The sequence below is a fragment of the Nocardia otitidiscaviarum genome, assembly GCF_007362295.1.
In the GTDB taxonomy this organism is placed as follows: domain Bacteria; phylum Actinomycetota; class Actinomycetes; order Mycobacteriales; family Mycobacteriaceae; genus Nocardia; species Nocardia otitidiscaviarum.
In genome coordinates this window covers 6,921,869-6,979,539 of the sequence record NZ_CP041695.1, presented here as the reverse complement: position 1 = coordinate 6,979,539, position 57,671 = coordinate 6,921,869, and the positions used below count along the sequence as shown (strand labels likewise).

At 69.0% G+C, this 57,671-nt stretch carries 49 protein-coding genes, 1 tRNA gene and 1 pseudogene (2 of these 51 running past the window's edge); 19 read left to right on the top strand and 32 right to left on the bottom strand.

What is annotated here, in order from left to right; translation table 11 throughout:
• From pknB to FOH10_RS31330, 7 genes are all read right to left on the bottom strand, one after another.
• Positions 1-1,607, bottom strand: partial view of a Stk1 family PASTA domain-containing Ser/Thr kinase gene (pknB, locus tag FOH10_RS31360; RefSeq protein ID WP_143983369.1) — the 5' portion only. 295 nt of this gene lie to the left of the window's left edge; 1,607 of the gene's 1,902 nt are visible here — the first part of the coding sequence; it begins with the start codon at positions 1,605-1,607; its stop codon lies beyond the left edge, outside the window.
• On the bottom strand, positions 1,604-3,169 hold the full coding sequence (locus FOH10_RS31355; RefSeq protein WP_186000638.1) for a protein kinase domain-containing protein: 1,566 nt from the start codon (positions 3,167-3,169) through the stop codon (positions 1,604-1,606). Before FOH10_RS31355 ends, pknB begins: the two co-directional genes overlap by 4 nt.
• 34 nt (positions 3,170-3,203) lie before the next feature.
• The gene (locus tag FOH10_RS31350; protein WP_039808179.1) at positions 3,204-4,676 is read right to left on the bottom strand and encodes a peptidoglycan D,D-transpeptidase FtsI family protein; all 1,473 of its coding nucleotides are present in this window, start codon (positions 4,674-4,676) and stop codon (positions 3,204-3,206) included.
• Positions 4,673-6,145: an FtsW/RodA/SpoVE family cell cycle protein gene (locus FOH10_RS31345; protein WP_029930529.1), complete on the bottom strand. Its 1,473-nt coding sequence runs from the start codon at positions 6,143-6,145 to the stop codon at positions 4,673-4,675. The genes FOH10_RS31350 and FOH10_RS31345 overlap by 4 nt, the downstream gene beginning before the upstream one ends.
• The gene (locus tag FOH10_RS31340) at positions 6,145-7,644 is read right to left on the bottom strand and encodes a PP2C family protein-serine/threonine phosphatase (protein ID WP_143983368.1); all 1,500 of its coding nucleotides are present in this window, start codon (positions 7,642-7,644) and stop codon (positions 6,145-6,147) included. The genes FOH10_RS31345 and FOH10_RS31340 overlap by 1 nt, the downstream gene beginning before the upstream one ends.
• Entirely contained in the window at positions 7,641-8,108 is a 468-nt protein-coding gene (locus FOH10_RS31335; protein ID WP_029930527.1) for an FHA domain-containing protein FhaB/FipA, read from the bottom strand. Before FOH10_RS31335 ends, FOH10_RS31340 begins: the two co-directional genes overlap by 4 nt.
• A gap of 193 nt (positions 8,109-8,301) precedes the next feature.
• Positions 8,302-9,642: an FHA domain-containing protein gene (locus tag FOH10_RS31330; RefSeq protein ID WP_143983367.1), complete on the bottom strand. Its 1,341-nt coding sequence runs from the start codon at positions 9,640-9,642 to the stop codon at positions 8,302-8,304.
• Between the two features lie 278 nt (positions 9,643-9,920).
• Here FOH10_RS31330 and FOH10_RS31325 point away from each other — a divergent pair.
• Positions 9,921-10,006: transfer RNA gene (locus tag FOH10_RS31325), tRNA-Leu, on the top strand.
• Positions 10,007-10,050: 44 nt separating this feature from the next.
• Here the strand turns inward: FOH10_RS31325 and FOH10_RS31320 are convergent.
• The gene (locus tag FOH10_RS31320; RefSeq protein ID WP_143983366.1) at positions 10,051-11,082 is read right to left on the bottom strand and encodes a GlxA family transcriptional regulator; all 1,032 of its coding nucleotides are present in this window, start codon (positions 11,080-11,082) and stop codon (positions 10,051-10,053) included.
• A gap of 125 nt (positions 11,083-11,207) precedes the next feature.
• Between FOH10_RS31320 and FOH10_RS31315 the strand changes: the two genes are divergently transcribed.
• From FOH10_RS31315 to FOH10_RS31300, 3 genes are all read left to right on the top strand, one after another.
• The gene (locus FOH10_RS31315; protein WP_143983365.1) at positions 11,208-12,089 is read left to right on the top strand and encodes an NAD(P)-dependent oxidoreductase; all 882 of its coding nucleotides are present in this window, start codon (positions 11,208-11,210) and stop codon (positions 12,087-12,089) included.
• The gene (locus tag FOH10_RS31310; RefSeq protein WP_143983364.1) at positions 12,086-12,583 is read left to right on the top strand and encodes a pyridoxamine 5'-phosphate oxidase family protein; all 498 of its coding nucleotides are present in this window, start codon (positions 12,086-12,088) and stop codon (positions 12,581-12,583) included. Before FOH10_RS31315 ends, FOH10_RS31310 begins: the two co-directional genes overlap by 4 nt.
• Before the next feature lie 132 nt (positions 12,584-12,715).
• Positions 12,716-14,200: a hypothetical protein gene (locus tag FOH10_RS31300; protein WP_244962144.1), complete on the top strand. Its 1,485-nt coding sequence runs from the start codon at positions 12,716-12,718 to the stop codon at positions 14,198-14,200.
• Between the two features lie 599 nt (positions 14,201-14,799).
• Here FOH10_RS31300 and FOH10_RS31295 read toward each other — a convergent pair.
• Complete coding sequence (locus FOH10_RS31295; RefSeq protein ID WP_143983363.1) at positions 14,800-15,846, bottom strand: stage II sporulation protein M; 1,047 nt, start codon at positions 15,844-15,846, stop codon at positions 14,800-14,802.
• Positions 15,847-16,218: 372 nt separating this feature from the next.
• On the opposite strand from FOH10_RS31295, the pseudogene FOH10_RS35950 reads away from it, so the two are divergent.
• Positions 16,219-16,633 (top strand): annotated as a pseudogene (locus FOH10_RS35950) (DinB family protein).
• Positions 16,634-16,766: 133 nt separating this feature from the next.
• On the opposite strand, the gene FOH10_RS31285 reads toward FOH10_RS35950, so the two are convergent.
• Entirely contained in the window at positions 16,767-17,216 is a 450-nt protein-coding gene (locus tag FOH10_RS31285) for a hypothetical protein (protein WP_143983362.1), read from the bottom strand.
• A 129-nt stretch (positions 17,217-17,345) separates the two neighbouring features.
• Here FOH10_RS31285 and FOH10_RS31280 point away from each other — a divergent pair, with 129 nt between their 5' ends.
• Positions 17,346-18,260 (top strand): tyrosine-type recombinase/integrase, encoded by a 915-nt coding sequence (locus FOH10_RS31280; protein WP_221937898.1) that lies wholly within the window; start codon positions 17,346-17,348, stop codon positions 18,258-18,260.
• Positions 18,261-18,413: 153 nt separating this feature from the next.
• On the opposite strand, the gene FOH10_RS35105 is transcribed toward FOH10_RS31280, so the two are convergent.
• The gene (locus FOH10_RS35105) at positions 18,414-18,782 is read right to left on the bottom strand and encodes a hypothetical protein (RefSeq protein ID WP_186000637.1); all 369 of its coding nucleotides are present in this window, start codon (positions 18,780-18,782) and stop codon (positions 18,414-18,416) included.
• 251 nt (positions 18,783-19,033) lie between these two features.
• Here FOH10_RS35105 and FOH10_RS36365 point away from each other — a divergent pair, with 251 nt between their 5' ends.
• Together FOH10_RS36365 and FOH10_RS31265 are read left to right on the top strand one after the other, a co-directional pair.
• Complete coding sequence (locus FOH10_RS36365; RefSeq protein ID WP_143983361.1) at positions 19,034-19,471, top strand: SMI1/KNR4 family protein; 438 nt, start codon at positions 19,034-19,036, stop codon at positions 19,469-19,471.
• Positions 19,472-19,660: 189 nt separating this feature from the next.
• Positions 19,661-19,963 (top strand): hypothetical protein, encoded by a 303-nt coding sequence (locus FOH10_RS31265; protein ID WP_143983360.1) that lies wholly within the window; start codon positions 19,661-19,663, stop codon positions 19,961-19,963.
• 251 nt (positions 19,964-20,214) lie between these two features.
• Here the strand turns inward: FOH10_RS31265 and FOH10_RS31260 are convergent, their stop codons facing one another.
• Together FOH10_RS31260 and FOH10_RS31255 are read right to left on the bottom strand one after the other, a co-directional pair.
• Positions 20,215-20,544 (bottom strand): hypothetical protein, encoded by a 330-nt coding sequence (locus FOH10_RS31260; protein WP_143983359.1) that lies wholly within the window; start codon positions 20,542-20,544, stop codon positions 20,215-20,217.
• A 17-nt stretch (positions 20,545-20,561) separates the two neighbouring features.
• Complete coding sequence (locus FOH10_RS31255) at positions 20,562-20,783, bottom strand: hypothetical protein (RefSeq protein WP_143983358.1); 222 nt, start codon at positions 20,781-20,783, stop codon at positions 20,562-20,564.
• A 165-nt stretch (positions 20,784-20,948) separates the two neighbouring features.
• Here FOH10_RS31255 and FOH10_RS31250 point away from each other — a divergent pair, with 165 nt between their 5' ends.
• On the top strand, positions 20,949-22,109 hold the full coding sequence (locus FOH10_RS31250; RefSeq protein ID WP_143983357.1) for a helix-turn-helix domain-containing protein: 1,161 nt from the start codon (positions 20,949-20,951) through the stop codon (positions 22,107-22,109).
• Positions 22,110-22,431: 322 nt separating this feature from the next.
• Entirely contained in the window at positions 22,432-23,244 is an 813-nt protein-coding gene (locus FOH10_RS31245) for an RDD family protein (protein ID WP_143983356.1), read from the top strand.
• A 47-nt stretch (positions 23,245-23,291) separates the two neighbouring features.
• Here FOH10_RS31245 and FOH10_RS31240 read toward each other — a convergent pair whose 3' ends face one another.
• The 6 genes from FOH10_RS31240 to FOH10_RS31215 form a co-directional block, all read right to left on the bottom strand.
• On the bottom strand, positions 23,292-24,158 hold the full coding sequence (locus tag FOH10_RS31240; RefSeq protein WP_143983355.1) for an RCC1 domain-containing protein: 867 nt from the start codon (positions 24,156-24,158) through the stop codon (positions 23,292-23,294).
• A 100-nt stretch (positions 24,159-24,258) separates the two neighbouring features.
• Positions 24,259-25,554, bottom strand: a complete 1,296-nt coding sequence (locus tag FOH10_RS31235; RefSeq protein ID WP_143983354.1) for a DUF58 domain-containing protein — start codon at positions 25,552-25,554, stop codon at positions 24,259-24,261.
• Positions 25,555-25,557: 3 nt separating this feature from the next.
• Positions 25,558-26,562, bottom strand: a complete 1,005-nt coding sequence (locus FOH10_RS31230; protein WP_052373401.1) for an AAA family ATPase — start codon at positions 26,560-26,562, stop codon at positions 25,558-25,560.
• Positions 26,538-27,716, bottom strand: coding sequence for a DUF4129 domain-containing protein (locus FOH10_RS31225; RefSeq protein ID WP_244961453.1), 1,179 nt, complete (start codon positions 27,714-27,716; stop codon positions 26,538-26,540). The genes FOH10_RS31230 and FOH10_RS31225 overlap by 25 nt, the downstream gene beginning before the upstream one ends.
• A complete protein-coding gene (locus FOH10_RS31220) occupies positions 27,713-28,603 on the bottom strand; it encodes a hypothetical protein (protein ID WP_143983353.1) in 891 nt (296 codons plus the stop codon). The genes FOH10_RS31225 and FOH10_RS31220 overlap by 4 nt, the downstream gene beginning before the upstream one ends.
• A 274-nt stretch (positions 28,604-28,877) precedes the next feature.
• Positions 28,878-29,426, bottom strand: a complete 549-nt coding sequence (locus FOH10_RS31215; RefSeq protein ID WP_143983352.1) for a TetR/AcrR family transcriptional regulator — start codon at positions 29,424-29,426, stop codon at positions 28,878-28,880.
• 73 nt (positions 29,427-29,499) lie between these two features.
• Between FOH10_RS31215 and FOH10_RS31210 the strand changes: the two genes are divergently transcribed.
• Entirely contained in the window at positions 29,500-31,101 is a 1,602-nt protein-coding gene (locus FOH10_RS31210) for an MFS transporter (protein ID WP_143983351.1), read from the top strand.
• Positions 31,102-31,243: 142 nt separating this feature from the next.
• Here the strand turns inward: FOH10_RS31210 and FOH10_RS31205 are convergent, their stop codons facing one another.
• Positions 31,244-31,558, bottom strand: a complete 315-nt coding sequence (locus FOH10_RS31205; protein ID WP_143983350.1) for a hypothetical protein — start codon at positions 31,556-31,558, stop codon at positions 31,244-31,246.
• 238 nt (positions 31,559-31,796) lie between these two features.
• Between FOH10_RS31205 and FOH10_RS31200 the strand changes: the two genes are divergently transcribed.
• Entirely contained in the window at positions 31,797-32,138 is a 342-nt protein-coding gene (locus FOH10_RS31200; protein WP_143984428.1) for an excalibur calcium-binding domain-containing protein, read from the top strand.
• Between the two features lie 33 nt (positions 32,139-32,171).
• Here FOH10_RS31200 and FOH10_RS31195 read toward each other — a convergent pair whose 3' ends face one another.
• On the bottom strand, positions 32,172-34,124 hold the full coding sequence (locus FOH10_RS31195; RefSeq protein WP_143983349.1) for a DUF4407 domain-containing protein: 1,953 nt from the start codon (positions 34,122-34,124) through the stop codon (positions 32,172-32,174).
• A gap of 886 nt (positions 34,125-35,010) precedes the next feature.
• Here FOH10_RS31195 and gltB point away from each other — a divergent pair.
• The 3 genes from gltB to FOH10_RS31180 all read left to right on the top strand — a co-directional run bounded on the left by gltB (position 35,011) and on the right by FOH10_RS31180 (position 41,973).
• Entirely contained in the window at positions 35,011-39,657 is a 4,647-nt protein-coding gene (gene gltB, locus FOH10_RS31190; RefSeq protein WP_143983348.1) for a glutamate synthase large subunit, read from the top strand.
• Between the two features lie 73 nt (positions 39,658-39,730).
• On the top strand, positions 39,731-41,200 hold the full coding sequence (locus FOH10_RS31185; RefSeq protein WP_143983347.1) for a glutamate synthase subunit beta: 1,470 nt from the start codon (positions 39,731-39,733) through the stop codon (positions 41,198-41,200).
• A 239-nt stretch (positions 41,201-41,439) separates the two neighbouring features.
• Positions 41,440-41,973 (top strand): DUF1707 and DUF4190 domain-containing protein, encoded by a 534-nt coding sequence (locus tag FOH10_RS31180; RefSeq protein WP_143983346.1) that lies wholly within the window; start codon positions 41,440-41,442, stop codon positions 41,971-41,973.
• Here the strand turns inward: FOH10_RS31180 and FOH10_RS31175 are convergent.
• Positions 41,924-44,167 carry a serine/threonine-protein kinase gene (locus FOH10_RS31175; RefSeq protein WP_143983345.1) on the bottom strand — a complete coding sequence of 748 codons (2,244 nt, stop codon included), beginning with the start codon at positions 44,165-44,167 and terminating at the stop codon, positions 41,924-41,926. The genes FOH10_RS31180 and FOH10_RS31175 overlap by 50 nt on opposite strands.
• Before the next feature lie 431 nt (positions 44,168-44,598).
• On the opposite strand from FOH10_RS31175, the gene FOH10_RS31170 reads away from it, so the two are divergent.
• On the top strand, positions 44,599-45,495 hold the full coding sequence (locus FOH10_RS31170) for a cutinase family protein (protein WP_081872610.1): 897 nt from the start codon (positions 44,599-44,601) through the stop codon (positions 45,493-45,495).
• Positions 45,496-45,549: 54 nt separating this feature from the next.
• Here FOH10_RS31170 and FOH10_RS31165 read toward each other — a convergent pair whose 3' ends face one another.
• The 3 genes from FOH10_RS31165 to lysX all read right to left on the bottom strand — a co-directional run bounded on the left by FOH10_RS31165 (position 45,550) and on the right by lysX (position 49,953).
• Positions 45,550-46,185 carry a histidine phosphatase family protein gene (locus FOH10_RS31165; RefSeq protein ID WP_143983344.1) on the bottom strand — a complete coding sequence of 212 codons (636 nt, stop codon included), beginning with the start codon at positions 46,183-46,185 and terminating at the stop codon, positions 45,550-45,552.
• Between the two features lie 56 nt (positions 46,186-46,241).
• Complete coding sequence (locus FOH10_RS31160; RefSeq protein WP_143983343.1) at positions 46,242-46,454, bottom strand: hypothetical protein; 213 nt, start codon at positions 46,452-46,454, stop codon at positions 46,242-46,244.
• Positions 46,455-46,584: 130 nt separating this feature from the next.
• Complete coding sequence (gene lysX, locus FOH10_RS31155) at positions 46,585-49,953, bottom strand: bifunctional lysylphosphatidylglycerol synthetase/lysine--tRNA ligase LysX (protein WP_255056163.1); 3,369 nt, start codon at positions 49,951-49,953, stop codon at positions 46,585-46,587.
• Positions 49,954-50,091: 138 nt separating this feature from the next.
• Between lysX and FOH10_RS31150 the strand changes: the two genes are divergently transcribed.
• Positions 50,092-50,313: an RNA-binding S4 domain-containing protein gene (locus FOH10_RS31150; RefSeq protein ID WP_039808223.1), complete on the top strand. Its 222-nt coding sequence runs from the start codon at positions 50,092-50,094 to the stop codon at positions 50,311-50,313.
• 59 nt (positions 50,314-50,372) lie between these two features.
• On the opposite strand, the gene rraA is transcribed toward FOH10_RS31150, so the two are convergent.
• The 7 genes from rraA to FOH10_RS31115 form a co-directional block, all read right to left on the bottom strand.
• Positions 50,373-50,873: a ribonuclease E activity regulator RraA gene (gene rraA, locus FOH10_RS31145; protein ID WP_244961452.1), complete on the bottom strand. Its 501-nt coding sequence runs from the start codon at positions 50,871-50,873 to the stop codon at positions 50,373-50,375.
• A gap of 100 nt (positions 50,874-50,973) precedes the next feature.
• Positions 50,974-51,435 (bottom strand): SRPBCC family protein, encoded by a 462-nt coding sequence (locus FOH10_RS31140; RefSeq protein ID WP_039808229.1) that lies wholly within the window; start codon positions 51,433-51,435, stop codon positions 50,974-50,976.
• Between the two features lie 58 nt (positions 51,436-51,493).
• Positions 51,494-52,444 carry a CopD family protein gene (locus FOH10_RS31135; RefSeq protein ID WP_244961451.1) on the bottom strand — a complete coding sequence of 317 codons (951 nt, stop codon included), beginning with the start codon at positions 52,442-52,444 and terminating at the stop codon, positions 51,494-51,496.
• The gene (locus tag FOH10_RS31130; RefSeq protein WP_029930493.1) at positions 52,441-52,974 is read right to left on the bottom strand and encodes a copper resistance CopC family protein; all 534 of its coding nucleotides are present in this window, start codon (positions 52,972-52,974) and stop codon (positions 52,441-52,443) included. The genes FOH10_RS31135 and FOH10_RS31130 overlap by 4 nt, the downstream gene beginning before the upstream one ends.
• Entirely contained in the window at positions 52,971-53,618 is a 648-nt protein-coding gene (locus FOH10_RS31125) for a YcnI family copper-binding membrane protein (protein ID WP_143983340.1), read from the bottom strand. Before FOH10_RS31125 ends, FOH10_RS31130 begins: the two co-directional genes overlap by 4 nt.
• Before the next feature lie 40 nt (positions 53,619-53,658).
• Complete coding sequence (locus FOH10_RS31120; protein ID WP_143983339.1) at positions 53,659-54,192, bottom strand: hypothetical protein; 534 nt, start codon at positions 54,190-54,192, stop codon at positions 53,659-53,661.
• A 159-nt stretch (positions 54,193-54,351) separates the two neighbouring features.
• Positions 54,352-54,990: a DUF6474 family protein gene (locus FOH10_RS31115; protein WP_029930490.1), complete on the bottom strand. Its 639-nt coding sequence runs from the start codon at positions 54,988-54,990 to the stop codon at positions 54,352-54,354.
• Between the two features lie 234 nt (positions 54,991-55,224).
• Here FOH10_RS31115 and FOH10_RS35940 point away from each other — a divergent pair, with 234 nt between their 5' ends.
• Complete coding sequence (locus FOH10_RS35940) at positions 55,225-57,075, top strand: TM0106 family RecB-like putative nuclease (protein ID WP_425326114.1); 1,851 nt, start codon at positions 55,225-55,227, stop codon at positions 57,073-57,075.
• On the top strand, positions 57,072-57,671 hold the start of the coding sequence (gene htpG, locus FOH10_RS31105; RefSeq protein WP_143983338.1) for a molecular chaperone HtpG. Its footprint extends 1,365 nt past the window's final position; 600 of the gene's 1,965 nt are visible here — the first part of the coding sequence; it begins with the start codon at positions 57,072-57,074; its stop codon lies beyond the right edge, outside the window. Before FOH10_RS35940 ends, htpG begins: the two co-directional genes overlap by 4 nt.

Below are 57,671 nucleotides of genomic sequence, written 5' to 3'. Positions count from 1 at the left end.
ATCACCGTGCCCTTGGGCTGGGAGTTCTGCACCTCCTGCACGGTGATCTCGAAACCGGCGCTCTCCACCAGGTTGGGTTCGGCCACCTCCAGCGGCTGGCCCACCACGTCGGGGACGCGCACCTGTTCGGGTCCCTTGCCGAGGGTGATGGTGACCGTGCTGTTGGCGTCGATGCGCGCGCCCTCGGTGGGGGTCTGGGCGATCACCTTGTCCTTGTCCTCGACGCTGGAGGCGTCGCGCTGCACGTCCGAATCCAGCCGCAGCCCTTTGGCATTGAGCTGCTGTTCGGCCTGCTGCTGGGTGAGTCCGGCCAGGCGCGGCACCGCGACCTGCGCGGGACCGGTGGACACCTGGAGGGTGACGGTGCTGCCCTCGTCGACGCGCGAGCCGCCGAGCGGCTGGGTGGCGATCACATTGCCCTGCGCCACCTTGCTGTCCGGCTTCTCCTGGATGGCGACGGTGAAACCGAGCCGCTCCAATTCCTGCTGCGCGGTGGCGGCGGGCCGGTTGGCCAGGTCCGGCACCGCGACCTGGTCGGGTCCGGCACCGGGACCGATCAGCGTCCAGAACAGGACGAAGGCCACCACCACCGCGGCCGCGCCGGCCAGGCCCAGGTACAGCCCGCGGCGGGAGCCGTTCGCGTCGACGATCTCCTGTTCGGAGGTGTCGTCGCCGCGTTCCACGGTCCGGTAGCGCGGTGCGGGGAATTCCTCGTCGAGGAAGGTGGTGCTCTCCTCCTCGGTCATGACCATGGGCGCGGTCGGCTTCTGCCCGCCCAGCACCCGGATCAGGTCGGCGCGCATCTCGGCGGCGGTCTGATACCGGTTGGCCGGGTTCTTGCTCATGGCCTTGAGCACGACCGAGTCCAGTTCGCGCGGCACGCCCGGGTGTACGTGCGAGGGCAGCCGCGGATCCTCCCGGACGTGCTGGTAGGCCACCGCGACCGGGGAGTCGCCGGTGAAAGGCGGTTCGCCGGTGAGGATCTCGTACAGCACGCAGCCGACGGAGTACACGTCCGAGCGGGCGTCGACCTGTTCGCCGCGGGCCTGCTCGGGGGACAGGTACTGCGCGGTGCCGATGACCGCGGCGGTCTGCGTCATGGGGTTGGAGCTGTCGGCGATGGCGCGCGCGATGCCGAAGTCCATCACCTTCACCGCACCCGCGCGGTTGATCATGATGTTGGCGGGCTTCATATCCCGGTGGACGATGCCGTTGCGGTGCGAGAAGTCCAGCGCCGCACACACATCGGCGATGACCTCCATGGCCCGGCGCGGCGGCAGCGGCCCCTTGCCGCGCACCAGATCGCGCAGCGTGTCACCGTCCACGTACTCCATGACGATGTAAGGCAGCGGTCCGCCGTCGACCTCGGCCTCACCCGTGTCGTAGACCGCCACGATGGCCGGATGGTTCAGTGCGGCGGCGTTCTGCGCCTCCCGCTTGAACCGCAGGTAGAACGTGGGGTCGCGGGCCAGGTCGGCACGCAACACCTTGATGGCCACATCGCGGCCGAGGCGCAGATCCCGCGCCTTGTGGACTTCGGACATACCGCCGAACCCGATGATCTCGCCCAGCTCGTAGCGAGAGGAGAGATTCTTCGGGGTCGTCATGGCAGTCCTTGCTGGGCGGCGGGAGCTGGAGTGCTGCTGTGTGCTGGTCGCGTGGTTCCGAACGCACCACCGGCGCCACCGGGCACCGTCGGTGGCCACGATGGTATTTCGAACGGGGGCTCGATGGTGGTCTTGCTGGGCTTGACCGTGGTGGTCGGCGCCGGTTTGGTCGTGCTCGGTTGCTGCGGCGTGGTGGTCGGCGGCTGCGTCGTCGTGGTCGGCGGCGGCTCCGTGGTGGTCGGCAGCGGTTCCTCGGTGGTCGGCGGGACCGTCGGCGGCGGGGGCACGTACCGGGTGGTGGTCGGCGGCTCGGTGGTCGTGGTGGTGGTCGGCACCGGCGGCGGCACCACCACGGCGCTGGTCTTGGTGGGCGGCGTCGAATCCGGCGGATCCCCGCTGAGCAGGACGAAGGCCGCCGCCGCACCCACGACCAGCGCGCCGACGCCGAGACCCGCGAGGGCCTTCTGGCTGTTGGTGAAACGTCCGCCGCCCTGTTCGGCGGTGCGTCCACCGATCGGCGGCGTGCCGGGCGGCGGGGTGTTCGGGCCCTGCATCATGGCGGTGGCGACCGGCGGCTGCTGCGCCCGCTGTGCGTGCGGCGGTGTCGGGTACCGCACGGTGGCGGCGTCGCCGCGCGCGGCGGTGGGCAGGATCACGGTCGGTCCGGGCGGCAGCACCCGGGTGGCGCCGGAGGTCATCGGCCCGGCCAGGCCGCTGGGCGGCGGCGGCCGACGGCCCGCGCGTACGGCGGCCACCGCGTCGGCGAATTCGCCGCCGCTGGTGTAGCGCTGGCCCGGCTCCTTGGCCATGGTGATCTCGATGAGTTCCCGCACGTTCGGCGGCAGGTCGGGCGGCAGCGGCGGCGGGGTCTCCCGCACATGCTTCATGGCGACGGTGAGCGCGCCGTCTCCGGTGAAGGGCCGCTGTCCGGCCAGCGCCTCGTAGCCGACCACGCCGAGCGAGTACACGTCGGAGGCGGCGGTGGCGTCCTCGCCGGTGGCCTGTTCGGGCGCGATGTACTGGGCGGTGCCCATGACCATGCCGGTCTTGGTGACCGGGGAGGCGTCGACGGCCTTGGCGATGCCGAAGTCGGTGATCTTCACTTGGCCGGTCGGCGTCACCAGGATGTTGCCGGGCTTGACGTCGCGGTGCACGACGCCCGCGGCGTGCGCCACCTGGAGCGCGCGACCGGTCTGCTCGAGCATGTCCAGGCCCTGCGCCACCGACAGCCGACCGAGCCGGTTGAGCACGGCGTTCAGCGGTTCACCGGACACCAATTCCATGACCAGGTAGGCGGTTTCGCCGCCCGCCGGGTCCATGGTCTCGCCGTAGTCGTAGATACCGGCGATACCGGGGTGGTTGAGCTGCGCGGTGGTCTTGGCCTCGGTGCGGAACCGGTGCCGGAAGGTGGGGTCGGCCGAGAATTCCGCCTTGAGCACCTTCACCGCGACCCGGCGGTCGAGGCGGGTGTCCAGGGCTTCCCAGACCTGTCCCATACCGCCGGTGGCGATGAGGCGATGCAGCCGGTAGCGGTCGGCGATCAAGGCACCGTTGGTCAGCATTCCAGCCCCCGTCCAGCGAGCACGTTCATATCGTTCAGCCCCCCGCCAGTCCGGCGTCGAGCACCGCGCGGGCGACCGGCGCCGCGACGGAACCACCGGTCGCGGCCAGGGCGCGGTCACCGCCGTTCTCCACGATGACCGCGATCGCGATCTTCGGGTTCTGCGCCGGCGCGAAGGCGATGTACCAGGCGTGGGGCGGGGTGTTGCGGGGATCGCTGCCGTGCTCGGCGGTGCCGGTCTTGGAAGCGATCGTGTAGGGGCTGCGGCCCCCGCCCTGGGTGTTCTTCTCCGATTCCATCATCAGAGTGGTCAGTTGGGACGCCACCTGGGCGTTCACCGCCTGACCCACCGACATCGGTTTGGTGGTGCTGAGCACGCTGAGATCCGGGCCTTGCAGTTGGTCGACCAGGTAGGGCCGCATCCGGACGCCGCCGTTGGCGATGGTGGCCGCGATGACCGCGTTGTCCAGTGGCGTGAGCGCCACGTCGCGCTGGCCGATGCTGCTCTGTCCGAGCGCGGCGCCGTCCGGGATGGTGCCGACGGTGCTGTCCGCCACGGGAATCGGGATCCCCTCGTGCTGTCCGATACCGAACGCGGCCGCTTCGTCCTTGAGCGTCGCGGACCCAACCTTGATACCGAGCTCCACGAAAGCGGTGTTACAGGACAGTTTGAACGCGGTGGTCAGTGATGCGGTCTGGCTGTCGCCGGGGCCGCAGTGGTTGCCGTTGTAGTTCTCCAGCGTGGTGGCGGTGTCGGGCAGGGTGATGCGCGACGCGGCCGTGAACTGGTCGTCCGGCTGCGCGATGCCCGCGGACAGCGCGGCGGCCGTGACCACCACCTTGAAGGTGGAACCGGGCGGATAGGTCTGCGACACAGCGCGGTTCAGCATGGGTGAGCGCGGATCCTGCTGCAGGTCGTTCCAGGTCTGGGTGACCGCGGCGCCGTCGTGGCTGGACAGCTGGTTCGGGTCGTAACTGGGGGTGGACACCATGGTGAGGATGCGTCCGGTGCTCGGTTCGATGGCCACCACCGAACCGGTGTAGCCCTTCGAGGTGAGCTGCTCGTAGGCGACCTTCTGCATGACCGGGTCGATGGTGGTGACCACATTGCCGCCACGCGGATCGCGGCCGGAGACCAGATCGACGAGATGACGGCCGAACAGCTGATTGTCGGAGCCGTTGAGCACCGAGTCCTCGGCGTGCTCGAGCCCGGTGCTGCCGTACTGCATGGAGTAGAACCCGGTCACCGGGGCGTAGGCCGCCGGATCGGTCGGGTAGGTGCGCAGGTACTTGTACCGGTCGTCGGTGGCGACGGAACTGGCCAGCACCGTGCCCTGCGCCGAGATCTGGCCGCGCTGACGGGAGTACTCGTCCATCAGCACCCGCACGTTGCGTGGATCGCTGCGCAGGCTGTCGGCCTTGATGACCTGCACGTAGGTGGCATTGGCCAGCAGGGCGACGACCATGATCATCACGGCCATGGCGACGCGACGCAGGGGAGTGTTCACGCGGTGCCTCCCTTCGGAGGTCGCCGCACCATCTCGGTGGGGGCGTCGGCAATGGGTTCGGGGGCGCGCCTGCGCACCGGGGCGGGTGCGCGGGCCGCGTCGGAGATCTTGATCAGCAGCGCCACCAGCGCGTAGTTGGCCAGCAGCGAGGAACCACCGTACGAGACGAACGGCGTGGTGAGACCGGTCAGCGGAATCAGTTTGGTGACACCGCCGACCACCACGAACACCTGCACGGCGATGGTGAACGACAGTCCGGCGGCGAGCAGTTTGCCGAAGCTGTCACGCACCGCCAGCGCCGTGCGCAGCCCGCGCACCACGAGCACGGTGAACAGCATGAGCACTGCGGCCAGGCCGACGAGCCCGAGTTCCTCACCGATGGTGGTGATGATGAAGTCGGTCTTGGCGAAGGGCACCTGTGACGGCCGTCCGCTGCCCAGCCCGGTCCCCGCCAGTCCGCCGGTGGCCAGGCCGAACAGCGACTGCGAGATCTGGTAGCCGGTGTTGTTGTAGTCGTCGAACGGGTGCAGCCAGGTCTCCACGCGCACCCGCACATGCCCGAATCGGTTGTAGGCGAAGAGGAATCCGATGGCCAGCAGACCGCCGCCGATCACCAGCCAGCCCACCCGCTCGGTGGCGATGTAGAGCATGGTCAGCACGGTGACGAAGATGAGCAGCGAGGTGCCGAGGTCCTTCTCCAGCACCAGCACGCCGATGCACACCACCCAGACCACCAGGATCGGGCCCAGATCGCGGGGGCGCGGCAGCTCCAGCCCCAGCACATGCTTGCCCGCCACGGTGAACAGGTCACGCTTGGCGACCAGCACCCCGGCGAAGAAGATGATCAGCAGCAGCTTCGCGAATTCGCCCGGCTGCACGCTGAATCCGGGCAGCCGGATCCAGATCTTGGCGCCGTTGACCATGGAGAACCGATCCGGCAGCAGCGCCGGAATGGCCAGGGCTATCAGGCCGATCAGACCCAGGGTGTAGGCGTAGCGCGCCAACGTGCGGTAGTCGCGCAGCGTGATGAGCAGACCCATGAATACCACCATCCCCAGCCCGGTCCACAGCACCTGCTGATTGGCGTCGGGGGAGGGGATGGCCGTGGAGTTGAAGATGGCGTCCTGTTTATCGGCCAGATCCAGGCGATGGATGAGCACCAGCCCCAAGCCGTTGAGCAGGGCCACGATCGGTAGGAGCACCGGGTCGGCGAAGGCCGCGAAGCGCCGTACCGCCAAATGCGCGACCCCGAACAGCGCCAGGTACGCCAAACCCAGCTTGGCGATATCCCAGCTGATGGATTGTTCCTGGCTGGCCTCCACCAGCACCAGCGCCACCGTGGTGACGAGGGCGGCGAGGCCGAGTAGCAGCAACTCGATATTCCGCCGGGTGGACGGCGGCGGCGCGGGAGCGAATCCGCCCGGCGGGCTGGGAAAGGCCCCAGCGGACGGCGGTGCCGGTGCGGACATCAGTCCGTCACTCTGCAGTTCTGGCCCGCGATCTGCGGCGCCTGGGTGGTGGTGACGGGGGCGCTGGCCGGCGGCTGCTCGCGGTTCTCCGGCGGACGCAGCTCACCGGTGCGTTCGGTGCCGGGCTCGGTGTCCGGCTGACCGGTGGTGGTCGGCGGCACCGCCGTGGTCGGCGTGCCCGTGGCGGGCGGCTGATTCGGGTCGCTCGGCGGCGTCGGCTCCGGTTCGGCGGGCTTCTCGCACGGCGGCAGCAGTTCCCGCTGCGCCAGCGACCGCATCTGCGTCACGGCGTCCTCGCGGGAGCCGGGCGGCAGGCCCTTCTCGACGGAATCGCGACCGGTGGGCTTGAGATCGTCGAAGGTCAGTTCGCGGCAGCCGGCCGGGAAGTCGGTGCCGGGGGCGACGAGGGACAGTTCGCCGTCGCGGGTGACGCATCCGATCTGATCGACGTCGTGGATGGAGTAGCCCAGCACCGAACCGGGCAGCCCGCGTAGTACCACCACCCGATCGCCGTCCGCGCCCACGTAGTAGTTGCTGCGAATCATGTTGTAGCCGACCGTGAGCCCGGCGCCGATGGCCACGATGAGCGCCACCGCCAGCAGCAGCCAGCGCAGCTTGTGGCCCTTGCGCGGCGGTTCGGGCTCGGACTGCTGGACGGCGCGGCGCGGGGCGGCGCGCGGCGGTCTCATGGCGGCGGCCCGCCCGGCGGCGGTGTTCGGCGGGGGAGTGTCCTCGTCCTCACCGGAGGCCGCGCCCGCCACGATGGGGTGGCTCTGGCCGTAGTCGAGGTCGATCACGTCGGCGACCACGACGGTCACATTGTCGGGACCGCCGCTGCGCAGCGCCAGTTCGATGAGCCGGTCGGCCGCCTCGTCGGTGGTGCCCTCGCGCAGGGTGTTGCCGATGGTCTCGTCGCTGACCACGTCGGACAGGCCGTCCGAGCACAGCAGGTAGCGGTCACCGGCGCGGGCCTCGCGCACGATGAGCGTCGGCTCGATCTCGTTGCCGGTGAGCGCGCGCATGATCAGCGACCGCTGCGGATGGGTGTGCGCCTGTTCCGGGGTGATGCGCCCCTCGTCCACCAGCGACTGCACGAAGGTGTCGTCCCGGGTGATCTGAGTCAGCTCGCCGTTGCGGAACAGGTAGGCGCGGGAGTCGCCGACATGGGCGAGGCCGAGCTTCTTGCCCGCGAACAGGATGGCGGTGAGCGTGGTGCCCATGCCGTCGAGTTCGGGTTCCTCCTCGACCTGATCGGCGATGGCGGCATTGCCCTCGCGCACCGCGCGGTCGAGCTTGCCGAGCAGATCGTCGCCGGGTTCGTCGTCGTCGAGATGGGCCAGGGCGGCGATCATCAACTGCGAGGCGATCTCACCGGCGGCGTGGCCGCCCATCCCGTCCGCGAGCGCGAGCAGCCGCGCCCCCGCGTAGACGGAGTCCTCGTTGTTGCTTCGGACGAGACCGCGGTCGCTGCGCGCTGCGTAGCGGAGAACAAGTGTCACGATCGGAGCTCGATCACTGTCTTGCCGACACGGACGGGTGTGCCGAGCGGAACCCGCACCGGCGTGGTGACTTTCGCGCGGTCGAGGTAGGTCCCGTTGGTGGAACCGAGATCCTCGACATACCAGTCCTCACCACGCGGCGACAGGCGCGCGTGGCGGGTGGAGGCGTAGTCGTCGGTGAGTACCAGCGTGGAATCATCGGCCCGCCCGATCAGCACCGGCTGGGTGCCGAGAGTGATGCGGGTGCCGGCGAGTGAGCCTTGAGTCACCACGAGATATTTGGCGCCCTTCTGGCCCCGGCGAAACGATGGCAGCACCGCGGAACCACTCTGGGACCGTGGCGCGACTCTGATGCCGGATGCCGCGTAGATATCGCTGCGCAAGGTCCGGAGCACCGCCCACACGAACAGCCACAGCAGCAGCAGGAACCCCGCACGGGTCAATTGCAGGATCAATCCCTGCACGGTGCTCCACCTCCTGTTCGACCGTGTTGTAGGTACGGTTCGTCGACCCCCAACCGGTGTTGCCTGTCAGCACGGGCCGGGTTTCGCCACCGCGTGAGTGTTGGCAGCATCATAGGGCCGTAGACCGGTTGCGATCACGATACGACCGAGGATTCTCGGGCCATATCGTGACCTGCACCGCGAGCTTACGGGATCAGACGATCCGGATCAGGATCTCGGAATGCCCGGCGCGGATGACATCCCCGTCGGCGAGCTGCCAATCCTGCACCGGCGAGCCGTTGACCAGCGTTCCATTGGTCGAACCGAGGTCCGAGAGCATGGCCGTCTGACCGTCCCAACGCACCTCGATATGGCGACGGGACACCCCGGTGTCGGGAAGCCGGAAGTGCGCGTCCTGGCCGCGGCCGATGATGTTGGATCCCTCACGCAACTGGTAGGTGCGACCGCTGCCGTCGTCGAGCTGGAGGGTGGCCGAGTAGCTGGAGCCGCCGTGCGGCGGGGCCGCCGGAGCCTGTCCGTAGCCCTGCTGTCCGTAGCCGGGCTGCTGCCCGTAGCCCTGCTGGCCGTACTGGTCGTCGGGTGCGTAGCCGCCCTGGTCGTAGCCGGGGTCCGCGTAGCCCTGCTGCCCGTAGCCCGGATCGGCGTAGCCCTGCTGCTGACCGTACGCCTGGTCGTAGCCCTGCTGCTGCCCGTAGCCCGGATCGGCGTAGCCCTGCTGGCCGTAGCCCTGGTCGTAACCCTGCTGCTGGCCGTAGCCGCCCTGGTCGTAACCCTGCTGGTAGCCCTGCTGGTCGTAGCCGGGGTCGGCGTAGCCCTGCTGGCCGTAGCCCGGATCGGCGTAGCCCTGCTGGCCGTACGCCTGCTGGTCCGCGTAACCCTGCTGGCCGTAACCCTGCTGGCCGTAGCCGCCCTGGTCGTAACCGTTCTGGTAGTCGCCGTAGCCCTGATCGGCGTAACCCTGCTGGCCGTAGCCCTGGTCGGCGTAGCCCTGCTGGCCGCCCGCCGGAGGGGGTGCGTACCCGCCGCGGCGTGGATCGGACTCCGCGGCGTCACGGCTGGGGTCGTAGCCTGAGTTCTGCGTCATGGGGCCAGCTCCTGGTTGCGGGTGTTCGGGTCGTTGTGGTCGTTCAGATGCCGGTGGTGGGCCGGTCCGACGGCCCACGTCCGGGTCCACCCGGCCGCGGGTTCTGAACTGTCCGGTGTGCAGCGTAGGTGATGCCTCGAACGCCACGTGCACTTCGCCGTAGGTCTGCCACCCCTGCTCGCGGATGTAGTCCTGCAGATGTTTGGCGAACGCGCGGGTGGTCAGATCGTGGTCGGCCTCGAGTTGCCGCAGGTCCGACTCGTTGATGGTGATGGTGTAGCTGTTGGGAGCCAACAGATGCCCACCGTCGAGTTCCTGGATGTGATCGGTGGCCTCGCGCTGGAGGGCCGACTCGACTTCCTGGGGCACGACGCTACCGCCGAACACGCGGGCGAAGACATCCCCGACAGCTCCCTGGAGGCGACGTTCGAACCGCGAAACGATACCCATCGCCCCTCCTCCCGGGTCATGACGCTCCCTCGAGAGCGAGCGTTTCTCGTGTCGTGGTCTGCAGACGCCGTGTCATGCACGGCGCGTCCGATACGGCGACACGCGAGAAGGGCGTGTCGCCGTAGGGACACGGTGATTGCATGATATCCACGATCGTCCACACCTGTAACTCTTGGCGAAAGCCCCTGGTTCCCGCCCGGTCCGCAATTGGGTGTACGGCCGGTCACCAGGCGATTTCGTTTTAGGGCATACCCCGTGATAACTTTTTCACGTCGCTCGGGCGAGTGGCGGAATGGCAGACGCGCTGGCTTCAGGTGCCAGTGTCCGCAAGGACGTGGGGGTTCAAGTCCCCCCTCGCCCACCAGTCGAAGGGCTCGATCCGGATTCCGGGTCGAGCCCTTCGCCGTTTCAGGCGACGTTCGTCTCGTCGGAGTTCGTCTCGTCGGGGTTCGTCCCGAGGGGCTGGCAGGGGAAGGCGCGACGGTAGCCGCCGGGGGAGACGCCGAGCCGCTCCACGAAGTGATGCCGCAGATTGTTGGCGGTGCCGAAGCCGCTGCGTTCGGCGATCTTCTCCACCGGGAGATGGGTGGTTTCCAGCAGGGCGCGGGCGCGGGCCAGACGCTGGTTCAGCAGCCACTGCAACGGCGTGGTGCCGGTCGTCTCCTGGAAGCGCCGGTAGAGGGTGCGGGGGCTGACGGCGGCGCGGCGGGCCAGGTCCTCGACGGTGAGCGGCCGGTCGAGGCGGGTGCGCGCCCAGTCCATGACCGGCGCGAGGGCGCGGTCGTCGGTCTCGGGCACCGATTCCTCGATGAACTGGGCCTGACCGCCCGGCCGGTGCGCGGGCACCACCATGCGCCGCGCCAGCTGATTCGCCACCCGGGAGCCGAGGTCGCGGCGCACCAGATGCAGGCACAGGTCGAGGCCCGCGGTCATCCCGGCGCTGGTGAGCACATCGCCGTTGTCCACGTACAGCACCGAATCATCCACGCGCACTTCGGGATAGCGCTCGGCCAGCTGCGCGGTGTGCATCCAGTGCGCGGTGGCGCGGCGGCCGTCCAGCAGTCCGGCCTCGGCCAGGGCGAAGGCTCCGGTGCACAGCGAGACCATGCGGGCGCCGGCGGCGTGCGCGGCACGCAGGGCATCGATCAGATCGGGTGGCAGCGGCTTTCCTTCATCGACACAGTCGTCCGGCACCGATGGGACGATCACGGTGTCGGCACCCACCAGACCCTCGAGCCCGTAGGGGGTACGCAGTGTGAAGCCTGGTGAGCCGGGTTCGCTCCGATCACCGGTGCCGCACAGCCGCAATTCATACCAGGTGGGGGACAGGTCCGGCTGGGGCTTTCCGAAAACTGTTGCCGGAATGCTCAATTCGTAGAGATCCCAGGTGGGCACGCCGATGTCGGCGGGAACGACCAGGGCTACGGAACCGACGCTCATACCCGTCAGCCTATGGCAGGAATTTGGTGATACCCGGCATTCGTGTCACTGGTCGGCTCCCATACGGGCTGCGAATCTTGATCCCGGTCGGCCAAGAATCGTTGAAACCTCAAGGGAGACAAGAGATGAACACCACACCGCAGTCCGTCACGGTACTCGGCCTGGGTCAGATGGGCTCGGCGCTGGCCGCCGCGCTGCTCGATCGCGGCCACCGGGTCACCGTGTGGAACCGGTCGGCGCACAAGGCCCAGCCGCTGGTGGACCGGGGCGCGGTGCCGGCGGCCGATCCGCGCCGGGCGGTCGAGGCGAGCCCGCTGGTCCTCGTCTGCGTCTTCGACCAGGAGGCGATGCGGGAGCTGACCGATCCGATCGTGTCCGAACTCGCGGGCAAGGCGCTGGTCAACCTCACCTCGTGCGGTGCCGAGCAGGCCCGTGCGGCCGCCGAGTGGTTCGGTGAGCGCGGCGTCGACTATCTCGACGGCGGCATCATGACCACCCCGCCCGGCGTCGGCAGCTCCGAGGTCATGTTCCTCTACAGCGGTGCCGCCGCCCCGTTCGAAGCGCACCGCGCGACCCTCGCCGCTCTCGGCGATCCGCTCTACCTCGGCGCGGACGCCGGTATCGCCGCCCTCTACGACTCGGCGCTGCTGAATCTCATGTGGTCCACCATGACCGGCTGGCTGCACGGCGTCGCCCTGGTCGGCGCGGAACAGGTTGCGGCACAGGAGTTCACCCCCATCGCGATCCGCTGGCTCGCCACCGTGAACTCCTTCCTCACCCGCTACGCCGCCCAGGTGGACGAGGGCAGCTACCCGGGCGACGACGCCACCGTGGACGTGCAGATCGCGACGATCGACCATGTGCTGCACGAGGAGTCGACGCGCGGCATCGACACCGCCCTGCCCGAACTGCTCAAGTCCACCATGCTGCGCGCCCGGGAATCAGGGCACGGTTCGGACAGTTTCGCCAGTGTGATCGAAGTTCTCCGGAAGGGAGTCGCCTCATGAGCGCCAAGGTCGGCCGATTCGAGGATCTGGAAAGCGAATTCAACGCCTACGTCGGCTCCATCAACTACGCCACCATGGTGACGGTCGACGCCCGCAACCGCCCCCGCACCCGCGTCCTGATCCCGGTATGGGAGAAGGTCGACGGCAACCCCCTCGGCTGGCTCGCCACCTACCGCACCCCCGTCAAGGAGAAACACCTGGCCGCCAACCCGCACACCAGCTTCTCCTACTGGAAACCCGGCAACAACTCCGTGGCGGTCGAAGCGACAGCCGAAGGCGTCGACGACATCACCCGCAAAACCCACGTCTGGAACCTGTACCGCCGCACCAGCCCCCGCGGCGCCGGCTACCACCTCGGCCAGTTCTGGCACGGCCCCGACGACCCCAAGCTGCGCGTACTGCGCCTCACCCCGTGGCGCATCCAGGTCATCCGCGGCACCGACCTGCGCAGCCGCATCTGGCAGCCGCCCGCCCGGGCGGAGTTGGCGTCGTAAGTCCAGACCCGGTCCCACTGGCCGGGGCCGGAGTGGCGTATTGCCCGAGGACCCGGTAGCGGTCGGGCAGTATCGGCGGCTGTGTCAGCACGGAGAATCGGACGGTCGGCATTGGGGCTGCTGACGGTCGGCATGTTGGGGACGATCGCGGCGGGGCCGGGGGCGGCGGCGCCCGGGTGGGGGCCGTTGGCGGAGCCGAATCCATATCTGGGGCCGGTGGGTTCGGCGACCATGCACGGGGATGCGGGGTCCTCGGATGTGGTGCCGTATCCGGGGCCGGGGACCGGTGCGCGGGGGATCGGGGTGTACCCGCTGGGGGCGGCCTGTCCGACGCTGTTGCAGGGGTCCGACGGGTTGGTGGTGGCGCTGTGTACCGGCGTGGTCGACCGTGCGCCGGTGGTGCATCTGATCGATCCGGCGGATTCGGGGCTGCTCGGTACCGGGTCCGGGGGTCCGGCCACCGGATCGGCGGGGCTTGCCAGTGGGTCCGGCAGCGGGTCGGCGAGCGGGTCCGCCAGTGGGTCGGCGGGGGTGCTCACCGGGTCACTGGCGCAGCTGAAGCTGACCAAGGGTGGGCTGCTCGGGGGCGTGTATGCCTATCTCGACAACGACGACCGGCTCGTGGTGGTGGACGGCGCCCGGAAGCTGTTGCGGATCGCGCACGAGCGCACGGGGGCGGGATGGGAACTGCGCGTGGTCGATTCGGTGGATCTCACGGCGGCCATTCCGGATGGTGACAGCGTCACCGGGCTGGTGCCGGACTGGTCGGGCACGGTCTGGTTCGGCACCGCGCGCGGCATTGTCGGCACGGTGACGCTCGGCGGTGCCGTCGCCACGCTCGGGCTGCCCGCCGGAGAGCAGGTGGCCAACAGCATCTCGGCCGCGCCGAGCGGGCGGGTCGCGGTGGCGACCACGCACGCGCTCTACGAATTCGACGCCGACGCCGCCGGGCGGCCGGTGCAGCTGTGGCGCGCGGCCTACGACCGGGGTCCGGCGCGCAAGCCGGGACAGTTGTCCTGGGGGACCGGGTCCACGCCCACCTACTTCGGGCCGAGCACGGGGGCCGACTATCTGACGATTGTCGACAATGCGGACGGCCAGGTGAGCCTGCTGGTGTTCCGTTCCGGCAGCGGTGAACTCGTGTGCACCCGGCCGGTGCTGACGCGCGGTGGCGCGGGTAGCGAGAACTCGCCCGTCGGGATCGGGGCGTCGGTGTTCGTTGCCTCCACCTACGGCTATCCGTATCCGGCGGTGCCGGAGGGCGCGGGTCCGGCCGAACCGGCGTCGGCTCCCTTCGTCGGTGGTATGACGCGAGTCGATGTGGACGGCGGCGGGTGCCGCACGGTGTGGGAGAACACGGTGCGCAGTTCCGCCGTCCCGCATCTGTCGGCCGGTGACGGTCTGCTGTACACGGTGAGCCGGGTGGGTCTGCCGGTCACGACGCCGCTGGACGGCTACGCGTTCACGGTCGTGGATCCGCACACCGGGGAGGTGGTGAGTGAGCGCGGGCTGCCGTCCACACTGCTCGCCGATCCCTTGCAGACCTCGCCGCTGCTGATGCCTTCCGGCGATGTGCTGCAAGGCACCACGACGGGCATCGTCCGAATCGCGGGCTGAGGAAAACCGCAGGTCGCGGTGAGATGTGACGAAGATCGCAGTGCCGCTCGGCGGCCCCCGGTCGGGGCGTTGCCGGGCGGCGGCGGATGGGTGCGCGGCGGGTCGGCGGGAACGAAATTCGATTGCCGCCGGACGGCGCTCGGGGTACCCGACACCTTTTCGGTGACTTTTGCTAGACGCACGTACGGGCTTAGCTCAGTTAAACAAACTTGGAGTTTGTTTCGAATCTGGCGAACGGTAGGCAATAGCCTTCTGCTCTCGGAAAACGCCAGATGAACGCGGGTTGACCGACCTGGATGCGAGTTTTGACCGAAACGGAGGCAAACGTTCGGGCGGGGTTCACACCAAGCGGTCCTTAGGGTCGCTCGGCGGTGGCGCGGAAGTAGCCACGAAATGATCACGGTGATCGTTACCTAGCCTCGAAAATGGGGAAGCTGGAAATTTGCGATCTTCCCGGATCACCCTCCCGCAGTGCCCGATTCGCCTGGTCGGCTTATACGCCCGCGGTCCGTGTCGAGGGTTGCGTCGGCATAACGATTGTGTAGAGTTGTCGGCAACGCTGGCCGCAGCTGAGCTGGACTCGCTGCGGCCAGTGGAAATCAATTTCCGACCGCCGCCACCGAGGTCGAAGCACCTTTCACCGCAGCCGGTTCCGGTCCGATTCCCGTCGAGTAGCTCGACATGTGCTCACCCTCCTCCTCCGCCAGCGCCGCCCGGCGACCCACGCCGAACACATAGCCGAGGAAGATCAACTCCGCCAGCAGGCCGACCCCGATGCGCAGCGGATCGGGCAGCTGACTCGGTGTCACGAAACCCTCGATGAGGCCCGAGACGAACAACACCACCGCCAGCCCGACGGCGATCACGGCGGTGGCCCGGCCCTGGTGCGCGAGCGCCTGCACCCGGCTGCGCCGCCCCGGATCGACCAGCGTCCACCCCAGCTTCAGCCCCGCCCCGCCCGCCACGAAAATGGCGGTGAGCTCCAGCATTCCGTGCGGGAGGATGAACGTGAAGAACGATTCCAGCCGCCCCGCGTGCCCCATCAGCCCGGCGGTGATGCCCAGATTCACCGCGTTCATGACGAGTACGTAGACCGCGGGCAGCATGAGGAAGCCGGTGAACAGCGCCAGCGCCGCCACCCACGCGTTATTGGTCCACACCTGGGCGGCGAACGCGTCGTTCGGATGCTCGGAGTAGTACGACTCGAACGCCCCGCCCGGCCCGGTCAGCTCCGGCGAATTCTCGGGCAGCCCGAGAGTCCGCCGCGCATGCGACGATTCGGCCACCCACCAGGCCAGCGCCGTAGACCCGAGCAGGAAGGCCGCCGCGACCCCCACCCACCAGCCCCACGCCCGATACACCGCGAGGGGAAACCGGTGCGTGAAGAAGTAACCGATCTCCTTCCCGATCTCGGTGCGCGCACTCAACACCCGCCCCCGCGCCCGGGTCAGCATCGCCGACAACCCGGCGATCAACTCCGCATCGGCCCCCTGCGTCTGCAACGCCGCCAACTGCTGCGAGGTGACCCGATACAGCCGCACCAGTTCATCGGTCTCCGCCCCCGACAACCGCTTCCGCCGGGTCGCGAGCTGATCGAGTCGCTCCCAGGACTGCCTGTGCACATAGGTGTACGCGTCCAGATCCATCACTGCCCTCCTGCCGCACGGCTGAGGAAAGACTATCGGCCGTCACCGACGCGCCCCGCCCGACGCGGCGGCCAGCACCGGCTGGCTACGCTGATGAGTCTCGACGGTGAGTATCGGCGAACTCCAGAGTTGATACCCGGGCTAAAACCCCGTAGGCATCGGCGACTCTGACGTCGTCGGCGAGCAGGTTCGGCGGCATGGGGGATGTCTGAACGCACGCTCATGCCGAAGTGCGGACGTTGATCACGACTCGCACGGACCCGGCATCATGAACGGGTGGAGTCAACGCAACGGACCGAAACACACGAGACTGCCGGAGAACGTGAGACGCTCACCAGCGCCCTGGAATTTCATCGAGAAACGCTGGCCCGGATGTGTTCTGGACTCACCGCCGACCAGCTTCGCTCGCGGGCTGTGGAACCGTCGCGGTTGTCGCTGCTCGGACTCATCCGCCATCTGACCGATGTCGAAATAGGCTGGTTCGCGCGTCCTGGCCGGTGCGGATACCCCGTTTGAGTACTGGCAGGCCGACACGCCGGACGGTACGGACTTCGACGTCGACAACGCGGATGAAGACGAATCACTCCGGTTGTGGCACAGCGCATGTGCCCGATCCCGCGAGATCGCCGATTCCTGCGAGACGCTGGACACCTTCGGTGAATATGGACCGACCAGCGATCGCTACAGCCTGCGGTGGATCCTCACGCACATGATTCAGGAATATGCCCGGCACAACGGGCACGCCGACCTGATTCGGGAACGGATCGACGGTCAGACAGGCATATAGAGCTCGGCGTCAAGTGCACGGTCCTCGAACATCCGCTCGTGCCGCGTCCCGCGCGTTCGAGGCGGCCACGGCGCCTGCCGGCGCACGCACTGATCTGCCGATTTCAGCGCATCGAACGTCGATCTGGATTCGACTATCCGGCGTGGTCGAAGGTGACCTCGGTACGGTGTGGGTGAGTGGTGAGGACATGAGATGTCGCCGGGTGGTGGGTAACCAGCGACAGGAAATGTTCGGCCTGCTCTGGGTGAGAACACCATTGACTGCCGTTTCCGATGCTGGGGGATGTCGGCGTCATCGGATAGTGCAGGGTGAGTGAGAGCTGCCGGATATTGTCATCGCCGCCGTGATCAGTGATCACTTGGCGTGTGATGTCGTAAACGAATTCTTGCTGGTTGTCGTCATAAATGCCCCACTGGAACAGCAGCATGTCGCCGTCGTTGTCGAGGTCGGCATCTGCCACGCGGTGATGGGCATAGAACATGGTCATCGCGTCGATCGCCGTAGTGGCGTCGAGGTCGTCGAGGGCGCGGCCGTGGCTGTCCAGGTACCGGCGGAACTCAATCTCTAGGTCGGCGGCTCGCACCGGCGTTATTGTGCCGGACCGGGGTCGAAGGCGAGGCACGGGGGCACGTCCGGATCCTCGAGACGTCCGAACATGCCGCGACCCGCGCGTCTGCTCGGGCGGTTTGCCGGGGTGGCGGCATCGTGAGGGATGGCCCCCTCACCCGACATCGATGTCACCTTCGCCGGTGACGACCTCGTGCTCCGGCTGGCGGCCCTCGCCTACCTCGCCCGCTTCTCCGCCGTCTCCCGTATCCACACCAAATCCGATCTGCGCCTGTACTTCTCCTGGTGCACCGACCAGCAACTGACGCCGCTCACCGTCGCTCGCACCGAGGTCGAACGGTACATGCGGTGGATGCAGGAAGTCCGACGCTTCAAACCCGCCACCGTCGCCCGCCGCCTGGCCGTCGTAGCCGGGTTCTACCGCACCTGCGTCATCGACGGCGGGCTGGACCGTTCCCCCGCCGAGTACGTGCGCCGGCCGCGGGTGTCGAACGAGTCACCGACACTGGGACTTTCGCATCTGCAGTTCGAGGCCCTGCTGTGTGCGGCCCGAGACTCGGGCAACCCACCGGACTTCGCGCTGGTGGCCATGCTGGGGCTGCTCGGATTGCGGATCAGCGAGGCGTGCCGCTGCGACATCGACGATATCGGCGAGGAACACGGCCACCGGGTGCTGCGCACTGTCGGCAAAGGCACGAAGATCGCGCTCGTGCCGTTGCCGCCGGCGGTCGGTCGCGCCGTCGACCGCGCCGTGGAGAACCGAGTCCGCGGGCCGATCCTGCTCAACCTTCGGGGCCGGCGCATGGACCGGCACTGCGCGACCCGCCGCTTGCGGCGCCTGGCCGAGCACTCGGTGGTGCGGCTGCCGAAGCTGCACCCGCACATGCTGCGCCACACCTTCTTCACCACCATGCTCGATGCCGGCGTGGACCTGCGCGATGTCCAGATCGCCGCCCGCCACGCCGACCCGCGCACCACCATGCGCTACGACCGCGCCCGTACCAACCTCGACCGGCACCCGAACTACATCCTGGCCGCCTACATGGCCTCAGCCACATGACACCTCAACCATCCGCACATGCCGAGTATCGCGCCCCCCGGCGGTCGCTACCGATCGACGCTGCCTCGGAATCGGGCGGCTCGAGACGGCCCGGCGGCGGGCGAACCCAATCCGTTGAGATCTGCGGCATGTCCGGCGGAGAGCGCAACGGCATCAGTCGTCGTCGGGTTTGGCAATGTAGAACGGTGCGTACGAGCCGCTATGCCACGTGGCATCGGGCCAGCCTAGGTGCACTCGAGTGATGATGACCGAGTTTTGCTCGGGGCCGCCGGACAGAGACGCGTGCAGATCGCTGACGATGTCGTCGAGGTCCTCTGCTAGCGCCGGTGTTTCCCGCGTGGCCGCCACGTGGATCACTATCGCACCGGGGTGCGGTTCGACGGCCATGCCGACGATTTCACTGCTGATGAGGCCCAGCGCTGCCCGGCTGGCCTGGACGAGCAAGTAGTTAGTGCGGAGCAGCGTGTCTATCTCGTCCGGCGTCAGATCTGGGTTGTAGTACTGCGAACCAGGATGCCCCATTTGGCCACGATATCTGGGCTGATCGACTCGCCCAACTCTTAGGAACGGTCGTAATTGAGCATCCGCTATTGCCGCGACCCGGGCGTTCGGAACCGGCCGCGGGCTCAGCCGGCGAGTGCATGCACATGCCGATGACCGTGCGCGCGGTGGCAACGTTCGTCATGCAATGCACTCGCCGACTTCGGACTCCTCGATTGAACCCGGTGCCCTTTCAATCGGATGCTGATCGTTTGCCGTGAGAAGATCTGCGCATGTGGAAGGACCTGATCAGTCGGCTATACCCCTGGGTCGAGTTCGGAGAACCAGCTTCCGACATGGAAATTGACCAGATCGAGCAGCAGCTCGGCCAGCCGGTACCCGGTGAGCTGCGGGATTTGCTGCGGCAGGCCGACGGTGTGGAAACCGGAACTGGGCTGGTTTGGTCGATCCAGCGGATCATCGACCGAAATGCCGTGTTTCGGAATCGCGCGGACTTCGCCGAACTCTTCAGGCCCTTCGATGAACTCATGTCCATAGGCGACAATGGCAGTGGCGACCAGTTCGGCTTCCACCGAGGATCTGACGGGTGGGTCGATGGGATCTACGTGTGGGACCACGAAACTGACGAGCGCGTGGGCATCTCCGATTCGCTCAGTGGTTACTTGCGCTGGGGAGCAGACTTCGGAGGCGATTCACGCTATCGAGGGTGATCGGAGTACTCCGACTATGGTCGGACAGGCTGCCGCTCTGACGGGCATCCGCTTCTGCCACTGTCGCGCTGACCGAACCGGCCAGCGTGGCGCTGCGGACGGTCAACCGGCCGAACCTATCCTAGGGGGCCGAACGTCCTTTACCGGCCGAGTTCAGTGCGTTCGAGCCATCCCGTCATGATGATGCTCATGACCGAATGGCACTTGGACGTATCTCTCACCGAGCTGCGCAGATCGTTCAATCTGCTACTGGATCATGTGGAGGCGACCACGGGGGGTGACATTGTCCGATTGGACGAGGACTACTTCTGGTCGATCCCGCAGGACGAGTTGTACGTCGTCGATAGGGTTCCGCCCAACCTGACGATGGGTCAGCTCTCGTGGTCATGGCAGCATTTGACGGACCTGCTCGCTGATCCGGATCAGGCGATTGGATACCACTTGGTCTGGCTCGCAGAGGTACTGCGCGCTGTTGGACAGAAGACGCACTGAAATGCCGCATACCGTGTGTGACGACCGACCCTGCCACAGCATGATGTCAAGCCGAACCGTGACGTCAGCTCTCACCCGATGCGGCATCCGGGCAGTCCCGGATTCACCGATCAACGGCATCATGATTCGCCGAAGGAGCCACGTGGCGCGTTCCCGGATTGGCGATCAATTCGGACCTGCGACCACTGCATGCCGATGCTCTGAGATGAGCGGCGGTGCGAAATCGGCTGTCGTACCGCGACGTACCCCGATCAAAAGGTGCGTCCCGAGTCCGGTGTGATCCGGCCCGCCTCCACCAGCGTCCGCCACGCCGCGGTCTTGCGCGGACACTCACCGACCCGACACGACCGGTGTCGCTGCATCGTTCGCTGGGCCTCGAGTTCCCCCATAGGTCGGTCCGGCGCATCATGCGGGTACCCGACCGGCCACACGGCCGCTTCCATCTCGATCCGCTCCTCCCGCAGCCGTTGCCGTATCTCGGCCACGCTGCGCCCGTCCGGCGTATGGCGCGGGCACAACCACGCCACCGCGTACGCGGCCGCGGTCAGCAGGATTGCGGCAACCACACCGATCGCGAACACCCACCACGACATGGTGATCACCGAATCTCGGTGTCCACGATCCGCAGTGGATCGATGTCGATCGGCGCGAACGCCACGGCGGCAAGCGCGGACCTCGCGTCGGGGTGAATGTCGTCGGGGTCTATTTCCCAACCGTCATCACCGATCAGCGACCATGAGCCGTCGATGCGCTGGAGGTAGCGGAAGCCGTCGCCCGACGGCACCGCCCCGTCCTCATCGAATCGCCCGTGCAGTTCCACCGGCCCGCCCCAATCCGTGTCGAAGTGGTGCGCACCACCGCCAGGAAGCCGTTACGGGATCGACCTGGCGGCGGGGCTGCCACTGAGCTTCGCTGCCCGCAAGGAGGCGGAGGGACAGTGAAGGGACAGGGAGACATGGGGCTATCGCGGGTTTACGCTCGGAACATGGGCGAACATGTGGGGCATCGGATCGCCGCGGAACGCAAGATCGCCGGGCTGAGCCAGCGGGCGCTCGCCACCCGCGCCGCGTACAGCCTGAGCATGGTCAAGGCGGTCGAGCAGGGACGTGAACCGGCATCGCCGGGGTTCATCTCAGCGGTCGCGCGTGCCCTGCGGATCACACCGGAACACCTGACCGGCGCTCCGTACGACGACGGAAAACCGTTGTCGGACGCGGTGAATGCGCTGTCGGTGCTGCTCACCGAGGGGCGCTACGCTCGCGCTGCCGAGCCTGGCCCGCTGTCTCGGATCGAGGCCGATCTCGAAGCGGCCCAACAGCTCTACCGCAGTGACCGGACGCGCCAGACGATCGAGATGTTGCCGGATATCATCCGGCGGTTGCACGGGGCGGTACGTGACCTTTCCGGCGATGAGCAGTCGCACGCGTACACCCTGCTCACCTCCGCCTACGTACTCGCCGAATGGTCCGCCCGCCGCACCGGTCATCTGATGCTGGCGCTTCCCGCGCTGGACCTGGCCGACGGCTACGCCCCCTTCGCCGACGATCCGAACTACGGTGCGTTCTCCGCGTTGGCCCGCGCCCGGGTGCTGACCCATTACGGCGAGGCCGAGGTGGCCGGGCAACTCATCGACTCCGCCATCGAGTCCGCCGACAGCAGCCGCGCCGGGCTGGTATTGGCCGGGTACTCCCATCTGGCCGGGGCGATCAACGAGGCGCGCAAGCTCAACCATCCCGGCGCGGTCGACCACGTTCGAGCCGCGCGGGAGATGGCGGCCCGGACCGGCGAAACCGATCTGTACATGACGGCGTTCGGTCCGCTGAACGTGGAGATCCACGCACACGCGATCGAACTCGAGTCGGGCGATCCGAACCGCGCGGCGGTGGAAGGGGCGCAGCTGACCTATACGGCCGACGCACCGCCGACCCGAATCGGTCATCACTGGCACGACAACGCCCGCGCCTGGCTGCTCAGCGGCAAGCCCGACCGAGCGTTGGCCGCCTTGAACAAGGCCCGGGCGGCAGCGCCACAGCAGACCCGTCTGCACCCGTCTGTGCGCGAAACCGTACACGGAATCGCAGGCGCCCAGCGGCGGCAGACCGACAGCTTGCTCGGGTTCGCTTCCTGGCTCGGCGCGGCGCTGTAGCGGCTCGGCCGCGCGGGAGCCGATTTCGGTTCTGCGCACAAGGCCGGGTACCTCGCCAGGCATATCCGAGACCGACTCGGCAGGGCTGAGTGCCCCCGCCCACTCTCAACACCTGGGGCCTCAACGACTGATCTCACGGTGTCGGCGACATGGCCGATGAATACTCACGTCGACGTGTTGGGGCAGGCGCTGCGGCAGCGTCCATCAGGGCTGAACGCGCACCGGGGGAACGGTGTACTCGCCCAGCGGACCGGGCGCGGTGGCGTGACACGGCGCGCGCGTGTTGCCTCGCCGCGTGTGCGTGGGAAGAATGCGAGTCACCATGGCCCTATTCACCACCGGCGAGGCTGTCGCCGTCGAACTGCCGGTCGCGCGGCTGCCCGCGCGGGCGGTGGCGTTTCTGATCGACCTGGTGGTGCAGTTGGTGGGTGGGCTGCTGCTGATCTTCGTGGCGGAGATGGCGTTGGCCGGGCTGAACGCGGATTCGGCGTGGGAGGACGCGGCGCTCATCGTGATCGTCGTGGGGGTGCTCATCGGGTATCCGGTGGCGTGCGAGACGTTGACGCGCGGGCGGACCGTGGGCAAGTTGGCGCTCGGGCTGCGGGTGGTGCGGGCCGATGGTGGGCCCGTCGATTTTCGGCATGCGCTCACCCGGGGGCTGGGCGGCATCGTGGACTTCTGGATTCTCGGTACCGGGCTGATCGCGATTCTGGTGTCGCTGTGTTCGCCGCAGGCGCGGCGGGTGGGTGACATTCTGGCGGGCACGGTGGTCGTGCACGGGCAGACCCGGATTCCCTATGTGGGACTCGCGGTGCCGCCGCCCTGGCTGCTGGCCTGGTCGCGGCAGCTCGACGTGTCCGGGCTGTCCGACGAATCGGCTCGTGCGGTGCGCCAGTACCTGCTGCGCTTTCCCGGCCTGACCCCGCCGGCGCAACAGCAGCTCGGCACGGCGCTGTTGCACGCGGTCTGTGCGGAGCTGGCCATGCCCGTGCCCGTGGGCCATCCGCCCATGCACATCCTGGGTGCCATCCTGGCCGAACGTCAGCGCCGGGCACTGCCCGTGCCGCCCGCCGCACCGGCTGTGCCGTTCCAGCCGGAAACGCAGTGGTCGCGGCCGGTCGCGACGCACGTCTGAGATCCGACGACAGCTGACAGCGGGCGGCTACCTCGCCGACCGAACCATCAGATCCGGAGTCGCCACCCCGACGTATCGCATTGACCGCTGTCATTGTCGCCCACTGCGAGAATGGTTCCGTCGCCGCGCAGCCCGAGGGTGTGCGTGGACCCGGCGGCGACCGCTATGACATCGCGCCAGGACTCCACATCGCACTGCCCGTGGCTGTTGTCTCCGGCGGCGAAGACCCGGCCGCGGGTGTCGACCGCGACGATGTGATAGCTGCCCGCGGAGACTCCGACCACGTCGTGCCAGCCGGATGCCTGCGTGACGCCATGCGACGCGGCCCCCGCCGCGAGCACCCGCCCGTCCACGGTGACGGCCACGGTGTGCAGATAGCCCGCCGCGACGGCACGCACGTCGCGCCAGTCGGCGACCTCGCACTGCCGCCGTCGGTTGTTACCCACCGCCGTGACCGTGCCGTCCGCGCGCAGGCCCACCGAATGCCAATCCCCGGCGGCCACGGCGACGATCTCACGCCAGGCGTCGACGTCGCACGCCCCCTCCGTTCCCCTTCCCGCCGCCCGGACCGTGCCGTCCGCGAGAACCGCCAGGGTGCGTCGCCAACCGGCGGCGATGCCGACCACACCGGTCCAGGCGTCGACGTCGCACTGGCCGTCCCCGTTCCAGCCGACCGCGACCACGGTGCCGTCAGCGCGCAGGCCCACGGTGTGCGACCGGCCCGTGTTCGAGAAGGTGTGCACGTTTCCAGCGGCCACGGCCACGATGTCGCGCCAGGTATCGGTGCGGCACTCCGGTGCCCGGGGCCGTCCCGCCGTCGAAACCGATCCATCCGTGCGGACACCGGCCGAATGGCGACGCCCGGCGGCGATCACCGATCGACCGCGTGACGCGGCCGCTGCACTATTCGACATACCTTGTCATCGTATCTGTGAAGAGACGGTTGAAGGTTTACCTCGGATTGAGCGGGATCATGCGGGCCAAACCCTCAAAGAGGTAACCAAGCAACCGAACTCAGAGCGCGCCGGTTTGCTTCAGCTCCAGATACTCGTTCGCCAATGCCTCCGGCAGCTGCTCCGGCGGTGCGGCGATCACGCGAACGCCCATGCGCTGCAAGCTTTCCCGGGTCAGGGTGTGCTCGATGACCAGGCTCTCCGCGGCGGCGGCCGTGTACAGGTCGTCGACGGTGGCGCGGCGGGTGGCGGCGGCCGCGACCTCGGGATCGGTGACCGCGACGATCAGCACCCGGTGGCGGCGGGTGAGCACCGGCAGCACGGGCAGCAGCCGCTCCTGCACCACGGCGGCGTCCAGGTGGGTGAACCACACCACCAGGCTGCGGCGGCGGGCGCGTTGCAGGGTCGCGTTCAGCAGCGCCTGATAGTCGGTGTCCACCAGGCGCGGCGCGACCGCGGCCAGGGCGTGCATGAGCTTGAACTGCAACCGCTTTCCGCCGACCCCGCGCACCTCGGTGCGCAACTCCCGGTCGAAGGCCAGCAGATCCACCGTATCGCCACCGGCGGCGGCCAGCCCGGCGAGTAGCAGCGCCGCCTCCACCATGGCGTCCAGGCGGGTGCCGTCGCCGACGCGGCCCGCGCTGATCCGCCCGGTGTCGAGCAGCATCACCACATGCCGGTTGCGTTCCGGCCGCCAGGTGCGCACCAGCACGTCGTCGGCGCGGGCGGTGGCGCGCCAGTCGATGGTGCGCACGTCGTCGCCGACCACATACTCGCGGAAAGAATCGAATTCCGTGCCCTGGCCGCGAATGGTGGCCGTATTGCGCCCTTCCATCTGCTGCAGGCGGCGAATCTTCGCTCCCAGCAGTCGTTCCGACCGGAACGGCGGCAGCGCGCGCAGCCGGGCGGGCACCGCCCGGCGGGTCTGGCGTCCCGCCATGCCGAGCGGGCCGAGCAGCCGGATCGTCACCGGTCCCGCGATGCGGTCACCGCGATAGTCCGGGGTGAGTTCGGTGTGGAACCGAACCCGGGTATTGGCGGGCAGACGCAGTTCGTGCGTGCGGTGTTCGGCGTGCGCGCTGTCGGGCCAGTCGTCCCAGACGACGCCGCGCAACGTGCGCGAACCCTTGTTCAGCACCACCAGTTCCACCTCGGCCGCGCGTCCGGTGCGCACCGTGGTGACCGGTTCCCGGGTCAGCTCGAGGTCGTCGGCGGAGCCGAGCAGCACCAGGTCCACGATCACCAGCACCGCCAGTGCCGCCGTCGCCACCAGCACCCCGAGCCAGGACGGCAGCACCAGGGTGACGAACAGCGCCGCGGCCGCCGCGGCGAGGGCCAACCGGCCGGTCACGACCATCGGCTACACCGGAACGGGAACGGACATGAGCAGTGAGCTCAGCACGCCCTCGGCCGTCACACCCGCCACCTCGTGCTCGGGCCGCAGCTGCAACCGGTGCCGGAGCACCGGCAGCGCAATGGCTTTCACATCATCGGGGGTCACGTAGCCGCGCCCGTTGAGCCAGGCGAAGGCGCGCGCCGCCGCCATCAGCGCGGTCGCGCCGCGCGTGGACGCACCGTGCGCGACGGCGGGGGAGGTGCGGGTGGCCCGGCACAGGTCCACGATGTAGGCCAGCACCTCCGGGCTCAGGGTGACCTGCGCGATCGCCCGGCGGGCGGCCTCGATATGGGCGGGACCGGCCACCGGCCGCAGCCCCGCGCCCGCCAGATCACGCGGGTCGAACCCGGCGGCATGCCGTTGCAGAATCCGGAACTCGTCGTCGCGGCCCGGCAACTGCACATCGACCTTGAACAGGAACCGGTCCAGCTGCGCCTCCGGCAGCGGATAGGTGCCCTCCTGCTCGATGGGGTTCTGGGTGGCGATCACCACGAACGGCTCCGGCAGCGGCTGCGGTACACCGTCCACCGAAACCTGGCGCTCCTCCATGGATTCCAGCAGCGCCGACTGCGTTTTCGGTGGGGTGCGGTTGATTTCGTCGGCGAGCAGCAGATTGGTGAACACCGGGCCGCGTCGGAAGGTGAACTCGGCCGAATGCGGATCGTAGATCTGCGAACCGGTGACATCACCGGGCATCAGGTCCGGAGTGAACTGCACGCGCGTGTGCTCCAACTCCAGCGCGGTGGCCAGCGAGCGCACCAGCAGTGTCTTCGCCACGCCCGGAACGCCTTCGAGCAGTACGTGGCCGCGGCACAGCAGCGCCAGCACCAGGTACATGACCGCATTGTCATTGCCGACGACGGCCTTGCCGATCTCCGCGCGCAGGGCCAGCAGGGCCTGCTGCGCGTCCTCGGCGGTAGGGGTGTGGGTGGTGTCCACTGTGGTCACAGGACCTCCGCTTCGATCCATTCGAGTTGGGCGGCGACGAGTTCGAGGGTGCCCCGGTCCGGGACCGGGTCGTACAGGGCGGCGGTGACGAGTGCCGGTGCGGCCCCGCTGCGCGCGGTCACCGCGGCCAGCACCCGATCGGGCGTGCTGTCGGCGGTGAGGCCGAGCACCGGGCGCAGCCGCCGCAGTGACGCCGAGCGCAGCCGGGCGGCCACATGCTCGAAGTCGCGGGAGCGGCGGTACAGCCCGGCCTGTCCGGCGAGCAGTTCGTGGGCGGGCACCTGCACCGGGAGCGGATCGGGCACCACGCTGCCGCGGCGGCGCGCCCGCCACCACAGCACGATCACCCAGGCGATGGCCCATTGCAGTCCACCGAAGGCGACCCAGCCGGGAAGCCGCTCGAACAGCGAGTCCTGCCCCTCCCCGAACTCCGGTCCGTCGATATCGGGTGGTTGCGGCGGCGGCCCGTCCGGTGCGGTCGGCCGTGGTACCGAGGGGGCGCTGAGGGCGTTCACCAGCCCGAAGATCAGCAGCGCCACCGCGAGCACACCGAGGATCACGGCCCAGAACCGCCAGTCGCGCAACAGTTCCGGGGTGTCCACCGATCGCCGGGAGCGGGCGGTCCTCTTGCGCGGCTTGCGGCGGCGTTCGCTGATCTCGTCCGGCTCCGCGCCCGGCGGCGGCGCGGTGGAGTAGCGGTCGGCCTGCTCCAGGCGGCGATACTCGAATTCGGTGGCGGGGCGACCGCCGTACACGATCTCGTCGAAACTGCGCGCCGCCGAGGGCAGTTCGGTGGGATCGGTGACCTCGCCGCGTTCGCCGAGCGCCGTGGTGGCGGCGTGCGCGGTCTCGTCGGCGGTGCGGGCGCGGCTGACCTCGAGCACCCCGTGCTGCTCCAGTCCGCGGGTGACCGCCCGGAACCGCTCCCGCTGCGCGGTGGCGAAATCCTGTCTGCGCGCCGCCTCCTCGGCGGCAGCCAGATGTACGTCCGCCGCGCCCAATGTCGGAATGGGTGGGGCGCTGGGCATCTCGACCGGATGCCACGTGCCCGTGCCACCGCCCGAGGAGGGGGCATCGGTGCTGTCGCCCGGACGCCTCGTGCTCGGCGCACCCGGCGGATTACGCGGCGGTTCCGGCCTACCCGCGTCGTCGCGTTCTCCACCCGCGCCGGTCATGACGGTGCTCCATTTCCCGTGGCGGTCGCGTGTCGCGGAATGCGGATGTCCCAGCCCTCGCGGCGGCAGCGGCGGTCCACGTAAACGACCGTCTGCGTGGCGGATTCGATGGTGTCGGCGAAGGCGGTCCAGAGCATGACCACGCTGATGATCAGGGCGATGACCGCCGGACGGTGGGTGCCGGTGAACTCGGCGACCAGTTCCAGGGCGAGCAGCATCGGCAGCAGCAGCACCGGCAGCAGCGTGCGCAGCGCCATCCACACGCCGACCAACTGCCATTCCGTGCCCTGCGCCAGGGTTTTCGCGCGCTGCGCGGCGACCGCTGCGGTGTTGGATTCCCCGACGATCACCGGTGTGGTGGTGTACTGCCGCGCCCGCAGCCAGCCCAGCCAGATCACCGCGAACGGCAGCGTGATGACCAGCGGCACGCCCAGCGCCAGCACGCCGACTCCGATCAGCGTGTATTTGAGCTGGAACAGCGCCAGCGCGGGCAGATGCGGCAGCAGCCGCCGCAGCGCGCTCCGCCAGCCCGGCGGCTGCCGGTACACCTCGGCGACCGCGACGACGGTGGTCACCCCGCGCACATAGAGCCGCAGGAACCAGAGGCACACCAGGGTGATGAGCACCGCGCCGACCGCGACGGCGGCATCGGAGTCACCGGCCAGCGCGATCACCACGAGGGTGCAGCCGATCGCGACCGCCGCGCTCACTGCCGCACCGGCCCCACACAGGGCCGCCAACAGCTTGATTCGGTGCTGCACCAGCTCGAACGGCAGGTCCATCAGTTCCCGGAACCGCAGCGGCCGGATCGGCACCGGCGCGGGTTCGGGCTGGGGTTCCGTCGCCGATCCGGTCGTCGGACCGGCGTGGTCGGCGGCTGGCAACACGCGCCGAGTCTATCGGTCCGGCGGCTTTCGGTCGCGACTCGACGCTTTCGGCGGGTGGCGGGCGATTCCCAGTAGGAACTCGTTCGTTGCCGACTGGCGCGGGCGACCGCCGTCGCGCCTCCGGGTACTGCCGGGCCGGTGCCGTGAAGCCGGACGACGAACGCCGGCGCGATGGTGCGCTCCACACGCACGGCTGCCTTTCGGTACAGCGTGCGGTGCGGCGTCCCAGACCGCGGTGGGCTGCCGTTCCGGCGTGGTTCTCGCGACTTCGCTCCTACGCGTCGAGTAGGCGGGCGACGACCCGGCGGTACAGCTCCGGTTCGACGGGCGGCAGGCCGAGCAGGGCGCGCAGGTAGACACCGTCGCCGACCAGGCTGACGATCTCCGCGCGCACCGGATCGTGGATCTCGTTGTCCAGGCCGGTCTTCCAGTTATTCATCACCTCGGTGAGGGCGCGGTCGACCTCGTCCACATCGGTGTCGTGCGGGCCGTCGACGGTGCGCATGGTGGCCAGCATGGAGCGGTACAGGGCCAATTCGAGGGCGTCGGACTCGTTGTCGGGATGCGGGGTTTGCAAATACCACTCGGCTACCGACCGGCCCTGTGACACGGCGGATTCGAGCTGCTGGTCGGCGCGTTCGCCGAGGCGGCGGACCAGCCCGGCCAGCAGGGCGTCCTTGGACTTGAAGTGGTAGAGCAGCCCGCCCTTGGAGACGCCGGCCGCGGCGGCCACGTTCTCCAGGGTCACCTGAGACATGCCCTTGTCGAGCAGCAGGGTTTCGAGGGCGTCGAGGATGCGGTCGCGCGTCGCTGTCACGGGCATCACTGTACCGTCTGGACGGTTGGTCTGATACTGTACCGTCTGGACGGTTCAAACTCGGAAAGCAGCGAAGGATATGACCACCCACAGCAACGCCCGGCCCACACCCGGAACCGCGGCGCTTCCCGACACCGCGGCCGACCGCCGCGCCGTCGACACCCCCCTCCCGGACGGTCGACCCCCGCGCGCCACCGCCCGCACCTGGGCCGGGCTGAGCGTGCTCGCCCTGGCCCTGCTGCTGATCTCGGTCGACGCCACCGTGCTCGACCTCGCGGTCCCCGCCATCAGCGGCGATCTCGCCCCGACCACCCCGCAGCTGCTGTGGATCATCGACGTCTACTCCTTCGTGCTGGCCGGTCTGCTGATCACCATGGGCACCCTCGGCGACCGCATCGGCCGCCGGAAACTGCTGCTCATCGGCGCGGTCGGATTCGCACTGGCCTCGGCGCTGGCCGCCTGGTCGATCAGCCCCGAGATGCTCATCGCCGCCCGCGTGCTGCAGGGCGTCGCGGGCGCGACCCTCATGCCCGCCACGCTCGGACTGATCCGCAGCATGTTCGCCGACCCGCGGCAGCGCACGGTCGCCATCGCGGTCTGGGGTGCGATGGCGGGCAGCGGCGCGGCCGTGGGACCGCTGCTGGGCGGCTGGCTGCTCGAGCACTACTGGTGGGGTTCGGTATTCCTGGTGAACCTGCCGGTCATGGCGCTGCTCGTGGTGCTGGCCCCGGTGCTGGTGTCGGAATCGCGGGACCCGAATCCGGGCCGCTTCGACCTGCTCAGCGCCGGGCTGTCCATGCTGGCGCTGATCCCGATCGTGTACGCGGTCAAGGAGATCGCGGCGCACGGCGTGAGTTCGGTGGCGCTGGTCGCGGCGGTGGTCGGCGTGCTGGCGGGTGCGGTCTTCCTGCGTCGTCAGCGCCGCCTCACCGCACCGCTCATCGACCTGGATCTGTTCGCGCTGCCGCCCTTCCGCGCGGCGGTGCTGACCAATCTGCTGTCAGTGTTCGCGCTGGCCGGTGTGCTGTTCTTCGGGTCGCAGTACTTGCAGTTGGTGCTGGGCCTGGCACCGCTGCAAGCGGGTCTGCTGCTGATTCCCGGCACCATCGGCAGTATGGCCGGTTCGCTGGGCGCGGCCTGGCTGGTGCGCCGCTGGCGTCCGGTATCGGTGCTGGTCGCCTCGTTGCTGGTGGCGGCCGCGGGCGCGCTGCTGTTCTGGCTGCTGCGCGCCGATCCGTCGGCCTCGGTGCTGCCGTTCGTGCTCGGCTTCCTGCTGATCGGTCTGGGAGCCGGTGTGGCGCTGACGGTTTCGGCCGACATGATCATCAGCTCCGCACCCGCCGAGCGGGCGGGCAATGCCGCCGCGATTTCCGAGACCGCCCTGGAAGGTGGTGTGGCCCTGGGCGTCGCGATCCTCGGCAGTGTGGTGATGGCGGCCTTCCGCCACGGCTTGGACCTGACCACGGTGCCGTCCGCCCACGTGGACGCGGCTCGCGAATCCCTCGGCGGCGCCGTCGAAACCGCCCGTCACCTACCCGGTGCGGCGGCCGCCACCCTGGTCGACTCGGCCCACGCGGCCTTCGTCACGGGCATCCACCTGGCGGCCACCGGCACCACGGCGATCCTGCTGCTGGCAGCGGTCATCGTCCACCGAGCCGCAGGTGCGCGGCACGACCGCTAGCCGCGGGTGTAGGCGACCGCCAGCCGCGGGTGTACGCGACCGCTGGCTGCGGGTGTAGTCGAGTCCTGCGAGGCATGGCTCCTGCGGGGCGTGGCCACATCGGCCGCGCCCCGCGTTCACTGCTGCTCGGGGCCGCGCCCGCTCACTGCTGTTCGGCGGTCGGCGGCAGCACCGGCGGGCTGAACAATTCCTCGAGTGGGGTCGGACCGGTATAGCGGCGGCAGGCGCACCGGGCCCACTCCCGCATGCCGCCGCCGTACCCGACCTTGCGCATGTACTCGGCATGGCACTGCCCGGCCTCCCGATCGTGCAGCGCCAGGTCGTGACCGCAGCCGCAGACCGCCCGCTCGGCGGGTGCGTGGGAAGCCGGTTTGCGGGCCGCGCGGTGCCCGAAACGGCCCATGATCCAGCCGGCGCCGAGCAATCCGGCACCGATCACGAGACTGATCGGATCCATGCCGTAAGTGTACGTACTTATATACGTATATGGGCCGGTTGACCGGCTGATCTTTGGCACGGAATGTCGGCGGTTGTGTCAGAACCGTCGGCTTCCGGCGGGCTAGCGTTTTCTCGCGGTTCGCTTTGGTCGGGGGCGCGCTGCCCGAGGGCGTGGGCACTCCACGCTTCCCGGCACAGTTTGGACGCAGGGGACACGGTCTCAGCTGCGCGTATCAGTCAGGAATATCAGCGTGAACATCTCGATTACCCGGTGGCGCGGACGCACGGGCGCGGTTGCGGCCGGACTGCTCACCACCGCAGCACTTACCCTCGGCGCACCGATCGCGTCGGCCGATCCGATCACCGATCTGCTCTGCAATGCCGGATCGTCCCAGTTCTGTCCCGCTCCGCAGGCCCCCGCGCCCGCTCCGCAGGCCCAGCCGGAGCAGCCCGCTCCGGAGCCGCAGGCACCGTCGACCTACTACCGGAACTGCGACGAGGTCCGTCGCGCGGGCCAGGCCCCGCTGCACCGGGGCGACCCGGGCTACGCCCCGCATCTCGACCGTGACAATGACGGAATCGCCTGCGAGCGAGCCTGATCCACCAGGCATGCGGCGGACCGCCGCTGCGGTCTACTCGTTCTTGCCGGGCGGCAGTTCGCGCGGCCCGCGGTATTCGAGGGCCGGGTGCTGCCGAGCGCTCAGCTCGGTCTGCTGGGGTGCGGGCGGGAGGCCGTAGCCGTGGGCGGCCTGCCCGCCCGGCAGGGCGGTGTAGCCGGGGGCGTAGCCCGGGTACTGGGCGTACGGCTGGTCGACCACGGTCGAGGCGACGTGGTGGGCGTACTGCTGCTGGGCTCCCGGGGGGAGCTGGTAGCCAGGCTGTTGGAGCTGGTAGCCGGGCTGCTGCGGCTGGGCGGAGTCCTCGGAGTCGACGGTCACCTTGCGGGTGCGGCGCAGGGTGAAGGTGATCTCCTCGGCCTCTTCGAACGCCTGGCGGACGGTGCGCAGCGGGTGGGTCGCGGTATCGATGGCATTGGCGACGAAGGAGGGCACCAGCGGGCGGATCCAGCGCGCGGCCGTATCGGTGAAGGGCACCGTGCCGATGATCGGAAGCTCCAGGCCGCCACCGGGTTTCGCCTGCTCCGGGCGCGGCGCGGCACCGGCCGGGGCGAGTGCGCCGCCCGCGGCGGCCGGGGCCACGGCTCCCGGCGCGATCTGGGCGGGCAGGTTCGACGGTGTCACGATCCCCTCCTGAGACACGGAGCTGTCCTTTCGGTCTCCGGCCGTGGCGGCCGGTAGTTCGTGCGCCGGCGCGTCGTCCAGCGCGGCGCGGTCGAATTCGTTCACCGCGCGGCGGCCGGATTCGGTGATGCCGATCTCCAGCCCGCCGATGGCGGCGATGATGCGTTTGCGCTGCTGTTCCCGGTTGATGGCGGTATCGGCGTGCGCGGTCAGCCGGGCGGCGGTGATCGCCTGTTCGGCGTGCAGTTTCTCGATCTCGACCCGGGTCTGCGCGCGTCCCACCGCGATGGCGGTTTCGGCCTCCTGCGCGGCGCGGTCGGTGTCGGCGCGGAAGGCGACCCGCCGGTCGAACGAGGTCTCCCCGCGCCACCAGCGCAGCAGCAGCGGCAGCAGGGCCAGCAGCACCATGAGCACGATGGTGGCGAGGCGCAGTGTCAGCGCGCCGCCGTGCGCCGTGGTGTGGTCGTTCATGGCGACCCACCGCGCGCCCAGTCCGCGGTCGCCGTCGGTGTAGGCGGCGTCCCGCGCGTCGGCGAGGGCCCGCTCCCTGTCGGAGACCCGGGCGTCGAGTCCGGCGATTCGCTCCTCGGCGGCGGTGAGCCGGGCGCGTGCGTCGTCGAGCATCTCGTTGGCGGTGCGCTCCTCGGGGCCGCGCCCGGGTACGCCGGTGATGCGGTTGCTCGGGCACTCCGGACCGGGGTTGTATTCGCAGCGCGCGATCACCAGCGCGGCGTCGATATCGGTTTTGGCCTGGGCGATCTGCTGGTCGAGCGCGGTGCGGTCGGTGCGGGCGCGATCGAGTTCGTCGCGGGCGGTGACGACGGTCGCGACGGATTCGGTTTCGGCCCGTGCCCGGTCGTCGAGCAGCCGGTCCACGGTGCCGCCGAACAGTGCGGTGCTCGCCAGTTCGGCCACCATCACGCCCGCCAGCACCGCCACGGCGACACGCCCGGCGAATTCGGCTCGGCTACGGCGTGTTTCACCCCGGGCGGGTGCCGGAATTGTCGCCATCGCCCGCCCGACGGCTCCGGCCAACAGGGTGGCGAACAGCGCGATGAGGACGATGCCGACGATCGGCCAGCCGGCGGCCCCGGTGGCGAGGGCGGTGACCGCACCGGCGACACCCGCGAACAGCGCCACCACCGCGCCGGTGAGCGTGTAACCGGACAGTTCGTGCCGGTCGGTCAGGCGGCTGTCGCCGCCGCCCAGCCAGGTCAGCAGCGTGCGGACCCCGGCGGCGGGATCGGACGGCCCGGGTGAGCGCCGCGCGGGCGGTGTGGAGGATGGCGTGCTGCCGCCCTCATCGGCGGGAACGTGCGGCTCAGGGACGTGTGGGGCGGTCATGGGATCTCACATCCTCTAAGTCCCAGGGTGTTTCGGCCGTGCGAAACTATCGCTTATTCGTTATCTCAGCGTGACAGGCCGAGCCGGGTTCCACCGAGTGTGCCGACGGGGATGTGTTCAGGCTCACACCGGCGAGTTTCCGGCGCGTTTCGTGCGCTTGGTCACCCCGAACCACCCCGGCAAATGTGAGCTACCGCATATTCAACGTTAGCCAGTCGTGTGCTGAGCTGGGTGAACGGCAAACGATTCCGTACGGTCGGAACATTGCCGCTACCTGTCTCCCAGGCGCTCTCGGCGGGGTGGTGAGGTGTCCGGAAAGTTAGCCACCTTACGTCCGGTTTATCCGAAGTGATTGCGGGGAAATCTGTTTCGATGCAGGTGAGAGGGCATACCGGCGTGTGAGCGGGGCGATCCTCCGCTCGGGCCGGTCACCTGGACAACAGTGGCGAACTCGACTGAAACGATGCCGCTCGGCTGCTTTACACTAGAGAACGCGCAGGTAGTGGAGGATCGATGGAGAAGCCCAGCTAGACACTGTTATTAGTGCAACCTAAGTTGGTTGGGCTCAAGTCCTGACTTATCGTTTGCTCTTACGTCGAACGCGACAAGTTCGGCATATCGCCCTAACAGCCGGGACCAGATCGGTGCCCAGACTAAAGGGCGAAAACGGCGCGGCAGGTAGCCAACACGTAAGCGTTGGGTTACCGCCGAGCACCCGACTAGGAATTCGAAGCGGGTGGACAACTAGAGAGTTGACTGCACGGTATGACCATCAGCGCCGCTGGTCAGGAAGCCGACTGTGACTGCAACGTCCGGGCGCAGTCTGACGGAGGCGTTCGACGAAGGCCGCATTCTTCGAAGGCCTGTTTTTTGTGAAGGCAGAGGCATGACGCAACTTCCTGGCCACAGGTCCCCTGGACCCCGCGGGCTCTATGATCCGGCGAACGAACACGACGCCTGTGGTGTCGCATTCGTCGTCGACATGCACGGCCGTCGCAGCCGCGACATTGTCGACAAGGCAATCACGGCACTGCTGAACCTGGAGCACCGAGGCGCAGCCGGCGCGGAGCCGAACTCCGGCGACGGCGCGGGCATCCTGATCCAGCTCCCGGATCGCTTCTTCCGGGCGATCGTCGACTTCGAGCTGCCCGCCGAGGGCTCGTACGCCACCGGCATCGCCTTCCTCCCACAGGCCCGCCGCGAAGCCGCGCGCGCCGCCTACCGGGTCGAGAAGATCGTCCGCGAGGAGGGCCTCGAGGTCCTCGGCTGGCGTGAGGTGCCGATCGACGAATCGTCGCTGGGCGCGCTGGCCCGCGACGCCATGCCGACCTTCCGGCAGATCTTCATCGCCTCGCCCAAGGGCGGCGCCGAGCAGCTCTCCGGCATGGACCTGGAGCGCCGCGCCTACGTCGTCCGCAAGCGCATCGAGCACGAACTCGGCAAGGCGGGCGCCGGCGCGGGCCCGGTCGGCAAGGAGTCGGTCTACTTCCCGAGCCTGTCCGGCCAGACCTTCGTCTACAAGGGCATGTTCACCACGCCGCAGCTGCGCGCGTTCTACCTGGACCTCCAGGACGACCGCGTCGAATCCGCGCTCGGCATCGTGCACTCCCGCTTCTCCACCAACACCTTCCCCTCGTGGCCGCTCGCGCACCCCTTCCGCCGGGTCGCGCACAACGGTGAGATCAACACCGTCACCGGCAACGAGAACTGGATGCGCGCCCGTGAGGCGCTGCTGAACTCCGACGTCTTCGGCACCGACGCCGAGGGCAACAACCGCTTGGAGAAGATCTTCCCGGTCTGCACCCCGGGCGCGTCGGACACCGCGCGCTTCGACGAGGTGCTGGAACTGCTGCACCTGGGCGGCCGCAAGCTGCCGCACGCCGTGCTCATGATGATCCCGGAGGCGTGGGAGCGCCACGAGAACATGAGCCCCGCGCAACGCGCGTTCTACCGCTACCACTCGTTCCTCATGGAGCCGTGGGACGGCCCGGCGTCGGTGTGCTTCTCCGACGGCACCGTCATCGGCGCGGTGCTGGACCGTAACGGTCTGCGCCCCTCCCGCATCTGGGTCACCGACGACGGCCTGGTCGTGATGGCCTCCGAGGTCGGCGTGCTCGACATCGACCCCGCCAAGGTGGTCAAGAAGGCGCGCCTGCAGCCGGGCCGCATGTTCCTGGTCGACACCTCGCAGGGCCGCATCATCGGCGACGAGGAGATCAAGGAGGAGCTGGCCGGCGAGCACCCGTACCAGCAGTGGCTGGACGAGGGCCCGACCAAGCTGAGCGATCTGCAGGACCGCCCGCACGTGCACATGTCGCACGACCGCGTGCTCATTCGCCAGCAGATCTTCGGATACACCAACGAAGAGCTGAACCTGCTGCTCGCTCCCATGGCGGAGAAGGGCATGGAGGCGCTCGGCTCCATGGGCACCGACACCCCGATCGCGGTGCTGTCCAACCGGTCGCGACTGCTGTTCGACTACTTCGCGCAGCTGTTCGCGCAGGTCACCAACCCGCCGCTGGACGCCATCCGCGAAGAGGTCGTGACCTCGCTGCGCACGCTGATCGGACCCGAGTCCGATCTGCTGCACCCGGGTCCGGAGTCCTGCCGTCAGATCACCCTGACGCAGCCGATTCTGGACAACGACGAGCTGGCCAAGCTGGTCCACATCAACGACGACGGCTCCCGTCCGGGGCTGCGCTCGGTGGTCGTGCACGGCCTGTACCCGGTCAAGAAGGGCGGCAAGGGGCTGCGCAAGGCCATCGAGGCCGTGCAGCGCCAGGTGTCGACGGCCATCGACGGCGGCGCGCGCATCATCGTGCTGTCCGACCGCGAGTCCAACGAGAAGCTCGCCCCGATCCCGTCGCTGCTGCTGACCGCCGCCGTGCACCACCACCTGGTGCGCGAGCGCACCCGCACCAAGGTCGGCCTGGTCGTGGAGGCCGGTGACGCCCGCGAGGTGCACCACATGGCCATGCTGATCGGCTTCGGCGCGGCGGCCATCAACCCGTACATGGCCTTCGAGTCCATCGAGGACATGCTGGAGCGCGGCGCGCTGTCGCTGGGCACCGGTTCGGTGGAGTCCGATTTCAAGAAGGCCGTCGCCAACTACAACAAGGCGGCCGGCAAGGGCGTGCTGAAGGTGATGTCCAAGATGGGCATCTCCACCGTCGCGTCCTACCGCGGCGCGCAGCTGTTCCAGGTGGTCGGCCTGTCGCAGGCGCTGTGCGACGAGTACTTCGTCGGCCTGAACTCGCCGCTGGACGGCATCGGCCTCGACGACATCGCCGACGAGGTCGCGGCCCGGCACCGGCTGGCGTTCCTGGAGAACCGCAACGAGCGCGCGCACCGCGAGCTCGAGGTCGGCGGTGAGTACCAGTGGCGGCGCGAGGGCGAATACCACCTGTTCAACCCGGACACGGTGTTCAAGCTGCAGCACGCCACCCGCTCGGGGCAGTACTCCATCTTCAAGGAGTACACCAAGATGGTGGACGACCAGACCGAGCGCCTGGCCTCGCTGCGCGGCCTGTTCAAGTTCAAGTCCAAGAGCCGCAACCCGATTCCGATCGACGAGGTCGAGCCCGCCAGCGAGATCGTGAAGCGGTTCTCGACCGGCGCGATGAGCTACGGCTCCATCTCCGCCGAGGCGCACGAGACCCTCGCCGTCGCGATGAACCGGCTCGGCGGCCGCTCCAACTCCGGTGAGGGCGGCGAGCATCCGGCGCGCTTCGAGCCGGAGGAGAACGGCGACTGGCGTCGTTCCGCCATCAAGCAGGTGGCCTCGGGCCGCTTCGGCGTGACCGCGCACTACCTGACCAACTGCACCGACATCCAGATCAAGATGGCGCAGGGCGCGAAGCCCGGCGAGGGCGGCCAGCTGCCCGCGCACAAGGTGTACCCGTGGGTCGCCGAGGTCCGGCACTCCACCCCGGGCGTCGGCCTGATCTCACCGCCGCCGCACCACGACATCTACTCGATCGAGGATCTGGCCCAGCTGATCCACGACCTGAAGAACGCGAACCCGCAGGCGCGGATTCACGTGAAACTTGTCGCGGAGCCGGGCGTCGGCACCGTCGCCGCGGGTGTGTCCAAGGCGCACGCCGACGTGGTGCTGATCTCCGGCCACGACGGTGGCACCGGTGCGTCGCCGCTGACCTCGCTCAAGCACGCGGGCGGCCCCTGGGAGCTCGGCCTGGCCGAGACCCAGCAGACGCTGCTGCTCAACGGTCTGCGCGACCGCATCGTGGTGCAGGTCGACGGTCAGATGAAGACCGGCCGCGATGTCATGATCGCCGCGCTGCTGGGTGCCGAGGAGTACGGTTTCGCGACCGCTCCGCTGGTGGTCTCGGGCTGCATCATGATGCGCGTGTGTCATCTCGACACCTGCCCGGTCGGTGTCGCCACCCAGAACCCGATCCTGCGCGAGCGGTTCACCGGCAAGCCGGAATTCGTCGAGAACTTCTTCATGTTCATCGCCGAAGAGGTGCGCGAGCTGCTGGCGTCGCTGGGCCTGCGCACCCTGGACGAGGCCGTCGGCCGGGTCGACCTGCTCGACACCACCGCGGCCAAGTCGCACTGGAAGGCCAGCAAGCTGGACCTGTCGCCGATCCTGGACGACGTCGAGACGGCGTTCATGTACCAGGACCGCCGCCGGACCAAGGAGCAGGACCACGGCCTGGACAAGGCGCTGGACAACCAGCTCATCACCCAGGCGCGCGACGCACTGGAGCGGGGCAAGCCGGTCAAGTTCGAAACCAAGATCACGAACGTGAACCGGACCGTCGGCACCATGCTCGGCCACGAGGTGACCAAGCTGTACGGCGGCGCGGGCCTGCCCGACGACACCATCGACATCACGTTCACCGGTTCCGCCGGTAACTCCTTCGGCGCGTTCGTCCCGGCCGGTATCACCCTGCGGGTGCTCGGCGATGCCAACGACTATGTGGGCAAGGGCCTTTCGGGTGGACGCATCGTCGTCCGGCCGTCGGCCGACGCGCCCGCCGAGTTCGTGGCGGAGCAGAACATCATCGCGGGCAACGTGATCCTGTTCGGCGCCACCAACGGCCACGCGTTCATCCGCGGTGTGGTCGGCGAGCGCTTCGCGGTCCGCAACTCGGGCGCCACCGCGGTGGTCGAGGGCGTGGGCGACCACGCCTGCGAGTACATGACCGGTGGCCGCGTGGTCATCCTCGGCGAGACCGGCCGCAACTTCGGTGCGGGCATGTCGGGCGGCGTGGCCTACGTCTACAACCCGAACGGCACCTTCGAGGGCAATGTCAACCCCGAGCAGTCCGATGCCATCGAGCCGCTCTCGGGTGAGGACTTCACCTGGCTGCACGACATCGTGGCGCGCCACCGCGACGAGACGGGTTCGGCCGTGGCCGAACGCATTCTGAGCGACTGGTCGCAGCAGGTGAACAACTTCGTGAAGGTCATGCCGCGCGAGTACAAGAAGGTCCTGCTCGCCATCTCCGAGGCCGAGGCGTCGGGGCGGGATGTCGACGAGGCCATCATGGAGGCCGCTCGTGGCTGACGTTACTGCGGTGCGACGCACCAGCCTTGTTCGGTGCGCCGGATGGCGCGTTAGCTTTTGTCAGGAGTCGTAAATGGGTGACGCACAGGGCTTCCTGAAGCACACCAAACGGGAACTGCCGACTCGCCGTCCGGTGCCGCTGCGCCTCATGGACTGGAAAGAGGTCTACGAGGAGAACTTCTCCCACGAGACCCTCCAGCGCCAGGCCAGCCGCTGCATGGACTGCGGTATTCCCTTCTGCCACAACGGCTGCCCACTGGGGAACCTGATTCCCGAGTGGAACGACCTGGTCTACAAGGGTGCGTGGAAGGAGTCGTTCGAGCGGCTGCACGCCACCAACAACTTCCCGGAGTTCACCGGCCGCCTGTGCCCGGCTCCGTGCGAGTCGTCCTGCGTGCTCGGCATCAACCAGGACCCGGTCACCATCAAGCAGGTCGAGGTCGAGATCATCGAGAACGGTTTCGACGAGGGCTGGGTCACCCCGGTGTACCCGACCCGGCTGACCGGCAAGAAGATCGCCGTGGTCGGCTCCGGCCCGGCCGGTCTGGCCGCCGCGCAGCAGCTGACCCGCGCGGGCCACACCGTGACCGTGTTCGAGCGTGACGACCGCATCGGCGGCCTGCTGCGCTACGGCATTCCGGAATTCAAGATGGAGAAGCGCTTCATCGACCGCCGTATGGCGCAGATGGAGGCCGAGGGCACCGTCTTCAAGACCGGCGTGAACGTGGGCGTGGACATCACCGCCGAGCAGCTGCGTGAGCAGTTCGACGCGGTGGTGCTGGCCGGTGGCGCGACCATCGCGCGCGATCTGCCGATCCCGGGTCGCGATCTGGACGGCATCCACCAGGCCATGGAGTTCCTGCCGCTGGCCAACCGGGTGCAGCTGGGCGACGCCATCACCGACGCCGAGGGCCTGCCGCCCATCCACGCCAAGGGCAAGAAGGTCGTCATCATCGGTGGCGGTGACACCGGCGCGGACTGCCTGGGCACCTCGCACCGGCAGGGTGCGGCCTCGGTGCACCAGTTCGAGATCATGCCGCGTCCGCCGGAGGAGCGCGCCGCGTCCACCCCGTGGCCGACCTACCCCCTCATGTACCGGGTCTCCTCGGCACACGAGGAGGGCGGCGAGCGGGTGTTCTCGGTCAACACCGAGCGTTTCGTCGGCGCGGACGGCAAGGTCACCGGCCTGCAGGCGCACGAGGTCACGATGGTGAACGGCCGCTTCGAGAAGGTCGAGGGCACCGACTTCACCCTCGAGGCCGATCTGGTGCTGCTGGCCATGGGCTTCGTCGGCCCGCAGAAGAACGGCCTGCTCGAGGATCTGGGCGTCGGCTACGACCAGCGCGGCAACGTCAAGCGTGACAACGCCTGGCAGACCACCGTCCCCGGCGTCTTCGTCGCGGGCGATATGGGCCGCGGCCAGTCCCTGATCGTCTGGGCCATCGCCGAGGGTCGCGCCGCCGCCGCCGCGGTGGACAAGTACCTCGAGGGCGATTCCGCCCTGCCGTCCCCCATCACCCCCACGATGGTGGCGCAGCGCTGACCCGCTGAGCGGAGCGACACAACCGGACGCCCATGGGTTTCGACCCATGGGCGTCCGACGTAACCGGCGGAGCAGACCGCCGCCGAACGCCGTCACATCGGTGATGCGTGAGGCTGTGATGCATGACTCTGTGATGCGGCGCGCCCTGTGGTGCTGCTCTCGAACGGCGTATTCCGGCGTGCCGGAGGCATAGTCTCGAACCAGAGATATCCGCTTCCTCGGGTTCAACGGAGACGCCCATGGAACCTCAGTGGCCCACCTCGAATTCGCTTGCGGGCGATGCTGACCGGGAACGCGCGATCGAGGCGTTGAAGCAGCACTTCCAGGCCGGGCGGATCGCCGCAGACGAACTCTCCGATCGAATCGGGTTGGCACTCAACGCCCGCACCTTCGGGGATCTCGATCACGCGATGGAGCAGTTGCCGCCACTGCGGCCGTATGGTTCGGCAGGGCGGACGATCATGCCGCCGGTGCCGCTCGGTGCGTCGCTGTATGCGCCATTTCCGGTGCGGCCGGGAGACAATGCGGTCGTACCGGGTTCCTACAGCGCCTACACCCAGTCGGTGCCGCGGCGGCGCACCGGGTTGGCGATCGCGTCGTTCGCGCTCGGGATGAGCGGATTCCTCTGTGGCATACCGGCGATTCCGGGGCTCGGCCTCGGCATCATGTCGTTGTTCACGGACAGCGACCGTGACGACCGGGGCTGGGCGGTCGCGGGCATCGTCACGAGTGTGGTGTGGCTGGGGTTGTTCGGGCTGCTGTTCTTCGGGTGACCGCGCGTTCGAAGGCGCGCAGGTCCTCCTGGAGTTGGTGGTTGAGCCAGTAGTCGCCGATGAAGCCGAGAATGCCCGCCAGGCACAGCCATTGGATGGGGTCGATCACCAGGGACACCTCGGCCGGTTCCAGGAACATGAGGCCGGTGATCACGGCGATCAGCGGAATCGACGCCGCCACCGCGAGATAGCGGTTGCAGCGGCGGCCCAGTGCGCGCAGCGCGGCGCTGTCGTCGGTGGTCTCCCCGTGCACCAGCAGGCGCGGATAGAAGCAGCGCACCACGCAGAAGGTGACCAGGAAGAACGGATACACCACGGCGATGGTCCCGCTCACCACCAGTGTGGTGGAGAAGTGGATGATCTGGCGTACCGACAGATCCGAGTAGACCAGCAGGATCACCGGTGTCACCACGGCGTGGAACATCCAGCCGCCGAAGGCCACCAGCGCCACCCGGTCGCCGTCGACGAGGGTGTCGCGCCGCGCCTGCGCGAGGATCGCGGTGTCCACGGTCCGACCCCGCCGCACCACCCGCCACACCAGGAAGGCGCGGCGGCACAGATAGTTGGTCACCACGATGGCGATCGGGGTGGTGACGACGCCGAGCAGACCGCTGATGTCCTGGAGTCGCTCCCGCTGGTCGGGCCGCACCCAGGCGTAGAACAGCGGGGCGTTGTGCAGGTTGTTGTACAGCACGCCGAGGATGAGCCCGGCGGTGCTGGCCAGGCTGATGATGGCCAGCAGCGACCAGGGTCCGAGCCGGGCGCGCGGGCTGGTGTGCGGCGGGTCCACCAGATCGCGGGCGCGCCGATCCAGGCACAGGCCCAGCTGCTGCGCCAGTTCGGCCCCGCTGGCCCACCGGTCCTGCGGGCGCGGGGCCAGACAGCCGAGCAGTACGCGGCGCAGGGTCGGCGGCGTATCCGGGGGCAGGTCCATCAGATGCTGTTGCGCGACTTCGCGTTTGCGCAGTTCCAGCATGCGCTCGAGGGAGGTGGCGGAGTCGCCCGCGCGCGTTTCGTCGTCGAAGGGCCGGTGGCCGGTCAGCAATTCCCACAGCATCACCCCGAGGGCGTAGATGTCGCTGCGGTCGTCGAGGTGTTCGGCGGTGGTGGGCAGGTGCGGATGACAGGCGGCGAGTTGCTCGGGCGACATGTACGCCAGTGAGCCGCCGAAGTAGGCGAGTGGGCTGGTCCCGGCGACATGGCGGCCGAAGCTCACATTGAAATCGGCGAGCTTCGGCGCGCCCTCGGCGGTGAGCAGCACATTGGCGGGTTTGATGTCGCGGTGCAACACGCCGTGGCGGGCCGCGTAGTCGAGTGATTCGGCGAGCTGTTTGCCCAGCCACGCCACGGCCTCCGGCCAGGTGGCGGCGGCCAGTTCGGTGCGGATGAGGGAATCGCCGTCCACGATGTCGCCGCGGGCGCGCATGGCCGCGTCGACCGCCTCCAACAGCAGTGCGCCGCTGCGCTCTTCGGGTGGGCGGGTGCGTACCAGGGTCAGCACGTCGTGCAGGGTGCCGCCCGGCAGGTACTGCATGTACAGCAGTTTCAGGTCGCGGTCGGCGAGCAGCCGCTGATCGTAGACGCGCACGATGTGGTCATGGTCCAGTTGCGCCAGCGTCTCGGATTCGGTGCCGCGGTTCTGGGAGATCTTCACCGCCACCAGGCGTTGCATGGAGCGCTGCCAGGCCAGGAACACGCGTGCGAAGGCTCCGCTGCCCAGTTCGCTGAGCAGGTCGAAGTCGCCCATGCGGTCGCCCACCTCGATGCCGTCCAGGGCTTCCTGCGCCCAGGGCACCGCGATCAGGGTGCTGCGGTAGTCGTCGGCGGCGAGGGCGGGCACGGTGTCGTCGGTGTCGACGCGCCCGCTCGGTTCGGGTTCGAGCCCGGCGCGGCGCAGCGCGTGGAATTCCTCGTAGACCAGGTCCGGCGGCAGCGGTTCGGCGCCGAGTTCGACGTATTCCGCGAGGTAGTCGGCGAGGCGCTTGGGGTGGTGGAAGCGCACCCAGCGGTATTCGAGGTCGACCTTGATCAGTTCGATGAGGCACAGCCGCCGGAACTCGGGTGCGTCCGGCAGGAACCGGGCCAGCTCGGGCGGCGTCTGTGCGGTTTCCCAGGCGGCGGCGAACCGCGCGACTACCGATGTCAGCAGTGAACGGGTCGCGCGGACAGCATCCGATCGGATTGCCGACTCCACCTCATGCCCTCCACCCCGACGAGGTACTACAGGTCAGTATGCGCCCGCGAGCCGAGCGAACACCTGCGAATTTCGGTGTGCGATACATCGGTAAGTTCGCACCGGCCGTCGCGAGTGCGGACCGGTCGCCACGGTCTCACTGCGGCTCACACCCCTCCGTAGTGGCGTGCATCACAGAGCCGGTGCGTGAAAGATGTTGGCACCAACGCAAATCGGACGTTTTCCGGCAGTTGGTCGGCGACGACGCCAAGCCCCCTTTATCCTTGTCACCGGTGTGTCGCCGATCTCTTCGCCGCGGTGAGTTCGCGAATCTCATACGGGTGGGGTTACCTGCGTTAACTCGGTGTGCACGGAAACGTCATCGGACGACCGCACCATGATCGGGAATCGGGACGAGATCGTTACGTCCCGGGCAGGTGAACTGGAGCACTATGCGGTTGAAGAAGATTGTCGCCGCTGCGGGGGCAGCGGCGAGTGTGTTGTCCGGCCTCGTGCTCGGCGGTAGCGGATCCGCGGTGGCGGATCCGGGATGCCCGAGCCTGTACACGGTCGCCATCCCGGGGACCTGGGAGACCGGCAAGGACAAGGATCCCGAGCACGGCATGCTGTCGGGTGTGACCGACGGGCTACCCGGCCGCGTGGATTATGTGAACTACGCCGCGACCGCCTTCCCCTGGGAGGGCGATGTCTACGGCGCGTCCAAGGCGGAGGCCACCGCGAACGCCCGCAATCTGGTGCGGGCCATGGCGGCGCGCTGCGGTTCGACCAAGATCGCGATCGTGGGCTACAGCCAGGGTGCGGACGCGGCCGGTGACCTGGCCGCCGAGATCGGCACCGGAATCGGGCCGGTATCCCCGGACCGGGTCGTGGCCGTCGGCCTGCTCTCCGATCCGCGCCGCTCGCCCGCGGACATCCAGGTCGGCCCGGCCGCACCGGGCGCCGGGGCCGGTGGCCCGCGCGTCGGCGGCTTCGGCTGGATCGCCGACCGGGTGCGCACCATCTGCGCCATCGGCGACCTGTACTGCTCGACGGAGGAGAGCGACTTCGTCATGCGGTTCGCCGGATTCCTCGCGCAGGCATCCAATCCCAGCCCGGCCAGCATGTGGCGCTACCAGCAGGAACTGGGCGCCATCATGACCGATCTGATGGCACAGGGCGGGTTCCCCACCTTGCAGGCGCAGCTCAGCGAGGACGCCAACCAGCAGCGCATCGAGCAGTTGCGGCAGTTCTACGGCACCGGCACCCACCAGATGTACGGCAGCTACCCGGTCGGCGGCGGGCAGACCGCCGTCAGCTGGATGCACAACTGGATCGCCCGGTCGGCGTAGTCCGCAGGTGTCGAACCGGCGAGGGCCGTCCCGGTGGGGCGGCCCTCGCTCGTATCAGGACCGCAGCCCGCGGGGGAGCAGATCCCACACGTGGCTGTTCTCGTTGACGGTGGCCGCCGTGCGACGCCCGCTGCGCGAGTACAGGATTCGGGTGACCGAGCAGTAGTCGATCGGAAAGGTGAGCGGCCGTTCGAGGCCCAGCACATCCTGCAGCAGCACATTGATCACCCCGCCGTGCGCGAAGGCGACCACCGTATCGGAGTGGTCGGCGGCGGCGGTGATCGCCGCGACCGTGTCCAGCACCCGGGCGCGGAAGGCGTCGGCGTCGATCTGCTCGGGGATGTATCCGGCCTTGATCCGCTCGTACACCTGCTGGAATTCGCGTTGCGCGTCCTCGATGGGGATGTACACCGGCAGGTCGCGATCGTATTCGGCGAGACCGTCGCAGATGTCGACATCCAGGCCCAGCTTCTCCGCGGTGGGCCGCGCGGTTTCGCGGGCGCGCAACTGCGGGCTGCTCACCACCCGGGCCACCCGGTGCGGGGCGAGCACTCCCGGAACCCGCCCGGCCTGCTGGACGCCGATCTCGGTGAGGTCGGGATCGGCCGCCACGGCGGTGCCGTGCATGTCTGGCGCGGCGGTGCCGTGGATGCGCTGCGGCTGGGCGTGACGGACGAGGATCAACTGCACGTCTCCTACTGTGCCGTACGCCCGACCCGGACCTCCGGCCCGGGTCGGCCCCGCCCCTACTTCTTCTTGCGCTGGGTGACCAGGTAGACGATGCCGAGAATCAGCACCACCAGTCCGATGCAGCAGATCGCGCCGAAGATCAGCCCGCCCTTGCCGCCGCTCTTCTTGCGCTTGGCCTGGTGCTCGAGCGCGGCGGTCCAGGTGTCGGGACTGGCCCACACCGAGTGGTCGAGCAGATTCGCCTGGGTCATCAGGTCCAGGTAGTACATGTGGGAACCCCCCGTTCGGTTCGCGACCCGTGGCACGGGCCGATCTTCGAACGGTAGTCGCGCCCGGGTCACGTCGCGTTAATACGAGCAGTTCAGGCCGCGACATACCGCGCGACACGGGATTCTGCCATCATCGTGAATCACTCTGCGCGGTACGTGGTTTCACCAGCGGGAAGGGCAGCGTCTCGCGAATGCTGCGCCCGGTGAGCAGCATGACCACGCGATCGACGCCGACGCCGAGTCCGCCGGTGGGCGGCATGGCGTGCTCGAGCGCCTGCAGGAAGTCCTCGTCCAGCTCCATGGCCTCCGGATCGCCGCCCGCCGCCAGCATGGACTGCTCGGTGAGCCGTCGACGCTGTTCGAGCGGATCGGTCAATTCGCTGTAGGCGGTGGCGAGTTCGACGCCCCAGGCCACCAGGTCCCAGCGCTCGGTGACCCCGGCGATATGCCGGTGGGCGCGAGTCAGCGGGGAGACCGAGGTGGGGAAATCGATGTAGAAGGTGGGCTCCTCGGTGTGGGATTCCACCAGGCGCTCGTACAGTTCGAGCACGAGCTGGCCCTCGTCCCAACCGAGTTGGTAGGCCACCCCGGCCTTCTCGCACAGCAGCCGCAGCCGCTCCACATCGGTGTCGGGCGTGATGGTTTCGCCGAGCGCCTGGGAGACCGCGCCGTGCACGGTCTTGACCGTCCACTCGCCGGAGATGTCCACCTCGGTGTAGCCGCCGTCGCCGTCGGGCCGCAGCGCCACCATCTTTCCGTTGGCCGCCACCGCCGCCTGCTGGACGAGCTGGCGGCAGGCGTGCATCATGCGCTCGTAATCACTGTGCGCCTCATAGGCTTCCAGAATGGTGAACTCGGGATTGTGGCTGTAGTCCACGCCCTCGTTGCGGAAGACGCGGCCGAGTTCGAAGACCTTCTCCATGCCGCCCACGCACAGCCGCTTGAGGTACAGCTCCGGTGCGATGCGTAGGTACAGGTCCAGGTCGTAGGCATTGATGTGGGTGGTGAACGGGGTGGCGTTGGCTCCACCGCGCACCTGTTGCAGCACCGGGGTTTCCACCTCCAGGAACCCCCAGCCGCCGAGGGTGTCGCGCAGGGAGCGCACCACCGCACTGCGCTTGGTGAGCAGCTCGCGGGTCTCGGAGTTGACCGCCATGTCCACGTAGCGCTGCCGCACCCGCGCCTCGGGATCGGCCAGGCCCTTCCACTTGTCCGGCAGCGGGTGCAGGCATTTGCCGATCATGCGCCAGTCCTGCGCCAGCAGCGACAGCTCGCCGCGGCGGCTGCGGCCGATCTGCCCGCTCACCTCGATCAGGTCGCCGAGATCGAAGAACTCGTCGAATTCGGCGGCGCGACCGGCGCCGACCCGGCCGCGGTCGATCATCAGCTGGATCTCGCCCGACCAGTCGCGCAACAGCGCGAACACGACACCGCCGTAATCGCGAATTCGCAACAGCCGCGCGCACACTCGCACCGTGGTGCCCTGCGGCGACCGCCGGGCGGCGGCGATGGTGTGCGTCGGCGGGTAGGCGACCGGGTAGGCGTCGACGCCGCGTTCGGTGAGCCGCCGCAGCTTGTCCATGCGCACCCGGACCTGCTCCGGACGCCGCGGTCCCGGATCGGCCGCGGCGTCCTCGGCCGGATCGGGCGCGCTGCCGTCGGCGTGCAGGCCGGTGATGGTGTCGGGCACCGCGGAGGTCACGCCGGTGTGCCGGGTCGCGTCCGGCTGAGTGCCGAAGCGCGGCAGGAAGCCCTCGGCCAGCGCGCTGGCGATGGCCACCCGGGGCAGCTGCCGCCGATCCTCGTACAGCGAGAACCGCGGTACCCAGACGGGCTGGTACTTCACATTCGACCGGTACAGCGCCTCCAGCTGCCACCAGCGCGAGAAGAACATGAGGATCGAACGCCACAGGCGCAGTACGGGTCCCGCGCCGATCCGCCCGCCCTCCTCGAACACCGCGCGGAAGACCGCGAAGTTGAGCGAGATCCGGGTGATGCCGTACTGGTCGGAGTTCAGCGCCAGCTGCGAGATCATCAGCTCCATGATCCCGTTGGGGCCCTTGGGGTCCCGGCGCATGAGATCCAGGGAGACGCCGGTGCGGCCCCACGGCACCAGCGACAGCATGCCCAGCACCCGGGGTTCGTCGTTCGGGCCGGTGCAGCTGGCGGGGTCGATCGCCTCCACCAGCAGGCAGTTCCCGTCGAGCGGGTCGCCGAGGCGGCCCAGCGCCATGGAGAAGCCGCGCTCGGTCTCGGTATCGCGCCAGGCGTCGGCGCGGGCGATCACCCGCCGCATCTCCTCCGGCGGCACTTCGGCGTGCCGGCGCACCCGCACCACCACGCCCTGTTTGCGTAGTCGATTGGCGGCCTGGCGCACCTGCTTCAGTTCCGGTCCGGCCAGCGAGAAGCTCCGGGTCTCCAGAATCGCCTCGTCGCCCAGCCGCAGCGCCGACAGACCGGCGCGCCCGTAGGCGGTGGCGCCGGCCTCGCTGGCACCCATGACCGCGGGGGCCCAACCGTATTCGTCGCACAGGCGCAGCCAGGCGTCGATGGCGTGCGGCCACGCCTCCCGCAAGCCGATGGGATCGCCGGAGGCCAGACACACCCCGAGCTCCACCCGAAAGGTGAGCGCCGCCTTGCCGCTGGGCGCGAACACCACCGACTTGTCGCGGCGGGTGGCGAAGTAGCCGAGCGAATCCGCCACGTCGGAGCGCTCCAGCAGGCCGCGCAACGCCGACTCGTCGATACCGGTGAGCGCGTTGGCCGCGCGCTGCGACCGGAACAGCACCACCGCGGCCGCCACCACCGCCGCCGCGCCGAACAGGCCGAGCAGCAGGTTCACGAAGTGCGGCGGATGCCCGTCGAAGTTCTCGTTGCTCACCAGGATGGCCGCGGTCACCCGGGAGACCGCCCACGCCGGTCGCTGGATGCCGCCGGGCAGGCTGCCGGGGAACAGTTCCACCAGTCCCCAGCCGATGAGGCAGCCCGCGGCCAGTCCGCCGCCGAGCACGGCGAGCGCCTTCCACACCGCGCCGGGACGCACCCGGGTGTAGAACTCCGGCCAGGCGGCGACGAGTACCCCGATCGCGCCCAGATGCACGATGAGGGCGACCAGGGCGTGATAGTCGCGCACGGCCGCGAATTCGATGCCGTTGGCCAGCGCGTACAGGGCGAGGTAGCCGACCAGCACCCACCAGGCGATGCGTTTGCGGCTGGCGGTCGCGCCCGCCAGCAGGCCGACCATGAGCGCCCACATGAGGCTGGTGTCGGGGGCGTCGAAGTAGTAGTCGTCGAGGTAGTGCCGCAGTCCGGAGGTCAGGTAGCGCAGGGCGGGGGAGATGCTCCACAGCGCACAGCACACGGCGAAGACACCCAGTGCGAGACCGGCGAGGTGCGGCACCTCGCCGAAGCGCCCGTGTCCCCGGTGCGGAACCTCCGGTGACCGCGCCTCCGGTCTGTGCTCGGAGTCGTGGTGGTGCCGGTCCTGCGTCGAAGTCACCGCACCAGTGTGTCTGGTGCGACGGCACATTGTGGAGAAGCCACCGGGTACGTGTCTCGGGACCGGGGAACCGCGGCCTACCGGCCGGTCGCGAGGTCGCGTTTTGGCGCGGGAGCGTCGGCGGGTGAGGATGTACCCATGTCGGATCCTGTCGATGTGCCGATCGCGGACGAAGTCATTCGACTCGGCCAATTCCTCAAATTGGCGAACCTCATCGATTCCGGTTCGGAGGCCAAGACCGTGATCGCCCAGGGCCTGGTGCGCGTCAACGACGAGGTGGAGACGCGCCGCGGCCGACAGCTACAAGCGGGCGACGTGGTCACGCTCGCGGGCCACAAGGCCCGTGTCGCGGCGGACTGAGCCCTCGCATCCCGCACCCGTGACGACTGGTCTCGGGAGGCGAGGGTAGCTCAGGCGGGCTAGCTCTCGGCGCGCACGACGACGCCGTCGTGGTCGCTGTAGAGCATGTCGCCCGGCACGAAGGTGACGCCGCCGAACTCGACCGGCACGTCCTTCTCGCCGGAGCCGGTCTGGGTGCTCTTGCGCGGATTGGTGCCCAGCGCCTTGATGCCGATGTCGAGGGTGCGCAGGATGGCGGAGTCGCGGACCGCGCCGTTGACGACCACACCGGCCCAGCCGTTGTCCACGCCGCGTCCGGCGATGATGTCGCCGACCAGGGCGGTGTGCACGCTCGCGCCGCCGTCGACGACCAGCACCCGGCCCGCGCCGGGTTCGCCGAGGGTCTGCTTGACCAGCAGATTGTCCTGGAAGCAGCGGATGGTCACGATGCGGCCGGAGAAGGTCTCCCGGCCGCCGAACTGAATGAACTGGGTGTCGCAGCTGCGGATCTCCGGGCCGATCTCATCGGCCAGGTCGGCGGTGGCGACGGGGTTCGCGGAAGTATTGGCTGAATCGGTCACGGGGTTCATCTTCCCCTGTGGTTACCGATGAGTATTCGCGGCCCCTCGGGGCGGCGGGCATACCGGGGTCGGCGTCGTCGGCGACCGTCCGGATGCGTGATCAGGCGTTGGCGTCGCTGCGGTGGTAGGCGGCGATCTGGGTGGTCAGGTGGTGCGTGGAGCTCTTCACGGCCATCTTCACGAACGGCTCGATGGTCTTGCCCAGCAGTTTGCCGGCGATACCGCCCGGCACCCGGTAGTCGACGATGGCGTCGACGGTGCAGGCGTGCTCGCCCTTGGCGTGGAACAGGAAGGTGGACTCGATCTCGAAGCCCTTGATGGACTTCACGCCGATGGCGAAGTTCTCTTCGTGGCGGACGATCTCGATGGTCGAGTGCAGGGTGACGGGGCCGAGTTGAATGGTGCCGTCGAAGGTCGCGCCGACGCCCTCGGTCTGTTCGGTGAGCGGGGTGAACGCGCTGATCTCGGTGATGAACTTCGGGAGATTGCGATAGTCGTTCACGTAGGCGAACGCGGATTCGGCCGAGGCCGCGCAGTCTGCGATGATCTTGACTTCGGTCATGCGCTCGACTGTAACGTGTTCTAGTTTTGTCCGCAGGTCGGGTGTGTCACACCAGGTCTCACGCGGTGACGGCGAGTGTAGCAGCGAGTCCGAAAACGACCGCGATGGCGACCGTCTCCAGCACCGCGCGCCGCAGCGACGACTCGGCCGTCATGCGGTGATCGGCGGCCACCGGCACCCAGCGCCTGCGCCACCACCAGCCCAGCGCGATCAGCGCTGCCAGCAGTACGGTCTTGGCCAGCAGAATGCGACCGTAGCCGGTGGTCACCAGCGCCGCCGGACCACCCACCCGCACCAGACCGTTCACCAGGCCGGTCAGTCCCACCACGCCCACCAGCGGCAGCGCCCACGCCGAATAGCGGGGCAGCAACACCGCCCACTCGCCGCGGGTCCGCACCACCAGCGCCAGCGCCAGCAGCAGCCCGAACCAGGCCGCCGCCGCCAGCGCGTGCACGGCGGCCAGCACCGAACCGAACGCCTGCTGTGACATATGTCCCGTGATCGGCCGCAGCGCGAGGGTCACCGCCGTGAACACCAGCACCAGATCGGGGGTGGCCCGCTCCGGCAGCCGGAAACCGAAGGCGCTGTAGGCCGCCACCGCACCGCTGCCGAGCAGGATGGCGATGCCGATCTGGCCGCCGCTCACGTCGGTGAGGAAAGCGCCGAACTGCCGCGCGCCCAGCTCACCCACCGAGACACCCAGCACCTCGGCGGCTTCGAAGGCGAGCATGGCGAATTCCAGGGCCGCCCACACCCCCGCCGCGATGGCGAGCACGCGCCACGGGATGTCGAGCCGGTCGTGCAGGCGGGGGAGTGCGGCCAGGCCGAGCACCGCCGCGCCCGCGCAGTCGGCCAGTGCCCGGGTCGGGGCCTCCGGCTGCACCGGGTCGGCCCCGGCCAGCGTCCACGCCAGCAGTGCGCCCAGCAGGCCCGCGGGGACGACCAGCAGCAGCCGACGTCGGATGCCGCCGGTCCCCCCACGGCGATCGGTGCGGTCGGACCGGCTCACGAACGTCGCTTACCCCGACCACCGAGCAGCGCGAAGGCGAGGCCGCCGCCGAACAGCACCACCGCGCCCACGATGAAGATCCACAGCGGGAAGCCGCCGCCGTCGCCGTCCTCGCCCGCCTTGGCATTCGCCTTCGGGCCCGGGGTGCCAGTGCCCTCCTGGGTGAGCGTGAAGGTGATCTTGCCGCTCACCGGGTGGCCGTCGGCCGAGGTGACCCGGTAGGCGATCTTGTACTCGCCGACCGGACCCAGTTCGCCGACCGCCACGCTGATGGTGCGGCCGTCCACCGTCGGGTCGCCCTTCGACCAGAGGTTGCCGTCCGGACCGGTCACGGTCATGGACGGGAAGCTGGTCTGCAGATCCTCGTTGAAGGTGACCGTGGCCCGCTCCGGCCCGGTCGCGATCTCCGCCCCGGCGGCCGGGTCGCTGCCCACCACCGACGAATGCGCACTCGCGGTGCCCGCGCCCAGCAGGGCCATACCGCTCACCAGCAGGCCGGTGACCACACCGGCGATCACACGTCGCATCATGACCGGCGGCTCCGCAGGACCGCGCCCAGGCCCAGGGCCGAACCCAGCGCGCCCAGCGCCAGGCCGATGCCGCCGAGCCAGCGGGCGGTGGTGTCGGTGTCGGTCTCCGCGGCGGCGGAGTCGCCGACGGTGTGGCCGTGCCCGTCGCCGTCGCCCGCCGCGAGAGTCAGTGTCGGAGCGGGATGTTCGGGCTCCTCACCCCCGGTCTCCGGCTGATCCCAGCGCACGACCGTGCCGTCGCTGTAGGTCTGGGCGGCGGCGAAGCTCACGGTCTCGGTCTCGGGGAGCCGCCCGAGGGAGATGACGAACCGCTGGAACTGGCCGGGACCCACCCCCGGATTGCCCGGCTCGGCGGTCCAGGTGACCGAGGTCGCCTCACCCTCCGCATTGCGGTCGACCTTCGCGGCCCACCCCGGCAGCGGCTCGGTGCGGGCGCTCTTCAGATTCGGCAGGGTGACAACGAGTTCGGTGGTGGACGCGGTATCGGATTCGGTCGGCACCCGGAAGGTGGCGACGGTGTACCCGCCCTGCTGCGCGCCGGGCGCGTCGACGGTGACATGGGCGAAGGCGGTACCGGCGCCCAAGAGCGTGAGGCTCGCGGCCGCGACGGCCGTGCCGAGCGCACGCGAAACGTAGCTGTGCATAAGTGGATGTGCTTTCTCTGGCAGAGGGTTTGGTGGGGGATCAGCGACTGCCCGGAACGGGCGGTGCACGCGGACCGATCGCACCGACGGCCAGCGCGTGCCGTGCCACCCCCGCCGCATACGGCCACCGGCTCGCCCCACGGGTCGCGGGCACCGCAGGGCGGGTGGTCGCCGCCCGGACCGCCTGGGAGACAAGCCCGTACAGCCGCTCGACCACCGCCAGCAGCACCGCGCAGCACCCGGCCGCCAGCACATGGGCCGTGATCATCCACCGGTCGGCCACCGCACCCGAACCGTGGGTGTGCCCGGACAGCGCCGACAGCGCGCCGTGGCAGGCCAGCTGCCCGGCGAGCAGCCAGCCGAGCAGCGCCATCCGGGATCGCGTCGATACCGCCGCCGACACCCCGGCCGCACCGGAGATCAGCAACAGCAGCGTCACCCCGGCCGACTCGGGAATGTCGGCCCCGGCCGCGCCGTGCGCGGCAATGGCCAGCGCCGCGACGGTGACCCCTACCAGAAATCCGCGTACCTGCGGCGTTTTATCCTGCCGCGCAGGCGATTCCGTACCGCGCACGGCGACCGGCCACCGCCTCCGTCGTAGCCCCGGCGTGGAGCTGGTTGCCGCCGTTGCGCGGCCACGGTGTCCATTCTCGGGACCGCGCGACCGCACGGTTCCGCCGGGCGTGTCGCCTCGGCGGTCGGTGCGGCCACGGTAGGGCATCGAACAGCCGGGTCAGCGGACGCCGAGGCGGGCGAGTACGTCCGACTCGACGCCCGACAGTTCATTGGAGATGGAGGCGTGCACGGCGCGGCGGCGCTGGATCGGCATCTGGTCGGCGGTGCGCACGGCGGCGCTCAGGCTGTCCAGGCGGTCGCGGGTGGCGGTGGCGAACTTCTTGGTGTCCACATCGGCGTCCTTGGACTCCAATTCGCCGATCGTGGTCTCCACATTGGCGATGCGCGCGCGCAGTTTCGCACCCGGTCCGGAGAATTCGCTGAGCTGATCCAGGCCGATGCCCAGCTGCTGCGCCCGACGGTTGTCGATCTGGCCGCGCACGAAGGTCGCGCCGCGGTACGCCAGCGGGGCAAGCACCGGCACCAGGATCCGCGCCACACCGAGGTACTTGCGCACCTGCGCCGCGCTGAACAGCTCCCGCTCGGCCCGCGCCGCCACCTTGAGCGCCGCCTTCTCCTCCGCCTCGAGCGCCTTGATCTGCGCCTTGGCCACCTTCTCCTGGGTGCGTATCTCGGCCCGGTTGCGCTTGCGCTCGTTCTTGGCCCCGAGCTTGGCCTCGATCGCCGCCTTGTGCTTGAGGGCCTTCGCCTCCGCTCGGCGGCTGACCCGCTTCTTGCGCTTGGTGAACAACCCCATAGAACGGCCTCCGTCACGCTGGTTCGCCATGGCGGCACAGGCCCGGGGAATTCGCCCGTCCGCCCATGTCACACGGTTTGCCGCCCACAGTAGCGGGTCCACACCCGCGACCGTGACCGTGATGCCCGTTTACCGGCGCGCGGCACGACCTGATCGGCGTCCGTACGCGGAGGAAGCGGGCCGGAGAGGGGCGGGCGGACGGGGGTGTCGGGGGCTCACGCCATACTGCTATGCGTGGATTCGGGCATTGGCGACCGGCTGGGTCGCGACAGACACGGCGCTGCCGACGATCGGCGACCGGCCGATACGGCGGCCGTCGGGTCCGAGTCGACGGCCGAGTTCCGTACCGAGCGAGTGTCTTTCATCGACGCGCGGGCACTGATCGGCTGCCGTCACCGGCTGCATCTGGACGCCCTGCATCCGGGGGCGATGTCGGGCGTGGCCGAGGACGCCGGGGTGAAGCAGCGGCGGGAGGCGGCGCAGGCGCACCGGGAGAATGTGCGCGACACGCTCATCGCGGCCGATCCGAACCGCTGGGTGGTGATCGACCCGACCCGCTCGGCCGCGCAGCGCGCCGAGGCCACCATGGCGGCCTGTGCGGCGGGCGTCGACCGCATCTGGGGCGCGCTGCTGCCGCAGGAACCCGACACCGGGCGGCGCGGCGGCTGCGAAATCCTGTGGCGGGACGCCGATCGCGGCGGCTACATCCCGATCATCGTGGTGAACCACAAGGTCACCGATCCGCGCCAACCCGACCCGGCCGACTACCACCCCACCACCAGCGACCTGTACCGCTGGAATCCGCAGCCGGACAAGCACGTCCGCACCCGCCCGCAGCAGCGCGACCAGCAGCGGCTGGCCCACCTCTACCGCATGTTGCAGCGCCACGGCTACGCCAGCCCCGCCCTGGTCGGCGGTGCCATCGGCTACCACTTCGACCGCATCCTGGTGCACGACCTGGGCCCGATTCTCGACGACTACGACCAGCGCTACGCCGATCGGGTCGCCGTGGTGCGGGGAGAGCTGCCGACTATCCCGTCGAAGGTGCCCGAGTGCCGCCAGTGCCCGTGGTGGACCCGCACCGCCCCGGCAGCCGCCGCTGTCGATACGACCATCGCCCGCCCCGATTCCCGGCCCGCTGATGGTGCGGCCGCCGGGGCTATCGCGGTGACGTCCGCCGAGACCGCCGACCCGGTCGCCGTGGACGCCCTCGACGGCGCGTGCGAGAAGTGGCTGATCGCCCACCGCGACATCAGCCTGGTCGCCCCCGGCTCGCGCGCCGAGGTGCTGCGCCGCCACGGCGTCGACACCATCGACGATCTGGCCGGATGGACCGGTGACGATCCGGACGACTGGCAGTACGAGCCGTTCACCGAGACCGTGGTCACCGCCCGCGCCTGGGCCACCGGCGCACCCCTGGTCCGCCGCGTCGACCGGGTCACGGTGCGGCGCGCGGACGTCGAGGTGGACGTGGACCTGGAGAGCTTCCAGGAGCACGGGGCCTACCTGTGGGGCACCCTGCTCGACGGCGTCTACCGTCCGTTCGTCACCTGGGATCCGCTGCCCACCCCGGACGAGGGCCGATCCTTCGCCGAGTTCTGGAACTGGCTGATGGGCATCCGCGCCGAGGCGAAGGCCAGCGGGAAAACCTTTGCCGCCTACTGCTATTCCCGCACCGCCGAGGACAAGTGGCTCTACGAGTCGGCCCGCCGCTTCGCCGGGCAGCCCGGGGTGCCCACCGAGAAGCAGATCCAGCAGTTCGTCGACGGGCCGGACTGGGTGGACATGTTCCAGGCCGTCTCGGAGCAGTTCATCTGCCCGAACGGCAAGGGCCTCAAGAAGATCGCCCCCGTCGCCGGATTCGCCTGGCGTGATCCGGAGGCCGGTGGCGAGGCGTCCATGAGCTGGTATCGCCTGGCCGTCGGCTACGAGGGCGATCCGGACCTGTCCCAGCGCACCCGCATCCTCGAGTACAACGAGGACGATGTGCTGGCCACGAAGATCCTGCGGGACTGGATGACCGATCGCGCGGATGCCGAGGTTCCCTCCATCGCCGATTTCGCGCGTCGTACCATCACGACGTGACCGATCACGTCGAACAACTGGAGTTTCAGGCCGAGACGCATCAGCTGCTGGAGCTGATGATCCACTCGGTCTATTCGAACAAGGACACCTTCCTGCGGGAACTGATCTCGAATTCCTCCGACGCTCTCGACAAGCTGAGGCTCGAGTCGTTCCGGGACAAGGATCTGACCGCCGACATCTCCGATCTGCACATCGAACTCGAGGTGGATCGGGACAACCGGGTGCTGACCGTGCGCGACAACGGCATCGGCATGTCCCGCGCCGAGGTCGTGGATCTGATCGGCACCCTCGCCAAGTCCGGCACGGCGGAGCTGCGCAAGCAGCTGCTGGAGGCCAAGAAGTCGCAGACCGAGGCGGAGGAGCTGATCGGCCAGTTCGGCATCGGCTTCTACTCGACCTTCATGGTGGCCGACAAGGTCACCCTGACCACCCGCAAGGCGGGCGAGACCGGCGGCACCCGCTGGGAGTCGAACGCGGGCAGCTCCACCTACACCATCGAGGATCTGGACGAGGCCCCGCAGGGCACCACGGTGCAGCTGCACCTCAAGCCCGCCGACGAGGACGATCACCTCTTCGACTACACGCAGGAGTGGAAG

Coding starts and splice junctions, on each gene's coding strand:
- FOH10_RS31355 (WP_186000638.1), bottom strand. CDS start 3,169: ATGCTGACCAACGGTGCCTTGATCGCCGACCGCTACCGGCTGCATCGC.
- FOH10_RS31345 (WP_029930529.1), bottom strand. CDS start 6,145: ATGTCCGCACCGGCACCGCCGTCCGCTGGGGCCTTTCCCAGCCCGCCG.
- FOH10_RS31330 (WP_143983367.1), bottom strand. CDS start 9,642: ATGGGTATCGTTTCGCGGTTCGAACGTCGCCTCCAGGGAGCTGTCGGG.
- FOH10_RS31320 (WP_143983366.1), bottom strand. CDS start 11,082: ATGAGCGTCGGTTCCGTAGCCCTGGTCGTTCCCGCCGACATCGGCGTG.
- FOH10_RS31315 (WP_143983365.1), top strand. CDS start 11,208: ATGAACACCACACCGCAGTCCGTCACGGTACTCGGCCTGGGTCAGATG.
- FOH10_RS31310 (WP_143983364.1), top strand. CDS start 12,086: ATGAGCGCCAAGGTCGGCCGATTCGAGGATCTGGAAAGCGAATTCAAC.
- FOH10_RS31300 (WP_244962144.1), top strand. CDS start 12,716: ATGTTGGGGACGATCGCGGCGGGGCCGGGGGCGGCGGCGCCCGGGTGG.
- FOH10_RS31295 (WP_143983363.1), bottom strand. CDS start 15,846: ATGGATCTGGACGCGTACACCTATGTGCACAGGCAGTCCTGGGAGCGA.
- FOH10_RS31280 (WP_221937898.1), top strand. CDS start 17,346: ATGGCCCCCTCACCCGACATCGATGTCACCTTCGCCGGTGACGACCTC.
- FOH10_RS35105 (WP_186000637.1), bottom strand. CDS start 18,782: ATGGGGCATCCTGGTTCGCAGTACTACAACCCAGATCTGACGCCGGAC.
- FOH10_RS36365 (WP_143983361.1), top strand. CDS start 19,034: ATGTGGAAGGACCTGATCAGTCGGCTATACCCCTGGGTCGAGTTCGGA.
- FOH10_RS31265 (WP_143983360.1), top strand. CDS start 19,661: ATGACCGAATGGCACTTGGACGTATCTCTCACCGAGCTGCGCAGATCG.
- FOH10_RS31250 (WP_143983357.1), top strand. CDS start 20,949: ATGGGCGAACATGTGGGGCATCGGATCGCCGCGGAACGCAAGATCGCC.
- FOH10_RS31245 (WP_143983356.1), top strand. CDS start 22,432: ATGGCCCTATTCACCACCGGCGAGGCTGTCGCCGTCGAACTGCCGGTC.
- FOH10_RS31240 (WP_143983355.1), bottom strand. CDS start 24,158: ATGTCGAATAGTGCAGCGGCCGCGTCACGCGGTCGATCGGTGATCGCC.
- FOH10_RS31235 (WP_143983354.1), bottom strand. CDS start 25,554: ATGGTCGTGACCGGCCGGTTGGCCCTCGCCGCGGCGGCCGCGGCGCTG.
- FOH10_RS31230 (WP_052373401.1), bottom strand. CDS start 26,562: ATGGATCGAAGCGGAGGTCCTGTGACCACAGTGGACACCACCCACACC.
- FOH10_RS31225 (WP_244961453.1), bottom strand. CDS start 27,716: ATGACCGGCGCGGGTGGAGAACGCGACGACGCGGGTAGGCCGGAACCG.
- FOH10_RS31215 (WP_143983352.1), bottom strand. CDS start 29,426: ATGCCCGTGACAGCGACGCGCGACCGCATCCTCGACGCCCTCGAAACC.
- FOH10_RS31210 (WP_143983351.1), top strand. CDS start 29,500: ATGACCACCCACAGCAACGCCCGGCCCACACCCGGAACCGCGGCGCTT.
- FOH10_RS31205 (WP_143983350.1), bottom strand. CDS start 31,558: ATGGATCCGATCAGTCTCGTGATCGGTGCCGGATTGCTCGGCGCCGGC.
- FOH10_RS31195 (WP_143983349.1), bottom strand. CDS start 34,124: ATGACCGCCCCACACGTCCCTGAGCCGCACGTTCCCGCCGATGAGGGC.
- gltB (WP_143983348.1), top strand. CDS start 35,011: ATGACGCAACTTCCTGGCCACAGGTCCCCTGGACCCCGCGGGCTCTAT.
- FOH10_RS31185 (WP_143983347.1), top strand. CDS start 39,731: ATGGGTGACGCACAGGGCTTCCTGAAGCACACCAAACGGGAACTGCCG.
- FOH10_RS31180 (WP_143983346.1), top strand. CDS start 41,440: ATGGAACCTCAGTGGCCCACCTCGAATTCGCTTGCGGGCGATGCTGAC.
- FOH10_RS31170 (WP_081872610.1), top strand. CDS start 44,599: ATGCGGTTGAAGAAGATTGTCGCCGCTGCGGGGGCAGCGGCGAGTGTG.
- FOH10_RS31160 (WP_143983343.1), bottom strand. CDS start 46,454: ATGTACTACCTGGACCTGATGACCCAGGCGAATCTGCTCGACCACTCG.
- FOH10_RS31150 (WP_039808223.1), top strand. CDS start 50,092: ATGTCGGATCCTGTCGATGTGCCGATCGCGGACGAAGTCATTCGACTC.
- FOH10_RS31140 (WP_039808229.1), bottom strand. CDS start 51,435: ATGACCGAAGTCAAGATCATCGCAGACTGCGCGGCCTCGGCCGAATCC.
- FOH10_RS31130 (WP_029930493.1), bottom strand. CDS start 52,974: ATGATGCGACGTGTGATCGCCGGTGTGGTCACCGGCCTGCTGGTGAGC.
- FOH10_RS31125 (WP_143983340.1), bottom strand. CDS start 53,618: ATGCACAGCTACGTTTCGCGTGCGCTCGGCACGGCCGTCGCGGCCGCG.
- FOH10_RS31115 (WP_029930490.1), bottom strand. CDS start 54,990: ATGGGGTTGTTCACCAAGCGCAAGAAGCGGGTCAGCCGCCGAGCGGAG.